Genomic DNA, 57,671 nt, shown 5'->3' with positions numbered 1-57,671 from the left:
GCCATTATCTTACTTTGAACGCCGTCCCGTGGGGGAATTGGCAACGCGAATTCACGAACTGGAAAACATCCGCTCTTTCTTAACTGGTACAGCTTTAACTGTGGTGATGGATGCTGTATTTTCAGTGGTCTACATTGTAGTGATGGCGATTTACAGCCCAGTGTTGACATTAGTTGCTTTGGCAACAGTACCGTTGTTTGGCTTGCTCAACTTGATGGTATCACCTGTGATGCGACGACAACTGCAAGAAAAAGCTGAGTGCAATGCCGAAACGCAATCTTATTTAGTGGAAGTGATGGGGGGAATGCAGACAGTCAAGGCGCAAAATTTAGAAATGCGATCGCGTTGGCAATGGCAACAACGCTATGCTCGTTACATCAGCGCAGGTTTCAAAACAGTCTCTACCCAAACTACTGCCGGTTCTGTTAGCAGTTTTCTCAACAAGTTTTCTAGTATGTTAGTGCTGTGGGTGGGAGCTTTTTTAGTTCTCAATCAGCATCTAACCTTGGGACAACTCATCGCTTTCCGCATCCTGGCTGGTTATGTCACCAGTCCCTTGTTACGCCTAATGCAACTTTGGCAGAACTTCCAAGAAACCGCTTTATCTCTGCAACGCCTTGCTGATATTTTAGATACTCCCCAAGAAGTAGAAATCGGTAACTGTCAAAATATCCTGATGCCCAGCGTTCAAGGTAGTGTCCGCTTTGAAAATCTCAGCTTCAGTTTCTCGGAACACGGGCCATTGCAACTATGCAATATTAACTTAGACTTTCCTGCTGGCTCCTTTGTGGGAATTGTTGGGCAAAGCGGTTCCGGTAAAAGCACACTGCTAAAATTATTACCCCGACTTTACGAACCCAAATCCGGCAAAATCTTGATTGATGACTATGATATCAGCAAAGTAGAACTTTATTCCTTACGTCGTCAAATTGGTATGGTGTTACAAGATACCCTATTGTTTGATGGCACCATCCGCGAAAACATTGCCTTGGGATATCCTGATGCTAGCGATGAAGAAATTATTACCGCCGCCAAGGTAGCTTATGCCCATGACTTTATTATGTCTTTGCCCAGTGGTTATAACACCCGTGTGGGCGAACGAGGTTCGGGACTTTCTGGAGGACAACGCCAACGAGTAGCGATCGCTCGTACTGTCTTGCAAAACCCGCAATTACTGATTCTGGATGAAGCTACCAGCGCCTTAGATTACAATGCCGAAGCCCAAATTTGCCGTAACTTAGCGTCAGCTTTTCAAGATAAAACAGTGTTTTTCATTACTCACCGCCTCAGCACAATCCGCAATGCCGATATTATTCTGATGATGGATAGAGGTGCTGTGGTAGAACAGGGAACTCATGAAGAATTAATGGCGCTCAAAGGTTATTACTACTGTCTTTATCAGCAACAGGAAGCGAAAGTTTAGTCATTTGTTATTTGTCATTTGTCATTTGTCAGCAGTAAATACTATCGCTTCAACTTTAAATAATGAAACTTCAAGCTTAAAACTCGATACTTCAGCCTTTGAACTCGGAAGTTGCACCTTTTTACTGGAACGTTGCGCCTTTGAACTCGGAAGTTGCACCTTTTTACTGGAACGTTGCGCCTTTGAACTCGGAAGTTGCACCTTTTTACTGGAACGTTGAGCCTTTGAACTCGGAAGTTGCACCTTTTTGCTGGAACGTTGCACCTTTTTACTGGAACGTTGCGCCTTTGAACTCGGAAGTTGCACCTTTTTGCTGGAACGTTGAGCCTTTGAACTCGGAAGTTGCACCTTTTTGCTGGAACGTTGAGCCTTTGAACTTGGAACTTTAACCTTAGCACTTCTAACTCTTGTACAGACGCGATTCATCGCGTCTCTCAACACTCCCCACTCCCCAATGCCCTATTCCCCATTCCCCATTTATTATGAATATTCAATATAAATTCGACCAGCCAGTACTTTTACAACAAACACCTACTTGGTCAAGAGCGATCGCCTGGACTATTGTTGGAGTTAGCACCTTCACCGTAATCTGGGCCTCAGTCTTCCAAATTGATGAATCAATTCATGCTACTGGCAAGCTAGAACCACAGGGTGCAGTCAAAGAAATTCAGGCTCCGATTCATGGTGTTGTCAATGAGATTTTAGTCAAAGATGGTCAGCGAGTCAAAAAAGGTGAAACACTCGTTACCCTAGAAAAAACTTCTTCGGAGGCAGAGTTAACTTCGTTAAAGCAAAGTCGAGCGGCTCAATTGCTGGCGAAACAGGCGCTAGAGCAAGAAAATGACTTCTATCGCCGCCAGATGCAAGGGAACATATCATTACAGGAAGTAGCACAGCAAACTGCTCTGTTGAAAATTAAACCAGAATTAGCCTTTTTGACCAAAAGCCGAGCCGCGATAATTGCCGAAAACCAGTTGTATCGGACACAATTAAATGGTGCGACTGCTGGAAATAGTTTTACAAGAGAGCAACAGTTACGCTTGCGAAATCGCCAAATAGAATTGGAATCGCGTTTAGCCACAGCTAATTTAGAAACGGGACAGACGCAACAGCAATTTTTCCAAACTCAAGCGGAATTAACTAGCGCTAAAGAGTTGCTGACAATTAATCAACAAATTCTCCGCAAGTTTGAACCTCTAGCGCAGCAGGGGGCGATTTCCCAGGTGCAGTACTTGAAACAACAGCAGGATGTCAGCAGCAAACAAGCAGAAGTGATCCGACTGAATCGGGAACAGCAGCGATTACAATTAGCGATCGCCCAATCAAATCAAAAACTTCGCAACACTGCGGCTGTGTCTCAAGAAGATTTACTAGCCAAAATTACAGATAATGACAAAAACATTGCCGAAATTGACAGCCAATTAACCAAGGTAATTGTAGATAATCAAAAACGCCTCTATGAAATTAATAGTCAGATTGGAGAGATTGATAGTAAGTGGATTCAGGCAGAACAAACTCTGAAATATCAGAAAATTACAGCACCCGTAGATGGAACTGTCTTTGAACTCAAAGCCAAAACAGCAGGGTTTGTAGTTAATTCCAGCGAACCGCTCCTAAAACTCGTTCCTAGTGATAACTTGGTTGCTAACGTATATATCACCAACCGCGATATCGGCTTTGTCAAAGAAGGACAACAAGTGGATGTGAGAATTGATTCCTTTCCCTTCCAAGAGTATGGTGATATCAAAGGCGAACTAATTGAGATTGGCTCTGATGCCTTACCTCCAGACCAAGTTTATAATTTCTGGCGTTTTTCCGCAAAAGTCCGCCTACATGGGCAGAAATTACTAATTAATCAGCGTCAAATTCCCTTGCAATCAGGGATGTCCATTAATGCGAATGTGAAATTACGTCAGCGCACAATTATGAGCATCTTCACTGATTTCTTAGTACAAAAGACTGAAAGCTTAAAGTCTCTGCGCTAAACAAAAAGATTGAAAAACCTCTCCCCTAGAAGCCTACGGCGTACACCCATCTCTAAACAAAACCAAAATAAAATCGTTGTAGATCCAATACGCTTGGATTAAGCTTTTATTTCTCCCCCTGCCCCCTGCTCCCTGCCCCCTGCCCCCCTTACTGGGTCTGTTTAACCAAATCGGTAATCGTCTCAACCAGGTTTGTTGGATCGATAGGCTTCGGAATATGCCCTTGAAAACCTGCTTCTATAGCCTTTTGATAGTTAATTTCTCCAGCAAATGCTGTTAAGGCGATCGCTGGAATCTTCCCACCCTGTTGGTAGGGCAAGGCTCTCAGCTGGCGTACCAGCATATAGCCATCCATTTCTGGCATCCCAATATCGCTGAGTAGCACGTCTGCTCTGTACTTGGTTAAAGTAGCGAGAGCTTCAAAGGCTGAGGTGACAGTTGTTACATTCGCTCCATACATCTCTAGCATGAAAGCAATAAACTCCCGTGTATCTGCATTATCATCTACTACCAAAACTTTGATGCCATGCAAATTTAAGGATGGTTCAGGCGGTTTACTGCCTGCGTTCTTCTGGGATGGAGTTGCCATGAGCGGAAGTCTTACAGTAAAGGTTGCCCCCTGACCTTCACCTGCACTTTCTACCCGAACAGTTCCGCCATGCAATTCGACTAAGTGACGGACGATCGCCAACCCTAATCCCAGTCCACCAAACTTTCTGGTTGTAGCACTATCTGCTTGGCGGAAGTATTCAAATACATAGGGGAGGAAGTCAGGGTGAATCCCTTGACCTGTATCGATAACAGTGATTTCGGCAAAAGAGCTAACTTGTTTGAGCTGGATATCCACTTGTCCTCCGATGTCAGTGAACTTAATCGCGTTTGAGACGAGATTCCAAATCACTTGCTGTAATCGGTTGGGATCGCCCAAAATTTGCCCTACATTTGGTTCAAGCCTCACCTGAATTTGAATTGACTTGCTTTCAGCAGCCAGCTGTACAGTTTCCATTGCAGCTTTAACGATCGATACTAGATCGACTGGGCAAACTTTCAGGCTAAGTTTGCCTTGCAGAATTCGGGAGACATCCAACAAGTCTTCAATAAGTTCGGACTGTAACTTGGCATTGCGTTCGATCGCACTCAGGGCATAAGCAGTCTTGGCTTCGTCCAGCTTACAGGTTTGGAGCAGCTTAGACCAACCCAGAATCGGATTAAGGGGCGATCGCAACTCATGGGATAATACTGCCAGAAACTCATCTTTAATCCGGTTGGCTTGTTGCAATTGTTGAGCTTGTTGCTGGATTGAAGCGAGGAGATTTGCCCGTTCAATAGCGATCGCCATCTGTTCGCAGGTGGATTGCAACAGATCGATTTCTTCGGGAGTAAAGCAGGTACGGGTGCGGCTGGCAAAGGAGAGCGTCCCCAGTAACCGTCCCTGCACAATCAATGGTTGTCCAGCATAAGCCGTGATGCCAATTGAGTTGACAAGCTGCGCGTTAGGATGCGTGGAGATTTGCGATCGATCGAAGACAATTTGCTGTCGCTCTTGTGCCACCATTCCGCAAAGATATTGCCCAAGTTCAAGCCATTCCAGCGATTGAGCCGTTGCTTCAGAGATCCCCCCATAGTTGCTCAGATGCAGCATTTGCTGGTTGTCTTTTACCTCAACCATATAGTTGTAGTAAGAATGTAACTCTAGCTGGGCTGATAGCTTGTTAAATAAGTTATTCATCAACTGCATGGGATGTTCCGTGGCCAGTAAATCGCTGGTTGTTTCATACAGCAGATGCAGCCGTTCCTCTGCTCGTTTGCGTTCGGTAATGTCGAGTGCGGTTCCCAAAAACCTCACCGCCTGCTTGGACACCCCCTCTCCCTCAAATTGCATCTGCCCATTAGCGAATATCCACCGCTCAGTTCCATCCTTCCACAAGATCCGATAGTCAATTTCATAAGTACCTGACGACATCGGGTCGAGTGTATTGCTGATGGTGTTGACTACACGCTCGCAATCGTCTGGGTGGATGCGCTCTATTACCATCGACAGAGGGATAATCGCGGTGTCATCTGGTTCGCCCCAAATCTCGCGCATTCGCTTGTCCAACTCGACGAAGTTCGTATTGGGATCGTAATGCCAAGTCCCAAGCCGACTGATATTAACGGCAAGCTGTGCGCGTTCCTCACTTTCGTGTAGAGCTTTTTCTGCTTGTTTACGCTCGCTAATATCTTCTATTAAGCCGTCAATAACGGTTCTACCATCTACTTGGGTCAAAGTTGTACTAATTCGCACCCAAATTAAAGTACCATTGGCTCGTCGCAATTGCATCTCGCGATCGCGGATTTCGCTATTTTGCTTTAATTGGTTGAGAACTTGGGCATAGTCCAATGGTTGGAAATAAGGCTCAAGGGTTTGACTTGCGGGAATTTCAGTAAGAGAATTTAAACCTAACAGCCGTAGAAACGCGGGGTTGCCTTCGAGTAAAGTGCCATCTGTCGTTAAGCGATAAATTCCCACATTTAAATTATTCAGCAAAGTTTGAAGGCGTGATTCTAGCCTGACTGCTTTATGTTGAGCTTCAGTCCGCTCTATTGCTCGCCGGACTGCTGCGGGTAATCGAACATAGTGCTTAGGAGACTTGATGATGTAATCTTCCAATCCCGATTTCATCGCCTCAACGGCAATTTCCTGAGTACCACTATTGGTAAACATTATTACTGGGCAATCAGGATAACGATTTTTAATTACCCGGATTGCAGTTAAGCCATCACTCCAGCGTAATTGATAGTCAGTGATTACTAAATCAAACTCTCCTGTTTCTAATGCTTGTTCCAAGTCTTTTGCTTGCACAATTTCGTGAAACTGGAGGTCAAAAAACTCTTGCTTTAGTACATGAATCGCCAGTAGGCGGTCATTCAAATTATCATCAATTAGAAGAATGCGTAACATCTAACTACATTACATTTATGTAAGGGTGACAGTGAAAAGAATGCCCAAAAAATGTTCAAACAATTTAAATTTGCGGTCTTTCGTTAAAAATAATCCAGTGGAGATTAAGGGTTATAACAATTTCTACTAATTCATTAAAAATAACTGGCTTAACTATGTAAGCATTTACACCTATGTCATAAATATGATTAATGTCGGCATACTCTCTCGATGAGGTAAGAACTACGACCGGTAAGCGCTTGAGTTCTGGTTGCTGCCGTAACCACATCAAAACCTCAGCGCCGGATCTGCGGGGTAGTTTCAGATCGAGCAAGATTAGTACAGGCAAGGGATAACGAGTGCGATCGCCATAAGGTTCCTCTCCAGAGAGATATAACACTGCTGCATCGCCATCATTTACCACCTGAACTGGATTAACAATATTAGCCTTGCGGAGCGCGCGTTGCAGCAGCAGCACATCTTTGTGATTATCCTCTACAAGTAAAATAGTTTCTTGCTCTTTACTCATGAAATTTTGTTTTTAAAGGCAGGGGGCAGGGGGCAGGGGGCAGGCTTGCCGTGAGCGTAGCCGAACGGGAGCAGGGGGCAGGGGGAAAGAAAGTTTTTCATCCCTTACTGTGTGCCATAGGGCATGGTATAAGGTAAGGGTTTTGCACCAAATATTTAAGAGCGAGAAATAACTTTATGTTTGCCCGTAATCAAGGCGATTGAAAGATTTTAGGAATTTACATCTATAACTATAGGTAAATCTATCCAAAATCGGCTTCCTTGTCTAGGTTGGGATTCTACACCAACTTGTCCACCCATACGTTCGACTCCTTTGCGGACAATTGCTAAACCGATACCACTACCAGGATAAACTTCATAGCTGTGTAGGCGCTCAAAAACATTGAAAATGCGTTTTTGGTGTCTTTCCTCAATACCAATGCCGTTGTCTTGCACCCATAAGCGAACCAATCTATTACGTTTCTCAGTCCATATCCGTAACTGAGGTTGGATTCCTGGTGCTACAAATTTAATCGCGTTAGTTAGCAAATTGGTAATCACTTGAATCAAAATAGTAGGGTTTCCCGTAATTTCAGCTAAAGGCTCTTCAACTTGTACTCTCGCCTGTCGCTGTGTTATTTCTACTTCTAACTGTCTCAGTATTTGTATCATCAATAAAGATAAGTTAATAGCTTGTAATGGCATTTCAGTTCGGCTGAGGCGACTGTATTCAAGCAAATCTTGAACAAGCTTGTCTGCTTGCTGTGCACTTGCAATAATGCGCTGCAAATAGTTTTGTTGGTTCTCTAAGTTAGATTCGCTATCCTCGTTTTCTAGGAGGATTGAACCAAATGCTTGGATAGCACGTAATGGTTCTCGCAGATCGTGGGAAATTGAATAAGTAAATGCTTCTAAATCTTGATTAGCCACTGCTAATTCCTGATTTGTCTGCGCTAAATCTCGATTTGCTACTTCTAATTCAGCTGTACGCTCCCTGACTCGCTCCTCTAAGGTTTGGTTGAGTTGCTGAATTTCAATTTCAGCCTGTTTACGAGATGTAATATCTTCAATTAAGCCATCTATTACCTGTTGTCCCTCAACTGTATTTAGAGCTATGCTTAATCCAACCCAAATAAATCTTCCATCTGCTCGTTGTAATTGAATTTCTTGCTCTTGCTGTTGAGGTGGCGGCAGTTCTTGTAGTATTGAGTAGTATTCATCGATGTTTAATAAATTCATCGCTGAGGCTTGTGATAATGAATCCAGCCCCAACAATTCCAGAAACGCTGGGTTACACTCAATAAGATTTCCATCTGGATAAGTACGAAATATACCTACTTTTAATTGGTTGAGCAAACCTTGAAGACGGATTTCAAGTAAGGTAGCTCGTTGTTTGGTTTCTGCTCGTTCTAGCGCAACTCTCACAGCAACTGGTATGCGAATGTAGCGGTTGGGTAATTTGAGGACATAATCATCTAGCCCAGACTTCATTGCCTCTACCACAATTTCTTCACTACCTGTATTAGTGAACATAATCACTGGACAGTTGGGATACTGTTGCTTAATTGTATATAAAACTTCTAGTCCAGTACTCCAGCCCAATTGATAGTCGGTAATAACCAGATCGAATTCGCCTGTTGCTACTGCACTAGCAAAGCTAGAAGCTTCGCGAATTTCTTGAGGTTGAAATTGCGGAAATTCTCGCCTCAGTTCTCGGATTACTAAGGCGCGATCGCCTGGATTATCATCAATTATCAGAATGCGGAGTACTTGCGTCATTGGTATCGTTGCTGTGAGGAAGGGCTTTTGGCAGGGCAATCCAAAAGCGACTACCAATACCTAATTGCGATTCTACTCCGGCTCGACCGCCCATTCGCTCTAATCCTTTGCGGACAATTGCTAAACCAATACCTGTACCTGGATAGATTTCCACGCCATGCAGTCGTTCAAACACCCGAAAAATGCGCTCTTGATGTTCTGGCGCAATGCCGATGCCGTTGTCCACAATCGATAATTGGATCGAATCTTGCTTTTCTTGAGCATAGATTTCTACTTTTGGTTGTATTCCAGGCTGCACAAATTTCATCGCATTGCTGAGTAAATTGGTTACTACCTGAACAAGGGTAGAGCGATGAGCCATCACTGGCGGCAAGGGTTTTGCCACCGTGACTTGTGCAAGCTGTTCCTGCACTTGTTTGCTGAGTTGTTTTAAAGCTTCCTCAACAACATCAGTTAAATCAACTTTTTGCATTTGAATTTGGGCACGGCTGAGGCGGCTGTATGCTAGCAGTTCGGCAATTAGGGTGTCCATTTGGACTGCACCCTCTGTAATATATTGAATGTATTCTTGCCCAACAGAGTCTAGTTTGTCTGTGTAATCTTCTTGCAATGCCTGAGCAAAGCCTTGCATAGTACGTAATGGTGCGCGTAAATCGTGCGATATCGTGTAAGTAAATGCTTTTAACTCTTGATTTGTTTCTTGCAACTGTGCAGTGCGTTCGGCAACACGCTGTTCTAGTTCCAAAGCGTAATTTTGAAGTTGTTCGCGTAGCAGAGATTGTTGGATAGCGATCGCTAACTGAGCCGCTACCTCAACCACAACATCTTGTGCTTGAGCATCAAAAACAGCTGTCTGAGTCGCCGCTAAGTTGAGTTCTCCTAGCAGCGTTTCTTCAACTAACATCGGAATCCGCAAACAACAACGCATTCCTGCCGAATGCAACCGTTTTAAAATAGGCGGGTAAAGATCAACATTTGTCAAGTCTTTAACATAACTAAGGTTTTGTCGTAAGCTTTGCTCAGGCGCAAAGTCTGATAGTGACATTTTTGTACCTTCAAGCGGTTGTAATTCTTTAGTGCTGCTGCCTGCGACAATCTCAGTTGTACCTGCCTCAAAATTAAACAGGGCCACAAATGCTTGCTCATAAGGAACTAACTGACGCATTTGTTTTAGTGCAGTTCGGACTAGAGACTTGAGCGACTCAGCCGCTAAAATTGCTTGGTCAATGTTATGTAAAGCAGCAAGTCTTTGGGCAGAAAGCTGAACATTTTCAGTTTGTATTTGGGCAGTTTTGAGAGCATTCTCATAATTTTCAGACACATGGGAAATTTGCCGTCGAATATAAAAGGCAAGGATGCCACCAGCAGCAAGCGACAGGATTATGCTAGTAAAGATGACTCGCTCAGTAGTCTGTTGGACTGCTTGGTTGCGCTGATACCGTAGCTGCTCTTCAGTAGCAATAAAATTAGTAATTTGATTTCGCATCACATCCATGCTCTGTTTGCGAACCTCAATTGCTGATAGGGGTTCAGCTTCACCTCTTTGTTTGCGGGCGATCGCTTGAGAAATAGATTTCTTCCAGCCTGTTTTCTCTGCCTTGATTTGCCTTAAGCGTTGACTTTGTTGGGGATTATCTGAAACTAAATCGCCCAACCGATCAAAAGTAGTATTAATGGTAGAGTTAGCTTGCTGATAAGGTTCAAGAAATTGTGGCTTACTTGTGAGCTGGTATCCACGTACTCCTGTCTCCAGATCCAGTAATAGCTTTTGTAAGCCATTTGCTCTGGCAATTACTTGGTCAGTGTGGTCAACCCATTGCATAGCCGAAAGCAGGCGGTTAATTTGCCAGATTGAAACTCCTGACAATGACAATAATAGGATAATTGGTAGAGCGATCGCGCCGATCAGCCTACGCCTGAATGCAACTTGAGTAATTTGCAGCATTTACTTATGCTATAGCAGCACTTGTACAGTAAACGACACTATCTTGAAAATAACTTTGTTTACGTAGCTGCTTTGATCGCGAGCTTCAGGACTGTCTAGGGGACAACGCCCAATACTTTTCGGATAAGCCTAACAATCTCTCTTTTGGTCTGGGAAAAGGTTAAAGGGCAAAGGGGAAAAGGTAAATTCAAACCCTTTCCCTTTCCCCTTTCCCCCTTAACCGAAAAGTATTGGGACAATGCCAACTTCTGTTGTGATTGTTTTTTCCTCACATTTCTAGCTTCCGGCCAACCATATACCACAAACCCACGGCATAGCGGATGTAATTGAGTTCTGTAAAACCTGCTTTCGCAAACTCGTACTCGAAGTTGAAATGGATAAAGTCATCCAACCACGGTTCTTGAAAAGAAGCACTCAGGGCATATTCACCCCGATAGGTGTCAGCATATAGTACCCAACCTCCGGGTTTGGCGATCCGGTACATCTCCTTGAGAATCTTAGGCGTCCACTCTTTAGGTGTCTCGTGAAAGAGTAGTGATGATGTGACAAGATCGAAGGAGTTGTCAGCGTAGCCAGTGTTACGAGCGTCTACCTGCTCGAAGGATGCCCGCTCACTTAATCCAGCCTTGTTAAATTTGTGCTGACTAATCACCAGCATATAAGGTGAAATATCAGTAATGCGAAAAGTGGCCTGTGGAAACCTCTGTGCCAGTGCCAGCGCTCCACCAGCCGTACCTGCACCAAGCTCCAGCACCGTCTCAATTTGAGCGTCTTGAGGAATTAGTTCAGCCATTGTCTCGCGCAACTGCTGACAACTAACATTGTGGCTGAGGGGAATAATAGCATCCATCACAGCATCCCAGGTTAAACACGACTGAGGGTTAGTGTAGGAATCAGTTGACCCATGAATGTGAGCGTGGATATAGTCAGGGTAATATTCATGCTCAGTATGGTAGTCTTTGAGTTCCTCTTCCCAATTAATCGAGGCATATTCCTGCATTACTGAGGGCATGGCTGCGGTGACGCGTTGAATTACCTCGGTTCGATACGCTTGTTTTTTTTCTGCGTTCCATCTCGGCATAATCATCTCCTACTTACACTCGTTACTGGTGTTCCTATATTCCAATCTGGGAACGAGAAATATACTGCAAATATAATAGAGCAATACTCCAGACAGTTTTTAATTGAGCCAATTTACAAAAAAGCTATCGATCCTTTAGGGTGCTGATTAGAATAAACAAGCATCGGAACGATAGCTATATGTAAATTGTACAGAGTACGTTATCCTGTCGCTAACCCTCTCTACATTTATTGGAGTATTGGAGAATTTATTTTTTGACATTCCTTAAGACCTGAGAATGACAAATGGAAATGAAGTTAACTGTTTAAATTTAAGTAAATAACCAAAAAAGTATGAATAATTCCGCTAAAGTCTTATTAAAAACCAACTTTATTCTTTTTAAAAATGAATATAGAAGAAGCACTAGTAATTTTAGATACATTCCTTGAACATGGCTTAAGTGATGTTCAAGAAATAATATTTCGTCAAGCTTGGGAAGGAAAAACTTATCCAGATATCGCCGAAAGCTGTGGTTACGATGCTAATTATATAAAAGATGTTGGTTCTAAGTTATGGAAGCTACTTTCACAAGCTTTTGGGGAAGAGGTGACAAAAAGTAATTTTCGCTCAGTATTGAGACGGCGAAGCCTCCAGCGGGCTTTGCCTACGCAAAATAGCGTTTTGTCAGAACAATTACAACCTGTGCCAGCAGTCTTAAGACAGTCTCAGCCAACAAACAGAGCCAAAGATGGAATATCAGCGTCTTCTTTGGTAATCGAAAAGCAAGACGAGAGAAAAACCCCAGTCTCTAATCCCGACTTTTTAGAAAATCCTGGTGGCTCAGTGCCCCTAAATTCCTCTTTTTACATAGAGCGTCCGCCAATTGAAGAACGCACATATACCGAAATCAATAAACCTGGAAGCCTAATCAGAATCAAAGCCCCCAGCAAAATGGGAAAAACTTCCCTAATGCACAGAATTCTGACTCACGCTAAACAGACTGGCGTACACACTGTACAGATTGGTTTACAGAGAGCAGATAGTCAAGTTTTCACTAGCTTGGAAAAATTCTTACGCTGGTTTTGCGCTAACATCAGTCGGCAGTTGAACCTAGAAATCAGACTAGATGATTATTGGGATGAGGATATTGGTAGCAAAGTTAGCTGCACATTGTATTTACAGGAGTATTTGCTAGAAAAAATTGACGCTCCGGTAGTCTTAGCTTTGGATGAAGTGAATCGAATTTTCGAGTATCCAGAAATCTCTAGAGATTTTCTGCCGCTACTGCGTTCTTGGTATGAAGATGCTTCTGAATTAGAAATCTGGCAAAAACTCCGATTAGTAGTAGTTCATGCCACTGAAGCTTATATCCCACTAGATATTAATCAATCACCTTTCAATGTGGGCCTACCGATTAAATTACCAGAATTTAGTTTACAGCAGATGCAGGATTTGGCAGTGCGTCATGGACTGGATTGGGCCAAAGGTGAGAAAGGATTGGAAAAGCTGGCTTTGCTACGAGCAATGATTGGCGGTCATCCTTATTTAGCTCGTCTGGCTCTTTATAACCTGGGAAATCAAACAGTAACCCTAGAGCAGCTATTACAAGAAGCTCCCACAATTGCCGGTATTTATAGCAACTATTTACGCCATCATCTAGCCAATCTCCAAGAACATCCAGAACTTGCGATCGCACTTAAACGGGTAGTTACCTCTCCCACAAGTGTACAACTAGAAGCGATCGCTGCCTATAAATTAGAAAGTATGGGTCTGGTAAAACTTGAAGGAAATCAGGCAATGCCTAGCTGTGATTTGTATCAGCTATATTTCCAAGAGCAATTAACCTAAACGCTATGAATAAATACGAATATCAAATTGGCGGTAGTCTCAAAGTTGATGCTCCTAGTTATGTAGAACGGCAGGCTGACTTTGAACTTTATAATGCGCTAATTCAAGGTGAATTTTGTTATGTATTTAGCTCGCGACAGATGGGTAAATCTAGCTTGCGGTTACAAACAAGGCATAAATTAGAACAAGCAGGCTACAGTTGTGCTTCTATCGATATGACTCGTATCGGCAACGGTAATATTACTCCTGCTCAATGGTATAAGGGCATAGTAGTTGACTTATTAAGGAGCTTTAATCTCTTTAGCAAAGTTAATATCAAAGCTTGGTGGTCGGAGCGTGAAGATTTACCTGCATTACAGCGATTGAGCCAGTTTGTTGAAGACATTTTGTTAGTTGAACTAAAAACTGAAAAAATATTTATTTTTATTGATGAAATTGATAGTGTTTTAGGTTTAAATTTCCCGGTAGTCGATTTTTTTACTCTGATTCGCTCATGCTATAATCAACGAGCCGAAAATCCCGAATATAACCGACTAACTTGGGCACTATTTGGAGTAGCAACACCTTCAGATTTGATTGCCGATCGCAACTGTACGCCATTTAATATTGGTAAATCTATTGAACTGCACGGCTTTAATTTATCGGAAGTTCAGCCATTAGCCGCAGGTTTAGAAAGTAAAGTAGCTAATCCGATGGCAGTTCTCAAAGAAATTTTAGCTTGGACAAATGGTCAGCCGTTTCTGACTCAAAAACTATGTCAGATAGTAGTACAAGAAAGAACTTGTGGAAGCAAAAATGTTGAAGATCACAGAAGCATAGAAGTTGATGAGCGTTATAAATTGGATAACCATTTACCGATTATTAATCAACATCTGATAAATTTTTATTACCAATTTCCCTTATTAATTTTAGAAAAACTAGTACAAACCCACATTATTGAGAAATGGGAGGCAAAGGACGATCCAGAGCATTTGAAAACAATCCGCGATCGCCTACTGATCGACGAACAGCGTGCTGGAGGTTTACTAGGACTGTACCAGCAAATTTTACAAGGTATTCAGATAGCTAGTGATGATGAAGAAGAACAAATAGAACTGCTGTTATCGGGGTTAGTAACCAAGCAACAAGGGCAATTAATCGTAAAGAACCGGATTTATGAAGAGGTTTTTAACCAAACTTGGGTAGAAAAACAATTAGCAAAATTACGACCCTACTCCCAAGCATTCAATGCTTGGATAGCCTCAGAGCATCGTGATAATTCCCGACTATTACGCGGGACAGCTTTACATGAAGCTCTAGCTTGGTCACAAGGTAAAAGCTTGAGCGATTTGGATTATCAATTTTTAGCAGCTAGCCAAGAATGCGATCGCCGAGAAGTTGAGACATGGTTAGAAGCAGAACGAACTAAAGAAGTTAAAGCTCGATTAGTTCAAGAGCAAAAAGCAGCTAGATTTCAAAGATTATTTTTTCTAGGCGCGTTCGGTTGGGCATTAATAGTTGTTTTAGGATTGGCGATGGTAACTTTCGAGTATAAAAAGCACTGTTCAGTCACCTCAAAGCAATTACTACATCAACCATAATACTAATTCGCAATTTGCAAGAAACGCTGCTTCCCTATCACTGTCTAGAATTTTCTGAAGAACCGCAAGGGCGAACTGGCTCTCCTACAATAATTTTATTTTTACTTGATAAAAAGCCTCTTAAGAGTTAATTTTATTTTGAATTAATTCAAAAAAGTCTAAAATCTCTTTAGTTGAGCGAATATGATAAACACTTTTGTTGCTTTGAGCTTGTTTGATATACTCACGATACTTTGGAGTTAAAAATTTGTGGCATAACCAAAGTGCACGGTAGCTTTTAAGCGAACTTTCCAATATAGGACTATTTTGTGGCCAGCCTTCAGGCGGTTGAAAGTAACCTGTGATGAATCGCTTAGTTACCCACCAAACATGGATATATAGTGGTAAATCGACAAAAACCAGAGTATCCGCCTCGTCAAGTCTTTGCCAGAGTGTTTCCATGCAACCAAAACCGTCAATAATCCATCTTTGAGTTTGTAAAATTTCCTGATGGATATGCTTGTAGTCTTCATGAGGAACTTCAGCACCTCCAGCGAAATACTTTATCTTGTCCAAAACGTGAAGTGGTAAACCAGTAATTTCTGATAATTTCTTACTCAGAGTTGATTTACCGCCTCCAGCATTGCCAAATACCGCTACTTTTTTCATAGCCATTTTCGTTTTAGGACAATATAGTTCAACAGGCAACAAGGCTTGTCAAGAAAGAATAGGAATTTCTTTTATAATACTTAAATGATACATAGAGTAGCGCAAAAATGTACTATTTTATTCCTGATACGATCTACGCTATATCTATTACTGCTAAAGAAAACTCAGATAATTGCATCCAATTAACTAGCAATCCGAAGAATAGTTATATTTGCGATCGCCTGTTCAATGATTTGTGCTGGGATAGCTGTACTCTATTGCTTTAAATATCTCGTACTTTGTATCTTGAGAGACAGCAGTGAGAATTCTTTGAGATGCGTCACACTTTCTTTCCATTTTTGGGAATTATAGCTCGATTACACAGATTTGAGCCTTAACTGAACTATATTGGTTTAGAATAAACCCTCTACCTCAGCAAATTTCCGCAAGCGTGGTAGACACTGCCGTTGATAGAAACTGCTTAATGTTGCAATTGACAGCCCAAAGTCTTGAGATAATTCTTTCCAGCTAACTTCCGGGGGTAAGCGTTTGAGAATTAATACCTGACAATTTACGTCTGGACGCCCTTTAATGTGAGTACTACGTAGTTCCATATCCGAGTCTGTCTCCACCCATGTCTCCAGGTTTTCCAAAATGGGAGGCGTTTGGGGGGTAGCTGGTATATTATCTATCGGGTCAATAGTTTCACCAATCTCACCCGACTTAGACTGACGAACCTTAAAGGAGACTGTTGTGGCTTTTTCCCGGTTTTGGTTGAGATAAAAGTCTTGTAGTCTGCGTTTTAGGTAAGCATCTAGCCAATTAATCACACTACCTTGAGTGGAGTCATAGGCTTGACCTGTCAGACCATCACAAACGTTGCGGCAGAAATACAACCAAGTTTGTTGCAGTGCGTCTTGATAGTAGGGAGTGTTTTCCTTCCAGAGTTTACCTTGTGTCAAACGAATGATTTGCGTGAGCAACTTCTGACGTTGAGGGCTTCCAGGTGAATGTCTACGAGCTTCGACAACTAAGGATGCTAGCTGTTCATTTAGATCCTTCTTAACTGAGGTGCTAAACAACAGAGTTTCTTCAGACGAGATAAAATCTTGATTTATAGTATTTTTTAGCATCTTATTTTCTTTCCTCAAGTTTCCTTATTCCGCATACTTTGTAGGCTATGGTTGCAATGGGCAATACCCTTTAGCTCACCGACTCAGTTCAATCCAGATAATGAAATGTAAAATGCAAACCAGAATAACCTATTGCTGTTGGGGGTTTTCCTTTTGCCTCTACTTATTAGACGTTCTTGAGGTTTTGGATTGAAGTTGGCTTTGACTATGCCTTTAATTTAAGTAAATTACTCACTTTTAACAGCATGAAAAAGTCATGAGTCGTCAGGAATTTTGCCGTAAAACTTTTATTAAGTTATGTAAAAAATGTCAGTAAACGTCAGAAAAAATCTCTTATCCACCTGTGTTAGCAGTTTTAGATTAGAAGTTTTGGCTAAAACGTCTTTTCCAAGAGTTTAAGACTACTCATTCATTTGAGAAAGTTCCTGATATAAATCACTTTATTTGCTTGTTAAAATAATCTTAGTAAGAGGCTATATCGCGGACACTAGCGCAATGGTACTCCTGTCCGTTTAACTCTAGATAATTAACAGTTATTTCCACGGCTATGTCCTGACCATCTTGGGTTCGTTGAGTAGACTTAAAAGTGAGAGAGCCTTTTTGTCTAACTTCCTCCCAGTGCGATCGCCAAGTAACCGTCGAAAAATTTGGATCTATATCGTAAACAGTCATGCTCAACAATTGGGCGCGGGAGTAGCCAAGATGACGACAAGCGGCTTCATTCACGTAAACTAGCTGGGCATCCGAATTTACAAAAAAGATAGAATCCTTAAATTTATCTAGATAAAACTGACTAAGGCGCAGGGCTGATTCGGCTTTTTGGCGATCGCTAATTTCCTGTTGCAAAAGTATATTTTGCTGGGTCAGTTGTTTTTGCAACCTGCGGATAGTCAAGTTATTTTCTACACGGGCAAAAACCTCTTCTTCACTAAAAGGTTTGGTAATATAATCCACTCCCCCGACTGCAAAAGCTTTTACTTTATCAAAAACTTCATCCAAGGCGCTAATAAAAATCACCGGAATGTCGCGGGTTTTCTCTGAGGCTTTCAAATGTTGACAGACTTCATAACCATTCATTTCTGGCATCATGATGTCAAGCAAAATTAAATCGGGTGGTGCAGCTTGTGCTGTTTTCAAAGCTGTTTGTCCGTTAATAACTCTCCGAATTTCATAGCCAACCTGAGTTAGCATAGCGGATAAAAGTCGCAGATTATCGGGTGTATCATCAACAACAAGAATATTTGCTTTTGGTAGCTGAACTTGATGGTTATCCATTTTTATTAGAAATAATTTATCAGAAAAGAATTCAGGAGTCAGAAATCAGAATTCCGAATTGAATTAGAGTCCGACTGGTGAATGAATGGGTTTAAGATCCCCACAAAATATTTTTTTGCATTCACGACACGAAGATTTAGTGATGTTTAATTAGTGGCGGATTTCATATCAAGTCTGGCTAATTAGTTATGCCCCAGTCATTGCACCTCACACGCCAGATGCGTTTAATAAGTAATCAAGCGGATATCATATCAATCCCCCACCTTCTTGTTCTGACTCCTTAATTCTGACTTCTGAATTCTGATTCAAAAATCATTTTTTACGATTGTGTTAAATCAATAACTTTATCAATACGAAAGTTATTAACCCAATCAGACAGAGTGTTTGTCAAAAGAGCAGATTCTTCAGGAATTTGCTCAAGCAAGCTAAAAATCAGCTTTTCATCAGTACACAGTGCCGCTTGGTGGAGCTGTGCTACCCACTCAGTGGGCATCTGAGCCAGCATCTCTTCTAATGATAAAATTTTCAGGTCGGAATTTTCGGTAAATTCGTCTTTTTGAAGGGGTTTCTCTGCATACACATAGCGCACCCCTAAATATTTAGACATCATATTTAAGATTACTTCCTCTCGGAACGGCTTACGTACAAAATCGTTGCAGCCAGCCGATAAAACCACAAAGCGCTCCTCATCAAAAGCACTAGCAGTTAGGGCAATAATGACAGTAGCTTGACCTTTTAAAGTAGCTCTGATTTGTTTAGTAGCTTCATACCCATCCATTACAGGCATCCGCATATCCATCCAAATTAGTTGTGGCTCCCAAGTTTCCCAAAGAGTCACCCCTTCTTGACCATTTTCAGCATGACGTACCTCGAAGCCAAGGGATACTAGCATCTTGACTAAGAGTTCGCGATTTTCCCATTTATCTTCAACTACTAAGATTCGGTATTTTGGTTGATTAGGCTCTAAACCAATTACTCGTCGTTTTAGCTGTCGAATTGGAGCTTCAGCTACTTCTGCTAGACTAATTTGAAGATCAAAAGAAAAAATCGTTCCTTGACCCAAAGTACTGCTAACAGTAATACTTCCCCCCATTAGATGCACGAATTGTTGACTAATAGTTAAACCCAAACCTGTTCCTTGCTGAGATTTTCGTCCTGCTTCTGTTTGAACAAAGGGTTTAAACAACTTTTCAATTTCGGCAGGTGCAATCCCTGTGCCGGTATCTTCGACTTCAAAATGAAGCCAGAAGAATGAAGGGCGAGAGTTTTTTATTACTTGTGTCCCTTCTTGTTGCTGTAACTTACTTTCTTCCTTCATTCTAACTCGTAAACTCACGCCACCTTCTTGAGTAAATTTGATAGCATTACCAAGGAGGTTAATCAAAATTTGACGCAATTTACTTTCATCTGTATGCACATATCTAGGAACTTCAGGTCTACGTTCAAACATCAACTGTAAACCTTTGGATTCTGCTTTAATTTGAAACATCTCTTCAAGTGAATCAAGTAGAGTGTACAAGTCAAAGCTATTGTTGTTCAGTGTCGTTAAACCCGCCTCAATTTTGGACATTGACAACACATCATTAATCAAGGTTAGCAAATGCTCTCCACTGCGACTGATAATTTCTAAATGTTCTAACTGAGAAACATTGATAGAAGAATCGCGCATCATTAGCTGAGTAAACCCAAGAATGCTGTTGAGAGGAGTACGAAGTTCGTGACTCATGTTTGCGAGAAATTCGCTTTTGGCACGGTTGGCAGTTTCGGCTTCTTTGGCTTTTAGTTCTAATCTATGGCTGTAATTCTCTAACTGTTCGCCAGAGATTTTTAACTGTCGCGTTAGCCAAGACACTCCAATCAATAGAAATCCCATTGATAAGAATCCCACTAACATCATCGTCCCTGCTAATCGCCGAGCCGGCGCAAAGGCTTCTTCCTGGTTCATCTCCACCATTAAGGCTAGGTCTTGGTCATTGAGCCAGTGATATACCCCAATTACTAACACTCCAGCATAGTTTGGATAAAGTCCTTGACCACTAATTCCACCCATTGCTGCATCAATACCTTGGCTACTAACTCCTTGAGAAAAGTCCGGTGTTTTATTTTTATCTTTAGAAATAAAAGCGTTTTTAGTTACTAAAGAACCAACTAAATAAGTTTCTCCGCTCTTACCTAAGCCTGTACGTTCTCGTACAATTTGATCTATTCTGCCTAAATTTAGATCGGCTAAAAGAATACCTTGACGTACCTTGGCTGCATCACGTAGAGGGGTTGCAAAAGTCACTGATGGCTTACCAGTAATCGGTGAGGCATAAAAGATGGGGGCAAAAGAGTCTCCTGGCTGAATCTGTTCAATATAGGTGATGTTAGCTGAAATTTCATATTGACCTTCACGCTGTTTATTAGTAGATAAAATAATCCGATTGCTCCGGTCAAGAATGGAAATTTCTCCCAGACTTGGCTTGATTTTAGCCATGTTTGCGAGATAATCTGAGAGAACTTTGTAAGCTTGACGATAATTTGCGTCAGCGGGTTTAGAATTTAAAAGGATTTGAAAATTATTTTGTACGTCTGGAAACTGAGTTACTAAGAGAAAGTCTCGTTCTTGGTCTTCAAACCAACGGGTAATTTCTTCCTCTTTCAGGGTAGCAGCAGCACTGAGTCGTTCAAAAGCAGCTTGCTTCAAAGCTTCCCTCGCATTGAGAAAAGCAAATCCTCCTACTACACCTACAGTTACCAAGGATAGGAATAAGAAGGAACTGGCAACTTTAATAGTTAGGTGCTGATTCCAGAAGTTCATATATTTACAACTTGTTTCTTATTCTAAAGATATTTATCTTTTTTATTATTCATGTAGATAGGTTATTCCTTTAGTTAATATAAATAATTATTGATTACCATTGGGCAAAAATCTGTTTGATCTGCTTAATTGCTTCATCAGTTGCTTGCTCTGGAGAAATTTTATCTACAATTATTCGATTAAGAGCTTTTCCCCAGATATTCTCCTCTAACACTACGCTGTATGCTGGGTTGTTGACATAATAAAACAACCGCGTTGAACCTTGCGTCACCGTCTTAACCGCAGTTGAAACGTGTGGGTCAGCTGGGTTTTTCCAAAATGGGTCTTGCCAAAGTGTCTTGATGATAGGTAAATTACAACCTCCAGCAGCTTTCAGATACTTACCTATCACCTGTGATTGGGTGAGATATGCAAGAAAATCCAAAGCTTTTTTCTGTTGTTGGGAATCGGCGAACAAAACTGCTTGCCGAAGTGTAAGTAGATAACGCATTGGCTTGCCGTTAGGTTTGTTGGGAAATTTTAAAATACCAAGCTTATGGCGATAGGTGTTGGGATCTTGGCGCACAGAGCAAGGAATTGAGAGGGTGTTGTTAGGAGTCATCACCACCATACGGTTGAGCAAGCTGCGATTATTATCTGGATTTAACCAATCGAGTGCATCTGGTGGCACATAACCTTGTTGGTAAAATTTGGTATACCAATCTAATGCCTGGACAATTTTTTGTCTCACCTTTGGCTCATCGATCAGGAGTTTACCTTCTGAGTCAAGAATTTGCACATCGTATGCTTCTAAAATATGCTCAAAAAAGATGTAGGTATCTGAAGCTCCAGTAGAAAAAGGAAAACCTAACCCATAAATATTCTGTTTTTGCTGTTTTGCCCGCAGTTTGTTCTGTGCTTGTTTCCAAAACTCCCAAAACCGATCCCAATCTTTGGGGATATCCCTTTTGCTGCGACCTATTTGCTCTAGCAAGTCTCGCCAGTAGAAAATATGAACTGTTGCCTGATTAATAGGAACTGCATAGTAACTTCGCTTTTTTGCAGCATTATTATAATAATTAACAGCTTGCAGGGCATATTCAGGATAAAGATTTTTGACTGGCTCAATTACATCCGTTACATCCGCCAGTTTCCCTTCCCAAGCCAAATGCGGATTCAACGCTCTCTCAGCGCCATAACTCATCATGATATCGGGTGGATTACCCGCGTGAATGGCCCTACGCGCTTTCTGCGGTAACTCATCGCCGATATAGAAGGAAAGCTTGACTTGATTACCAGTTTGTTTTTCCCAGTTGCTCACCAACTGCTTGATTGCTTCATCCTCATCGACAGTAAAACCTTTATCCCACCAAATCTTTAAAACTGTGTTGTCAGTAGGGGCATGGGTGACTGAAGATTGTTTTAATTTGGGGGTGTTAGTACAAGCAATAATTATCAAGCTGAGTATCAATACGATGAACACATATCTGCGATAATGGTAATATTGTGGCTGATTATGAAAGCCTTTAGCAATTTGACTAGCTTTTGTTTTAAATGTCATATTTATAAAAGCTTACTGCCATTGGTCAAAAATTTGCTTAATTCGGGCGATCGCTTCATCAGCTGCTTGCTCTGGAGAAATTTTATCTACAACAATTCGATTTATCGCTTTACCCCAGACATTATCTTTCAAAACCAAGCTATAGGCTGGGTTTTGGACAAAATAAAATGGGCGAGTTTCTCTGTTGAGAAATATATTAGCGGCAGTCGAGAGATAGGGATCTTTGGAATTTTTCCAAAAAGGATCTTCCCACGCCGATGTTAAAACTGGTAAATGACGACCTCCAGAAGCCTTGAGATAATTTCCCATCACTTCTGGTTGTATTAAGTATGCAAGAAACTCCTTAGCTAGTTTCTGTTTTTGAGAATCGGCAAATAAAAACGCTTCCTTAACCGTAATTAAGTAGCGCATTGGCAAGCCATTGGGTTTATTTGGAAACTCTAAAATACCAAGTTTTTGATAATATGTATCAGGGTTTTGCCGCACAGCAGCAGGAATTGAAAGCGAGTTGTTAGGAGTCATAACCACGCTTTGATTAAGTAAGCTACGATTATTATCTGGATTCAACCAATTTACAGCATCTAGTGGGACGTAGCCTTGCTGATAAAAATTTGTGTACCATTTTAAACTGTTAATAATACCTTGACGCACTTTCGGTTCGTCAAGGATAAGTTTATCTGTAGAATCTAAAATTTGCACATCGTATGCTTCTAAAATCTGCTCAAATAAGTAGTATGTATCAGCAGAACTAATGCCGAAGGTAAATCCTAACCCATAAATATTCTGTTTTTTATCTGGTATTTGTTTTGTCCGCAAGTCATCCTGGATTTGTTTCCAAAGCTCCCAAAAATCATCCCAATTTTTTGGTATATCACTTTCCTTACGACCTATTTGCTTTAGCAAATCTCGCCAGTAAAAAATGTGAATAGTTGCTTGGCTCATTGGCAGACCATAGTAGCTTCGCTTTTGAGTAACATTGTTATAAGACTGAACAGTTTTGAGGATTTTTTCCGGGTAAAAACTTTTTAGTGGCTCAATTACATCTGATATATCTGCTAGTTTGCCTTCCCAACTTAAACGGGGAATAATTTCTCGGTCGGCAGTATAACTGGTAACAATATCAGGTAGGTTGCCAGCCTGAATTTCTCTTTGAATCTTCCGTGTTAGCTCATCTGTAGAATATAAAGAAAGCTTGATTTTGTTGCCAGTTTGTTTTTCCCACTGGCTAACTAGTTGCTTGAGAGCTTCATCCTCTTCCTGAGTAAAACCTTTATCCCACCAAATCCTTAAATCGGTAGTTTCACTGGATAACTTATTAAGTGGGGAAGGGGAGGATTGATATGTGTTAGTGCAAGCAACAATTATCAAGCAGAGGATTAATGCAATGAGTGCGTAGGAACGATCGCTAAAAGTTTCCTTAGCTCTCTGCTGATTCTTCAAAACCTGAGTAATCTGACTGGCTTTTTTTCTGAACACCACACTTCTAAAGCTTATATTTAAACTGAATAGATATACTCAATTTAAAGCTTTTTGTCGATCTCTCAATAATTTACAAGCGATCGCTCTTAAAACAGATGGACAACTGCTTGCTCTTGGAGCGGAACGAAGCATATTACATCGCTTCGCCATTCTGCACCGATTGGAACAATTATTCTACCGCGTGGTTTAATAATTCCATTGATGAATCGAATGCGAGGTGCTGAATATAACACCTCGCATTCTGAAGATTTCTATTTGATTGTGGCGTTGAGGATTAAACAACTAGCAAGTTATTTTGACTTAGTGACACTCCACCAGATAGTTGGGCAAATTGTACCTGAGCAAATCCACCCGCACTGCCATCTTGGTCAAAATATAGCGCACCTGTAGTGTTGTTATAGATAAATCGCTGATTGCTCGTTGTCGCAGATGCTCCAAGGGTAAAAGAGCTAGCTGAGAGTAAACCTGATGATAACCCGCCACCAAAACCAGCAGCCGATACCTGAATCAGTTCATTAGTCGCGTTGAAGTTATAAATGGTATCAACGCCTTCATTGAAACTATTGAAAACAAAGGTATCTATACCAGCTCCTCCATAAAGGTTATCATTACCTTTGCCACCTTTGAAGGTGTTCTTGCCAGAAGCGCCAGAGGCTGTGAGAGTATCATTACCATCGCCTCCATCCAGTAGATTATTGCCTGATGAATAGTCAACAATCAAGCGATCGTTACCAGCACCACCATTGAGCGTATTATTCCCAGAGACAGTATAAGCTCCGTATGAGGAATATAAGGAGGCTGAACCTGCGGCTGTGAGAGTATCATTGCCATCGCCTCCATTCAGTAGGTTATTGCCTGATGAATAGTTAGTAACTAAGTTATCATCACCAGCGCCACCATTGAGGGTGTTCTTACCAGAGATAGCATCGAGATCAAAATTGCCTCGGTAGTCGTCGTAGGAGCCAGAAACGTTGAGAGAATCATTATCATCACCACCAGAGAGCGAATTATTCCCATTTGAATAGTCAGCACTCAATAAATCCTTACCTGCACCGCCGAGAATCGTGTTATTTCCACGTCCCCCAGCGAGGGTATCGTTGCCATTGCTCCCCACAATCAAATCATCGTAGTTTGTACCTGAAATATTTAATTGTTCGATATTCTTGTAGCTCACCTGATTCGGGCCTGCTGTAATCGAACCAGCATTAGTAGCAGCATTGAATGTCGAAGTGATTCCCTGGCTGATGGAATAGTTATAGAAAGACAACAAATCGTCACCTTTTCCTCCATCTATAGTATCTTTGCCGCGATCGCCTCCGGTGAGTGTATCGTTGCCATTGCCCCCTACAATCAAATCATCGTAGGCTGTACCTGAGATATTTAATCGTTCGATATTCTTGTAATTAACCTGATTCGTGCCTGATGTAATGGAGCCAGTGTTAGTAAAAGCATTGAATGTCGAAGTGATTCCCTCACCCCCGCTAGAATTACTGTAATAATTGCCTTCTAATAAATCATCACCTTTTCCGCCATCGATAGTATCATTGCTACTATTGGCATAGAGCGAGATAGTATCGTTGCCATTACTCCCCACAATCAAGTCATTGTACGCTGTAGCTGAGATATGTAATCCTTCGATATTCTTGTAGTTAATCAGATCCGTACCCGCCTTAATCGAGCCAGTGTTAGTAGCAGCATTGAATGTCGTTGTAATTCCCCCACTAGGATAGATATACGAAACGCTCAACAAATCGTTACCTGTTCCCCCATCTACTGTTTGAGTCGCTAAGGAAGATGGAGAAGTATATAGGACGAAAGAGAAGGAATCATTACCATTTTCTCCATTGAAAATGTTATTACCAAATTTGCCCTCGGCCTTTGTGTCGTCGTAGTAGCCAGACGCAAAGAAAGAATCATTGCCATCCCCCCCATTGAGGATGTTATTGCCCGTTGAATAGTTAACACTCAATTGGTCGTCACCAGCACCACCATTGAGAGTGTTATCACCGGAGGTAAAAGAGGCGGAATAGTCGTATTCGCGAGAGGCGCTAAGAGAATCATTGCCATCGCCTCCATTCAGTAGGTTATCCCCTGTTGAATAGTTAGCATCTAATTGATCGTCACCAGCACCACCGTTGAGGGTGTTATTGCCATCTGTCTTAGACGCAGAGAGATTATCATTGCCATCGCCACCAGAAATTAGATTATTGCCTGTTGAAGAGCTAGCACTGAATTGATCGTTACCAACACCACCGTCAAGGATGTTATTGCTTGTTGAATAATCAACATTCAAGTAATCGTTACCTTCACCGCCAAAAATTGTATCATTGCCATAATTTGAATCGTTGCCACTACTGCCTCCGAAGAGTAAATCGTTGCCATTGCTTCCGACAATAAAATCAGCGTAGGTTGTACCTCTAATTTCTAATTGTTCGATATTGGTGTAGTTAATCCGATTTGTACCAGCACTAATTGAGCCAGTGTTAGTAGCAGCATCGAAACTCGAAGTGATTCCTGTAGTGGCACGGGTGTAATATATAGACAAATAATCCTGACCTGTTTCTCCATTTACACTTTGAGTCGTTAAGGAAGAGGGGGAAGTTTTTGAGACGGACAAATGGAAGTCATCATTACCAGCGCCTCCATTTAGAGTGTTTCTACCCCGGACTTCATCGGCGTAAAAGGAATCATCGCCGTCTTTGCCTGAAACCGTATTGTTGCCAGCAGAATAGCTAATATCAAGGTAGTCATCCCCTGCATCTCCACTGAGGATGTTATTTCCAGAAGAATAGGAAGCATCAAGAGTATCATTTCCCTCATCACCCCGCACCAGATTATTACCAGTACCACCACGGAGAGAGTCGTTACCCGTACCACCACGGAGGGAGTCGTTATCCGTACCACCAAGGAGAGTATCATTGCCTGCACCACCAATGAGGGTATCATTTCCGGCATCACCGTTTAAAAGGTCGTTGCCATTTTTGCCATCGATGATATCATCACCCACTTTAGCGTTAATTGTATCTGCGTCCTGAGTACCCAATAGAGTATCTTTACCGTTGGTTCCAATGATATTCACCATAACTCTTACCTTCCTGAATCGATATTTTGAGTAACTTCAGCTATTAACTTGTTGTTAATGTTGTTTGAGGACACACGGAAATCGCCGAGAGTTGATGCTTTCGACACACTTTTATGTCACCCTTGAGGGTTAGCATTTTCTCGAAGATTTACCCTATTGATGAGCTTGTAAGTAGGACTTATCTAACTGACTTGAAAAAGGCAGGAGGCAGGAGATTCAAAGTTAAATTCTTTGCCTATTCCCTATTTCCTTTTTCATTCGTTATTTGCGTACCCGTTAATAATGCTAGTTAAGACTATCTAAGTCTTAGCATTGTACATATTTATGAGCGTGTATTTAGGAAAACAGATGGTTTCACACTTTTTTATCATTCTCGATCCGCAGATCAACCCAGCCATCACTGACAAAGTGTCGAAAAATCAAGCTTGAATGCCTAAAACCCACACTTCATATTTCTTCTCAAAGCGTAGCCCTACTGTGGTAAATATAGAGAATAATTCACTTTCGATAGGGAAATAATTTTTATGCAGTTGTTGTGGGCTATTACCCGTAAGTGTGTAGCTTAAAAATAGGGAACATCTAAATAACACTTTGATAACCATATCTGAAGATTTACTGAGATGTCCACACTTATAGACATATCTTTGCATACTCTTTACATTATTTGCCGATCGGTATAATCTCAGTACTTCTCTTTATATATTCTTCATGTCTGAAAACCACTAATAATCCCGAATACAGCAGCTAAACAGCAGCTAAACAGCAGCTAAATAGTTGTTTTATTTGCTCGTGTAGCGTGTCGTCGCCCTTAATAGACAAGCAAGCTGTGAGAGTTTTTGAAATCTGGGGTTATGCTGTGAGGTTGTGACGATAAGTTACAGGAGTTGAAAGCGATCGCTCCAGAAGATTACCACATTATCAAGAGCTACTTAGGGATAACCTCCACCAAACATACTCTCGTAGCGTAGGCGTAGTCCGTCCTAACCATCGCCAAGAAATTACTGAGGACGGTGAGTTTGAAACTGGATTATATTGGAAAGTTTTGGACAAAAATAGATTTTTATTCAAAAAAACAGTCGTCAGGAAATGAAGGCATATTAAATAGTAGATTTCTTTAACCACGTTTTTCACGGCTGGGTGGATTGCAAATCCCCATTGCCGAAGGTAGTGCTGGTATCTCTGCACGCGAACTGTTCGAGATCGTTATTCGGGTAATGCAGGAACTCTGATGATTTCAAGGATCGTGCGATCGCAAACGACGAGATCGACGGTACATGACTATCAACGCAAAGATTCTTCTAGATTAACCACCTTGTATGGTAATTTCTGAGCTTGACTCACATCTTGCATCAACCGTAGTCACCCGTACAGTTCAAATAACCTAGTGCAAAACTATACAACAAGTAAATATCATCAATCAGGGAGATTAAGTGCTAAATATAACTTAAATAGTGCAATTAATACAGAGAGAAATAGATGCTGGAATGCAGAGACTTTTTGACCTGAGATAGAGAGATGATTGCATCTGAATCTCGAAATATGAGAGAAAAGGCGTGAAATATCGAAATGTTTTAAAGCAAGAAAAATGCTTGCCCACGCCCAAGAATTAGTTTACAACCTCAAAAAGTTGATGCCGACGCAGTACCAAAAAGATAACCTAGAAGCTATGCTGGGGTTATTCTTAGAGGCACAAGGACACCCATTACCTGAACATAGTCAGGCAAAATCCCCCAGCGCAATCAGCCGATTTTTAAATATCAATCCTTGGTCAACAAGGGAAATGATTCGCATAGTTCGCCACCAAGTATTACAAACAGTGGTCAAGTCATTATCGTCATCTGGCAGAGGGCGCAGACCATTTTTACAAGTAATCATTGACCTGACGACTTTAGAAAAACGTGGCAAATTTAAAGATTTTAGTGAGTTAATCAAAGTCTATAACGGTAAGCGTGGTCTCCATTTGGTAGTAGTTTATTTGGTAATCGGAAAATGGCGTATTCCCTGGAATTTCCGTGTTTGGAGAGGTAAGGGTACTCCATCACCAGCTAAACTTGGACTATCTCTAGTGAAACGTTTACCTCAATCTTTAACTCAACACTTTGAAACAATTATTTTAGCGGATACAGCTTTTGGTAGTGTCGAATTCTTGCAGGGTATACGTCAGCTTAAATATCATGCTGTTACAGGTGTAGCGATTAGCCGTAAATTGACCGATGGTAGAGTTTTACGACATTTGCACAAACAGGGTCAACAGGTTCGTTTAGTAGGTTTAAAGTTTCCTGTTACAGTATCTTGGTATTACTTAAAGCGGGATAATGGCAAGTTAGAAAAGCGTTTTGTTCTGTCTACCCGCCCAATTAAAGCTTCTACTCTACGGTGGTGGGGTAAGCGTCGTTGGCAGATTGAAGGTTGGTTTAAAACTGCCAAACATCGCTTTGGTTTACATCGTTTTGGTCAAGGTACTCTTAAGGGTATGTATCGCTGGCTGATTCTTTCTCTGACTGCTTATCTCATCGCTCATTGGAGTTATCTGCATACTCAGCCAGCTTCTTCACCTGATTGGGGACAAGCTGCACAAACTGCTTTAGAATCTATTTTTCCTCAAATAGTTGTGTATTTTCTTTTACTTAATATTAAACGGCTAACTCCTCTTACACGTAGTTGTGGTTTTGACATTCATATTTCTCGGTGCAAGATGTGAGTTGATAAATAAATGTAAAGAAGAAGTTGGCATTGCATAAACTTTGCTTTCTAGCTTGATGAATTAACTAAGAAACTAAAAAGTTGAAGGTACAAGATTGAAAATATCTTGTTATCTCCTTAATTAGTTGCTTCAACAACATAGTTCTTCTAAAGGAGAAAAAATGAGTACATTAGAGCAAAGTCTTAGTCAATTCCGAGCTTTACCAAAACCAGAGTCATCTCGATTAATTGACTTTGAAGAAGCAGAAATTCGTCCGGGTATAGTAAATGACACTTATATTTTAGTTGTCAAAGGAACGAAACCATACTTGAATTTGGAAGTGAATCTTGTGCCACTTGTATACGTCCAGCAACCTGAATATTGGGGAGTTGAGGTCGTTGGTACTTTGCCCGGAATCGGATTACCAGCGATCGCACCTTATATAGTTTCTCTACCAGTAGACGGCATTCGTGGCAAACAAGGTATTGAAGTTATTGGCGCTAATGGTTCAAAGCAACTGCCTTTTCTAGATGTTAAGTATTCCTAATTCCCGATATGAATATGTGTAGAACCACCATCTTCAAAGCTGTGACAAAAGCTTAAAAACTGCCCGAAAATTTATTTTCCGGCTATTAGCTCAAGTTGGTTGAAACGGACTAATAAAGTATTTTTAGTCCGTTTCAACCAATTCTTGCTATTAGAGGTTGTTTGAACAGTCTAATTTATTACTTGCCTCGGCGATTGGATGCTTGATGTCGGGGAACCCGCTCACCGCAGTGGCTTCGCACTTTGTGCCGTTACGCTAACGCGCAGCGCGTCTTGGTATAATTCTTTTTCTGATCTGTAGCTCAGACCCGAAAACTTTAGTTTTAATTGATACTCCTAACCTCCTGCCCGGTTGTTGAGCGACTTGCCCTGACTTGTACTGAGTTTGGACACTTCGACTGCGCCCTTCTCTACGAGAGGCTGCGCCAACGGCTACGCTCAGGACAGGCTCAGTGCATCGCTGCGCGGTAATCGAGCGACTTGTACTGAGTTTCGACACTTCGACTGCGCCCTTCTCTACGAGAGGCTGCGCCAACGGCTACGCTCAGGACAGGCTCAGTGCATCGCTGCGCGGTAATCGAGCGACTTGTACTGAGTTTCGACTGCGCGGTAATCGAGCGAAGTCGAGATTCAACTACCGCGTAGTCGAAGTGAAGAAACCAAAGGAAAAGGTGAGAAAAAACCCACCTTTTAAGAATCGATATGATAGACAAGTAGACAAAATTTAAAAAATATTTATCGAATGGTAGATCAATCATCTGGCTTGTCTAAGGTCAAAGACTTATTAACACAAAAACTCTTCTTAGGTAATGAACCGAATGCGGAGTTAATTGCAATTCTCACCGTTTACTTTGTCCAAGGAATTTTAGGGCTATCGCGTCTAGCCGTTAGCTTTTTTCTCAAAGATGAACTACTCCTGAGTCCAGTCCAGGTATCGGCGCTATTGGGAATTGTCTTCCTACCTTGGATGATCAAGCCGATGTTTGGTTTTATCTCTGATGGCTTGCCTATATTTGGCTATCGTCGCCGTCCTTACTTGATTTTATCCGGGATACTGGGAACTGCTTCTTGGATGAGTCTGGCCACAATAGTTCATACTAGCTGGGCAGCTACCTTAGCGATCGCTCTTGGTTCTCTTAGTGTCGCCATGAGTGATGTCATCGTTGACTCGCTAGTTGTAGAACGAGCCAGAGGCGAATCGCAAGCAAAAGCCGGCTCACTACAATCTCTGTGCTGGGGTGCTTCTGCGATCGGAGGTTTAATAACAGCTTACTGTAGCGGTCTACTACTTCAATACTTTACTACCCGTACCGTCTTTGGGATCACCGCTTTATTTCCTTTGATCGTTTCAGGGGTGGCTTGGTTAATTGCTGAGTCCCCCGTTAGCAAAGATCCTGAAGATATTAATCAGACCAACTCTGTACCAATCAAACATCAACTGGGACAGCTACGCCAAGCCATTAGCCAAAAAACAATTTGGCTACCAACGGCGTTTATCTTCATCTGGCAAGCTACCCCAAATGCTGACTCTGCCTTTTTCTACTTCGCTACCAACGAACTCCACTTTGAACCAGAATTTTTGGGGCGAGTAAACTTGGTGGGAAGTTTCGCTTCTTTAGCAGGTGTTTGGATTTTTCAACGTTTCCTCAAAAGCATCCCTTTTCGCGTGATTTTTGCTTGGAGTACTGTCCTTTCGTCACTTTTGGGGATGACGATGCTGTTGTTGGTAACTCACACAAACAGGCTATTGGGTATAGATGACCACTGGTTTAGTTTGGGTGATAGCCTGATTTTGACTGTGATGGGGAAAATTGCGTTTATGCAAGTGATGGTGCTAGCAGCAAGGCTTTGTCCTTCTGGTGTGGAAGCGACATTATTTGCCTTGTTAATGTCAGTCTATAATTCCGCCGGAACAGTTTCCCATGCATTCGGGGCATTAATCACCTATTGGCTGGGAATCACCGCAACAAACTTTGAATCACTTTGGCTATTGGTGCTAATTACTAACCTCAGCACCCTATTACCCCTACCATTTATCAACTGGCTACCTGCTGCTGAAGAACAAACTGAAACACTCAAAAATGACCAAAAATCATTTTCGCCTGATTTGATCCCGGAGTTGGTACTGAGAGAACCAAAGTCAGAAATACTAGAATAGTGTAATACAGCAGTTTCTAAGTAAATCAGATCGAGAGTGCTGTTAGCGTCAGCGGGGCGTTTAGCCAGTGCTGAGTTAGGAGTTAACAGTAGAGACGCGATGAATCGCGTCTGTACAAGAGTTAGGAGTTTTATTTAGGGAACTCCAAGAAATAAATTATCCAATATTGTGGGGTGGGCATCTTACCAGTGGTGTCAACTTCAGCAAGCCCTAGCGTACTCGTTGGGTGTTGTGCGTCCGCCCACCGTTAAAACGGCGGTCTAATAACCCAAGTCCATTAAAATGGACTGTAATCTTGAGTCCTCTGAGTGAGGACTTTTGCTATCAGACAGGGATTTTAATCCCTGGCGGACGTTCGGTTTGACGTGAAGTTGACACCAATGGCAACATGAGCGCCCAGTTCACAGTCCGGGCGAGACGCCCATCATACAAGAAATATTGGGATATTTTATTATTTGTCAGTCCCTTATCTCCTTGTCTCCCTTGTCCCCTTGTCTCCCCTGCCCCCCTGGTTACTGAGCGCAGTCGAAGTATGCTCCCTGCCCCCTGCCCTATTTGGGTGAAACCATTTTTTCGCTGGCAATGATATGCAAATCTATATTTTTGAGCAAGCGCACCAATTTTTGCGTTAAAGATCCTTTGAGGAGCATTTGCCAGCGCGATCGCTGACTTTCTCCGATTACAATTTGGGTGATACGATGTCTCTCGGCGACTTGGGCGATCGCATTAGCTATATTACTGTTGGTAACACGAAGAAAAGTACCTTCAAATTCTTTACAAAGTTTCTCGCAAGTGTGGATGTGTAAGCTTTCCTCCTTAGTGAGAAAGCGTTCTGGATCGGCTACGAACAACGTATAAAGCGGCGCATTCATATAGTTAGCCAATCTCGCACCCCGACGTAACAGCTGCACTGAATTGGGATAGGTAGATACACACACCAAAACCCGCTCGTGAATATTACAAAATTGTCCGTTGGGAGTAGAGGCGATCGCATTTTCTTCTACGTTGTCTGCTACTTCCCGCAAAGCCAACTCCCGCAAAGCAATCAGGTTACGGCGTTGGAAAAAATTATCGAGGGATTGTTGGATTTTTGGCTGTGCGTAAATCTTCCCTTCTAATAATCGTTCTTGCAGTGTTTCTGGCGTGACATCCACTACCACTATTTCATCTGCTTCATCCATAATCCTGTCAGGAACCCGCTCGCGGACTACCACACCTGTAATTCTGGCTACTAAATCGTTGAGACTTTCTAAATGTTGCACATTCATTGTGGAGTAGACATCAATCCCGGCTGCCAAAACTACTTCGACATCTTCGTAGCGTTTTTCGCGTGGAGAACCAGGGACATTGGTATGGGCGAGTTCATCGATTAAGACTAATTGGGGCGATCGCTTTAAAATAGCATCTGTATCCATATCCGTCAGCGTCAACTCACCGCGAGGATATTGCTTACGGGGTATAATTTCCAGTCCCTCTGCCTTTTCAGCCGTCTCCTTGCGTCCGTGGGTTTCCAAAAGCCCAACGACAACATCAATTCCTTCTTGTTTGAGTGCGTGTCCCTCTTCTAACATCCGGTAGGTTTTGCCTACTCCAGGAGCCATACCAATAAAGATTTTATGCTTACCCCGCCGTCGTGCTGGATAAAGCGAGTAACTTGCAGAATTTAAAGGTGCATTCCCAGTCGAACCAGTATTACTACGATCTGACATTTCATTTTTAGTATCTGTATAATCCTAAGTAGGTTAGCGTAAAAATTTGTCATTGGGATAAAGCAGTTCTTGCTGAACGCAGGAAAAGCAGGGGAGAATAACTACTGACAAATGACCAATACTTCGACTACGCTCAGTACAAGTGACAAATGACAAATTACTGATTTTGCTGACGATTAAAATCTTGTAAGTCAAGAGCATAATTCAATCGCAGAACATTGACTCCTGGTTCGCCAAAAATCCATAAAAATCTGTCATCAGTATACTTATTAATTAAACGTAAAATCTCATCTTCTTTTACTCCCCGCGCACCAGCAACCCGCGTCAATTGCTGCCGTGCTGCTTTAAAGGAAATATGCGGATCTAAACCCGAACCAGAGGTATAAATTAAATCAGCTATCGGTTGAAGATTTTCCTCTCGCAATTTATCTGCCTCTTCTAAAATCCGCTTAAGTAGTTCTGGATTGCTGGCAGCGAGATTGCTAGCTCCAGATATGCCGGTTGGCTTGGCTTTTTTTCCTTGACTATATCTAACAGTACTAGGACGAGAATGGAAATATCGGTCAGATGTGAATACCTGACCGATTAAAGCCGAACCAATTGGTTCATCATTTAGATTCCGCACGATACTGCCATTAGCTTGATAGGGCAAAAAAACTTGACCCACTACAAGAATTACCAGCGGATAGATGATTGCAGTCAACAACCAAAGCATTAGAGTTATAAAAATTGCTCTGATAGTTTCTCGAATAATAGCCATAAAAAGTTTTCCAATTGCGCTTATAATTTAATTTTTAATTTTTAATTTTTAATTCTTTTGCCCACCTAGCACGATGTTACAAGATGCTGTTAGCAACAGCATAAACAACTGGGGCAGTTACCACATTCAAGCACAGCAAGATAAAAATAGCGAGTGGTAAATGTTAGACTTCTTGGCATTCGTCCGGGAAAAGGGTAAAGAAACTCCAAATCCTTTCCCTTTAACCTTTACCCTTTCCCCTAAGAGTGCAAAAATTATTTTTGCAAGAGGTCTGTTGTTTATGCCATTGCGACTAAACAAAGGATATCGCCAAAGCAGTGCTGAATGAAAACGATATTTATTCATATTCTTCTTGTCCCTCCTATCAACAGGTAAAAGTAAAAATGTTTATTATTTTACTTTGGTCAAGATGCGATCGTTTTTCAGCGTCTCTACTTTTGCTATCCTTAAGCCAAACCTACAAGTGTAATCAGTACATCGATCAACTTAATTGCAATAAACGGCGCAATCACCCCACCTAAGCCGTAAATTAAGATATTGCGTTGGAGTAACTGATTAGCTGTCAGAGGTCTAAACCTCACACCCTTTAATGCCAAGGGAATCAAAGCAGGAATAATCAAAGCATTATAAATCAATGCTGAGAGTACAGCAGATTTAGGGCTAGTCAAATTCATAATATTCAGGCTTTGCAAATTAGCAGCGACAAATATCACTGGAATAATTGCAAAGTATTTAGCAATATCATTAGCGATGGAAAATGTCGTCAATGCCCCGCGAGTAATCAACAATTGCTTACCAATACCAATAATATCGAGTAGCTTTGTGGGATCGGAGTCCAAATCGACCATGTTGGCGGCTTCTTTTGCAGCTTGTGTTCCTGTATTCATCGCCACGCCAACGTTAGCTTGGGCTAATGCTGGAGCATCGTTAGTTCCATCTCCCGTCATGGCAACCAGTTTACCTGCTGCTTGTTCCTGTTTAATGATACTGATTTTGTCTTCTGGTGTGGCTTCGGCAATGAAGTCATCAACCCCAGCTTCTTTAGCAATGACAGAAGCGGTAATTCGGTTGTCTCCAGTTAGCATGATGGTACGTACTCCCATGCGTCGCAGTGCAAGAAAGCGATCGCGGATACCAGGTTTAACTATATCTTTGAGATAAACAATCCCATAGATTTCGTTATCTAGGCTAACTGCTAGGGGTGTACCTCCCAAGCGGGAAACTCGTTCGTAGGCAGCATCCAATTCTGGCGTATCGCGTCCGTTGCGGGAACGGACAAATCCTTTAATAGCTTCTACTGCTCCCTTTCTAGCCTCATACCCACCAGGTAAATTCGTGCCACTCATCCGGGTTTTGGCGGAAAAACTGACTCCTTCTGCCTGAGTGGAGTCAAAATCAAATCTTGCGCCCAACTTTTCTGCCAGTCGGACAATGGATTTTCCTTCTGGTGTATTGTCAAAGACACTAGCCGCCCAGGCAACATTAGCAATTTCCGACATTGAATGACCGTTGAGGGGAATAAACTCTTCCGCCAGACGGTTGCCGAGGGTAATTGTACCTGTTTTGTCAAGAAGTAAAGTATTGATATCACCACAGGCTTCGACTGCTCGTCCTGATGTGGCAATGACGTTAAATTGGGCAACTCGATCCATACCAGCAATACCGATGGTACTTAGTAAGCCGCCAATGGTGGTAGGAATTAACGCTACTAATAGGGCAATTAAAATTGGGACGTTAACTGGACTGTTGACATAGTAAGCAAGTGCAGGCAAGGTGACTACGACTAACAAAAACACTAAGCTGAGAACTGCTAACAATACCGTGAGGGCAATTTCATTGGGTGTTTTGCTGCGTTCTGCCCCTTCTACCAAGGCAATCATCCGGTCAATAAAGCCTTTGCCTGCATCAGTAGTTATACGGATAATTAGTTCATCTGAGATAATTCGCGTTCCACCAGTGACGGAACTGGCAACATCGGAGCCTGATTCTTTTAATACTGGTGCAGATTCTCCAGTAATTGCCGATTCATCCACTGAGGCAACACCCATGATGACTTCACCATCGGCGGGGATGATATCGCCAGCAACGACGTAGATGGTATCGCCCTGTTTAAGGCTGGTGGATGAAACTTCACTAATTGTGCCATCGGCAGCAAGTTTTTTAGCGATCGCCTCTAACTTTGTTAACCGCAAGGCATCGGCTTGGGCTTTACCCCGTCCTTCTGCCACTGCTTCGGCAAAATTGGCAAACCAAACTGTGAAGAATAAAATCCCTGACAACAAGGCGTTGAAAACTTGCGGGTTCTTTTGCAGGGCTGGGCCAAATAGGTTGGGATCGATCGTTAGCAATAGGATGATGATTGTCCCTACCCAAACCACAAAGATTACTGGATTTTTGATTGCATACTTAGGGTTGAGCTTGACAAAAGCATCTCTAATTGCTCTTAAGTACAGCCACTTATTATTTGCCCTGGTCTTTTTACGTTTTTGGCGGCGATCGCCAGAACGAAAACTTGGGCGTCTAGCTTTGAAGTTAGTTGCCACTTGATTCATAAATAAAGTTAGCAGTGAGAAGTTAGGAGTTATAGGAACTTCTAATAAAAAAATATCCAACCTGTAGGATGCGTTAGTAACGCATCCTACGAAACCGAATAATTTATCAGATAACGGCAGGAGCCAGGAGGAAATAAGTATGAATGAAAACTTTAGTTCTGAGTAATTACCCAGTTAAAAATAAGATACTGGTACGAGACGCGTAGTGCAAGATATAGCTGAGTGCTGTACATGGATAGCGGGGCGTTGATCCCGTGCTGAGTAAACCTAGTAGTTCGCTCTCGTGAACTTGGCGGGGTAAAGGGAGAAAGGTTTTAAATCCCTTACCCTTTCCCCTTTACCCCTTACCCAGCCCTCACAAGCACATTTTTGGCTTGGCAGACTACTAGTTGCTTCCAAGGTTTTGAGCAATCAACACTGTCCTAATATGTCTGACTACAGCTATATAACCTTTCTTGCTCAAATCTCACACTTTTAAGTCTGGGTTACTCCTTCCTCCTGCCTCCTGAATTACTTTTTGATATCTTCTTAATTTCAAACTTATAACTCATAACTTTTCTAACTGCCAGATGCTAGTTTCAAACCCTCAGCTATGGGGCCTAAAGCCAGAACGGGAAAGAAAGTTAATACTCCCAAAACCAGCGTTACTCCAGCTGTGATACTAGTAAATACCAAAGAATCTGTTCTTAAGGTAGCAGGAGTTTCTTCTACTGGTTGTTTGCGAGACATCCCGTCAGCTAGCAGCAGGATAGCAATCATCGGAATGTAGCGTCCTCCGATTAGGCTCACTATTGTACTCAAGTTCCACCACAGGGTGTTATCCCCCAAACCCTCTAAGCCCGAACCATTATTTGCTGCTGCTGAAGCATATTCATAAACTACTTGAGAAATACCGTGATAGCCAGCGTTGCTAATTCCAGATAGGGAGATGGGATAAGCCAAAGCGATCGCACTGGGAATCAAAACTAGAATTGGGTGAATCAACAGCACTACGCTAGCGAGGACGATTTCTCGCTTTTCAATTTTGCGTCCTAAAAACTCTGGAGTACGTCCTGCCATGAGTCCAGTCAGGAAGACTGTGAGAATTAAGTAAATAAATAAGTAAGCTGTTCCAGTTCCTTGACCACCCCAGATAACCTGGATAAATAAGTTGAAGAGAGTCGAAAATATTCCTTGCGGCATCAAAGAATCGTGCATCCCGTTCACAGCACCAGACATAGTAGCAGTAGTCATCACTGCCCAAAATGCTGTTTGTGCCCAACCAAATCGAACTTCTTTTCCCTCTAAATTGGGCTGTTCTAATCCAAAGGCGGTATTAACCAGGGGATTACCTTGCAGTTCTCCCACGGCTGTAACTCCCACCAAAATGACAAAAATCACAAACACCATCCAAAAAAGTAGCCAAGCTTGTTTGATGTTATTGGCAAATATACCGTAGGTGTAAATCAAGGCTGCTGGGATAGAAATCATGGCGAGCATTTCTATCAAGTTAGAAGCGCCATTGGGATTTTCAAAGGGATGTGCTGAGTTGACGCCAAAAAAGCCACCGCCGTTCTCGCCCAAAAGTTTGATCGTTTCAAAGGATGCCACCGGGCCTCTGGCCAGATATTGCGTCCCGCCTTCTAAGGTTTGCACATCCATAGTTCCAGCTAATGTTTGTGGTACACCTGCTATAAGTAAGGCGATCGCACCAATAATCGAAATCGGCAGCAATATTCGCGTAATTCCACGGACGAGATCGACGTAAAAGTTTCCCAGTCTTCTACCCGTTAACCCGCGAATAAAGGCAATTCCCACGGCTAAACCGGTGGCTGCGGAGGTGAACATCAAAAAGCCTAAAGCCGCTACCTGGCTAAAATAGCTTAAGGTTGTCTCACCTACATAGTGTTGTTGATCGGTATTCGTTACAAATGAAATCGTTGTATGCAGCAATACATCCCAGGTGGGCGCACCGAAACCGTTTGGATTCCAGGGTAAGAGCCTCTGAAAATATATCAAAAAATACACTGAAATAGCCATAATTAAGTTGCAACAGAGTACGGCCCGGATATACTCCCCACCCGTCATGTCATCTTTTCTCCGAACACCCGCAAATACGAACATACTCCGTTCTATGGGGTTCATTAAAAAATCAAGCAGTGTTCTTTCTCCCAAAAAGACAGACGCTATGTATCTTCCAAATAATGGAGTGATTGCTATGACAATACATAGCGTTAAGCCAATTTGCAAAAAACCTTGTCCCATATATTTCGCGCTAAATTAAATTTAAGTGGTATTATGCCAATTCTGAGAAATAATAGATTAACTGTGGAAATATTTGATTTCAAGGGATTTCCCTAAACAGTACTGAGTACAAAAAGCAATAATCGCACTCAGGATCAAATCAGTTCCGAGTATGTAAGTGCCTCGGCTGAGAGTAAAAATATTTACAATTCCTACTTTTTGCTCAGTACTGACTCAATGTCCTGCTACGGCTAACATAACTCCTGAATATTTTCAGTTATGACTATTTTCTAGATACTTATTAAAGTTTTCGTTAAGAATATTTAATTTTGACTCTTAATTTATCTATCTCACTACTTAGGACTATTTGTTTATACAATACATTTTCCCAGTTTGCTACTTTCAAAGAATATAAATATCATAAAGTATTTTCTTAATGGGCTTAGAGATTGGGAAGATCGTGGTAGAGACCTCACTTATTGTGAGTAACTACCCAGTTTCCACTCTCTAGTCCTCCTTTGCTACATTTCGAGAATCGTAATTTTCGGGTTAATTCTTAAGTTGGCATTTGCAGATATAGATTGCAGATAGCTCGTAATTGGTAAATTAAATAGTTATACAGATTGAATAATCATGATTTATTAGTAAATCATAAATGACGATGTTAAGTCGATTATGGACTATGAAAGAAGCTATAAATGAGCGGGGAAAGACCTATGGACTAATAGCGATCGCTTTTGCGATCGTGATAATACTAGAATATTTGACACCCCCAGAGTACGTATTTGGCTACCTCTACACGGGAACGATTTTGTTAGCAGATTCTCGATTGAATCGGAGAGCAGTTTTGGGGATCACTCTAGCAGCAACAGGATTAACATTATTGAATTTGTTTGTTCCCGGAGGAGAAATGATTAATTCTCCAACGTTGGCAAATAGGCTGATTGCAGTGTTGGCGTTGATGGTAACAGGTTGGTTAAGCGATCGCAACCACCGCAATGAAGAAGCGATCGCTTATACCCAAGCACAATTACGCTCCCAAGAACAACTAGCTATCATGCGTGAAGATTTTGTTTCTACCCTAACGCATGATTTGAAAACACCTTTATTAGGAGCAATTGAAACGCTGAAATATTTTCAAAATGAGCAATTCGGTGAAATCACGCCCATGCAAGCAAAAGTATTACAAACAATGGCTCGTAGTCATCAGAGTACATTGCAATTAGTCCAAACACTTTTAGATGTGTACCGCAATGATGCCGAAGGGCTGAAACTACAGATATCACCAGTTAACTTGGTGACAGTAGCGGAAGAAATCGTTGCTACCCTAACAGAACTAGCGAAAACACGCCAGGTTTATATTTCTCTGCACTATGGCGAATCAGATTTTCGCAGCTTTCTCTGGGTAAATGGCGATTCTTTGCAACTTGGGCGAGTCTTCAGCAATCTCCTGAGTAATGGCATTAACCATACCCCTCGTGGCGGTAAAGTGGAAGTAGTATTTGAAGGTTATTCTAGCGATCAAGTGGTAAAAATACTCGATACTGGTTCCGGGATTACCGAAAAAGAGTTACCTCACTTATTTGAGAGATTTTATCAAGGAAATAGCGATCGCCACGTCTCTGGATCTGGGCTAGGACTTTATTTGACCAGGCAAATTATTACTGCTCATGGGGGTACAATTTGGGCAGAGAATCGCTCACCACGCGGCGCATTGTTTGCTTTCCGACTCCCAGCTTGTCCGCCACCGGGGAGATGAGAAATCAATTCAAAATTCAAAATTCAAAATTCAAAATTCATGCATTAAAAAACTTCTGCCCCCTGCCTCCTCTTTCCCAATGCCCAATGCCCAATGCCCAATGCCCAATGCCCAATGCCAAATGCCAAATACCAAATGCCCAATTACCAATGACAAAAATCTTACTAGTTGAAGATGATGAATTGTTTCGGCTTGGTTTACGGATGCGGTTGCAACAAGAAACCAGTTTGGAGATTGTTGCAGAAGCGGAAGATGGGGAACAAGCTGTAGAATTAGCCAATCACTATCCTCTGGATTTGGTGTTGCTGGATATAGGTTTACCAGGGATTGGCGGGATTGAGGCTTGTCGCCAAATCAAGCAGAAGCACCCAAATTTACCAGTTCTCGTTTTAACGTCTCGTTCTGAAAAACCACTGATTTCGCGGTTAATTGCTGCCGGGGCGCAAGGTTACTGTCTTAAAGGTATTCCGGCTGAGTCTTTGATATTAGCAGTGCGATCGGTTGCTGCGGGCGCTTCTTGGTGGGATCAAACGGCAACAACTGAAATTAGAGCCGCTTTTGAGGGCAATTCGATAGCGGTGCAGTCTGCAAAAACTGAGGAATCTCTAGAAAATCCTTTAACGAAGCGGGAGCAAGAAATTTTGGCACTGGTAGCAGCTGGCAAAAGCAATCAAGAAATTGCTGAAATTCTCTACATTGCCCCTGGTACTGTGCGGGTTCATGTCCATGCTATTTTACAAAAACTAGAAGTACGCGATCGCACTCAAGCCGCAGTCTTAGCTATTCAAAAAGGATTGGTAGCACCAGAATTGTTGATTAATTAGATTTATTGGTCATTTGTCATTGGTCATTTGTCATTGGTCATTGGTCACTTGTACTGAGCGTAGTCGTTGGCGCAGCCTCTCGTAGAGAAGTATTGGTCATTTGTCATTTGTCATTTGTCAGGAATTATTATTCTCTTCTGCTCCCCTGCTCCCCTGCTTCCCCTGCTCCTCTGCTTCTCTGCTCTCCATCTCCCTAATCCCCAGTCCCAATCCCTTTTCGGATTTTGAAAATTGCGATGAGATATCAGGCTGCTCTATGGGAATTTCGATCGCAAACTCTGCTCCTTTGCCCACAGATGAGTTACAGCTTATATTTCCTCGGTGTTTTTGGACGATAATCTGATAGCTAATAGATAATCCTAGTCCACTACCTTTGCCCACAGGTTTTGTGGTAAAAAATGGATCGAATAAACGCGATCGCAACGACTCTTCAATACCAAGACCATTATCAGCGATCGCAATTTTGACTACGTTCAAGTCTGTCACCTCTGTATGAATCCAAATTTGGGGAGGAGAAGATTGATTCCCTATTCCCCATGCTTCATTCCCCATTGCTTCATCTGGAAATTGATTTTCTGCTCTCCACTTTCCGTTCTCTACTCCCTCTTCTATTGCATCAATCGCATTATTCAACAAATGCATAAATACTTGATTGAGTTCACTCGCATAACAAGTGACTAGGGGCAAGTTACCATAATCTTTCACTACAACAATTGCCGGACGATTGGCTGTTTCTCTGAGCCGATGTTGTAACATCACTAAAGTGTTTTCGATGTCTTCATGGATATTGACCCGTTTCATCTCTGCTTCATCATGCCGAGAAAAATGTTGTAGCGCCAGTACAATTTCCTGAATGCGATCGGAGCCTCTATACATTGCACCTATCAGATTTTGCAGATCCTTAATGATAAAATTCAAGTCTATATCTCTGGCTATCTGCTGAATTTTTGGTGTGGGTTTGGGATATTCTTGCTGATAAACCTCAATTATCTTCACTAGGTCTTCTACATATTGGCCAGCATATTGGAGATTTCCATAAATAAAACTGATCGGGTTATTAATCTCATGAGCCAGTCCAGCTACTAACTGTCCCAGCGCCACCATCTTTTCGTTCTGAATTTGTTGAACTTGAGAGGCTTTCAAGTCGTCAAGAGCCTGTTGGAGTAAAAAGTTTTGTTCTTGCAGTTTAACTTGGAGCAAGCGTAAATTAATCTGATTTTCAATTCGCAACACCACTTCTGCACCATGAAAAGGTTTGGCAATATAATCTACACCACCAACATCAAATGCCTTTACCTTATCGACAACATCATCCAGAGCGCTAATAAAAATTACTGGGACTTCACTAGTTTTATGGTCAGCTTTTAGTTGTTGACAAACTTGGTAGCCATCCATACCTGGCATATTGATATCCAGCAAAATCACATCGGGCAAAACCATTTGACATGCAGTCAGTGCCATTTTACCGTTTAAGGCTTTGCGAACTTCAAAACCTTGTGCAGTCAACATCGCTGATAAAAGCCGCAGATTATCTGGGGTATCATCGACCACCAAAATATTTCTTTTCTGATGGTTAGTTTGATTAAAATGCATTATCGATCAAAGTTACGCGTATAATTATTAAGGATAGTAAATCCTTCTTTGAAATCACCCTAAAATTTGTTGACCGATTTCACCGAAATACTTATATTTATAGTTTAACTCTCACGTGGCTGGAGAGTTTTGCAGATTATCGAAGCTATTAGCCACTTATCACCTTTGGCAACATGATGAATTGTTGTCATGATTGTAATAAATAGCACTCACAGATTATCTAGCCAAGGATCGAAAATGAAATTTTTTCCAGGTGCTACTTGATAGCTACCATTGAGGTGCTGAAGCGAGCAACTCAACAGCCAGTCGTTGTTCTATGGGTTTAGAAAATAAATATCCTTGGGCAAAATTACAGTTTAAACTTCTCAATTGGGCTAACTGTTCTTGTGTTTCGACACCTTCAGCGATCGCACTCATCCCCATTGAGTTCGCAATACCAATCATTGCTGGTACTAACCCCATATTCTCTTTGTTATCCTGCATCCGCTTGACGAAAGATTTATCAATTTTAAGTGCATTTAAAGGAAAGCTGTGCAGATAACTTAAAGAGGAATATCCTGTACCAAAGTCATCCATAATTAACTTAATTTTTCGCTGCTTTAGTTGTTCCAGAATTATTTTTATCGCATCAGTATTCTCCATAATTACACTTTCAGTAATTTCTAATTCTAAGTATGCGGGATTTATTTGATTTTCATAAATTATTCGGTCAATTTGTTCTAGAAAATTCGGCTGCAAAAATAATCTTGCACTCAAATTGACGCTCATAGTTAGAGGTTCTGGTGTGACTGGATTATGTTGCCAGATGCTTAATTGATGACAAGCTGACTGTAATACCCAAGTATTGATCGCATTAATTAAACCCGTTTCTTCGGCTACAGGAATAAATTCTATGGGAGAAACCAAACCACGAATCGGATGTTGCCAGCGCACCAAGGCTTCAAATCCAGAAATTCTGCCTGTAACCAGGGAAATAATTGGCTGATAATAAACGAGGAATTCTCGCCTTTCCACAGCCCTCCGCAAGTCATTTTCTAACTCTAAAAGCTGAATCGCTTCCTGATGCATTGCTGGATTAAAAACGTGATAGTTGGCCCTTCCTTGAGCCTTAGCCCGATACATTGCTGTATCAGCATCTCGCAGCAAATACTCTGGGCGATCGTAATCTTTATTGCCCCAACTAATGCCAATACTGGCATTCATAAATACTTCATATCTTGACAGTTGAAAAGCAAGTGATAACTGTTGCAAAATCCTTTCGGCAACTTGGATTGCTATATTGATATCTGGGATATTTTCTAGGAGAATTCCAAACTCGTCCCCGCCCAATCGTGCTAAAGTATCAACAGGTATAATACATGTTTGTAAGCGGTGAGCAATGGCTATCAGCAATTCATCTCCTACCAGATGACCAAGAGAATCATTAACAACTTTGAAGCGATCGCAGTCCAAAAAAAGTACTGCAAACTGATAACTAGATTCTTGCTTGGCGCGATTTAGAGCATTTTCTAGTCGCCTAATAAACAAAACTCGGTTTGATAATCCAGTCAGGGAATCATGCAGTGCTATATCTAGCAGTTGACTTTGCAATTTCTGGCGGGAATCGATTTCTTGTTGAAGTTTTTGGAGAGTTTTTTCTAGCTCTCCAGTCCGTTGTTTTACCCGATCTTCTAGTTCAACATTTAATTTCAATATTTCTAATCGCGCCGATCTCAATGCTAGTTGATTTTGCACGCGCACTAAAACTTCTTGAAACTCAAAAGGTTTGGTGATATAGTCAACACCTCCCACTTTAAAGGCTTTAACTTTGTCAAAAACATCATCTAAAGCGCTAATAAAAATTACTGGAATATCGGCTGTTAGATCCCAAGCTTTAAAGGTCTGGCAAATTTCATACCCATCTACTTCTGGCATCATGATATCGAGTAGAATCAAATCAGGTAATAATGTTTGAGTTGCTGTCAGTGCCATTTGCCAGTTCAAAGCTTTACGAACGTTATACCCTTCCCTTGTCAATATGGAGGATAAAACCCGGAGGTTATCCGCCATATCATCAACGATCAAAATATCTTTTTTATTAGGGTCTAAATGCTCGTAATTCATTCTAAGTTTATTGTAGTCAATTCCATGATTTTCTCAAACTGGTAGTTATTTGCTAAATCCCTGAGAACTTGGAAAACTTGAGCATTATCTGATGGAATTTGTTTGAGTAACTCTAAAATCAGTTCATCGCTACAGCTGGCTGCGGCATAGTGAACCTGTTGGAGCCACTCAGGTGGCATTTGTGATAATTGACCCAGGAGTTCGGCAACACTTACAAAAATCTGTGTAGCTCGATCGACAACTACTGTGTTTGTGGTTTCTACTTGATTGGTATATTTTAAACCCAGATGTTTGCTTAGTTTTTCCAATAATACTTCCTGTTTGAATGGCTTGCGAATAAAATCATCACAGCCAATGGACAAAATTTTCTGGCGTTCTTCCTCAAAGGCGCTAGCAGTTAGGGCAATAATGATTGTATTTGTATTGCAGCGATCTGGCATTGTTCTAGAGGAGTCGTAAGGGGGAGCCAAGGCTGTTGGCATCCGCGATCGCCAAGTGGACGCATCAGAAGCATTATTTTCTATAACACCATTTGTTTCGGGTGTAGAAGATTTGCATACAACTTTCAGAACCTCACCCTCGCCGGAATCGGTTAACTCCTCAGCAAGGTACTGGCTCCCCAATGGTATCGGTTGTTTAAATTTTGGGAACCTCCGCGACGTATTGGCTGTCCCATGCCCGATTTCTCTAGCTTTAATAATTCTTGTGGCTTCGTAACCGTCCATAACTGGCATTCGCATATCCATAAAAATCAGGTGTGGTTGCCAAGATTCCCAATTAGCGATCGCTTCACTACCATCTGTAGCTTCATTAACTTCAAAGCCAAGAGCTGTGAGAATTTTAATTAGCAATATACGACTTTCTTTGGAATCGTCAACTACTAGGATACGGTATACTTTTTCACTAGGTGCTAAAGCTCTAATTTGTGATTTTATTTGGTTGATTGGAATTTCTCTGGGGCAAGTTAGAGCAATCTGAACATCAAAGGCAAATGTACTACCGACACCAGGCATCGTGCTGACAGTAATATCTCCTCCCATCAGTTGCACGTATTTACGGCTAATCGCTAAACCCAGTCCTGTTCCTTGTTGAAATTTTCTGCCGATTTCAGTTTGCTCAAAAGCCTCAAACAGCAAGTCAAGTTCTTGTGGGGCAATACCACAGCCAGTATCTTGTACCTCAAAGCACAGAAGAGAAGGATAAGAAAGATTTTGCTCCCCCGGCTCCCCTGCTCCCCTGCTCCCCCGGTTACTGAGCGTAGTCGTTGGCGTAGCCTCTCTAAGAGTTGTATGCTCCCCTGCTCCCCTGCTCCCCCGGTTACTGAGCGTAGTCGTTGGCGTAGCCTCTCTAAGAGTTGTATGCTCCCCTGCTCCTAGTCTCACCCGTAGCGTCACACTCCCTTTCTCGGTAAATTTAATCGCATTTCCCAAGAGGTTGAGCAATACTTGACACAGTTTATTTTCGTCAGTTTCTATGTATTTAGGAATATCTGGCGCATATTCAAACAGTAATTCTAAATTTTTAGATGCAGCACGCAAGTGCAACATCTCTTCTAAGTTTTTCAATAAATGAATTAAGTCAAAGCTGCTGGAATTTAAAGTTATTTTGCCAGCTTCGATTTTAGACATTTCGAGAATGTCGTTAATTAATTTGAGTAGATGTTCGCCAGCACGATTAATTATTGCCAAGTTTTCTTGATGTTCGCTAGATAGCGAATAATCTCGACTCATGACTTGGGTGAAACCAAGAATGGCATTGAGTGGGGTACGCAGTTCGTGGCTCATGTTAGCCAGGAATTCGCTTTTGGCGAGGTTGGCGGCAGCACTTCGCGCCGCTTCCCGAACAGCTGCTTGTTGTTCCTGTGCAGCGATTTTTTGCGATTGAATCAGTTCTGCTTGGGTGATTTGCAGTTGCTGAATAACTTGCTGGAACTCTTCAGTACGTTTTTTGACTTGAGCCTCTAAGGTGCGATTATATTCCGCTAATAACTTTTCTGTTTGTTTGCGTTGGGTGATATCAAAAAATGTGGCGATCGCAAAAGCCACATTCCCTGATTCATCATAAATTGGCTTTCCTAAAACCTCAATGTGAGTAATCTTTCCACAATAGCGAATTTCCATATCATCAACCCTGATGCTTTCCCCAAGCAATGCTCTCAAAATCGGCAAGCGATCGCTGGGGTAAAGTCGATCTGTCCCGGCTAGGTAAGCTTGATATATCTCTGATAATTCTTCGACTTTAACTTCTGCGATTGCTCCTTGACCGAGAATTTGCTGCCCAATCTGATTTGTATAATAAGGTTTACCTTCAGCATTGATGATAAATACACCGACTGGTATGGCTTCTAAAAATTGAGTTAGCTGATTCTGATTATGAGATAGCGCCTCATTTAAAACTTGCATCTGGGCATTCTTTGCTTCTAAAGCGCTAAAGGATGCTTGGAGTTGCTTTGCCATAGTTTCAAATGATTTAGCTAGTTCTCCCAGTTCATCGGAACGCTGAATATCTGGTGTTTCCTCCCATTCACCTTCAGCAATTTTCTTTGCCGATCTGTTTAATTGTGAAATCGGTTTAATTATCCAACGAGCAGTCAAAATCCCAATTCTTGTAGCCACTAAAAAAGCAACTATGCACAGCAAAATAGTGATGCGGGTGTTGGCATTAATTTGCTCCATAAATTCGCCTTCGGGAATCACCGCCACGATTAGCCAATCTAAACCCAGTTCGTCCCTCCAGCTTTTTACCTGTACAAAATAACGCATTCCATTGGCAGTAAAACTTAGCTGTTGCTTCCCCACAACTAACTTCAGACTACCAAAGCGTTCGATCAAAGACTGTGTAGTGAGTTTAATTAAAGGATTTTGACTATCTAATGCTGATAGACGTTTTCCTTTACCATTAACGATCGTATATGGTGACTCGCTAGTAGAAGAAGCCACTATGAAACCAGAACGCTCTAAAATAAAAGTTTTACCCGACTCTTTGATTTTTAACTTAGTTAAAAACTTGCTAATTTGTGATAAGAGCAAATCAACACTAATCACTCCAACAAATTTACGATTTTTATCGTAAACAGGATAGCTGGAAGATATCGATAAAACTTCTGGTTTATCTTCCCATTGATAAATTTGACTCCAAACTCGTTTGCCTATCTTGACTGGATCTGTATACCAAGCTTCTAAGCGAGGATCGTAATTTTTGACTTGCTGTAAATGGCGGCGATTTCCTTGCTTGTCTGTAGGATAAACATAGAGTTTGCCTGTACCACGCTTGGCGCTAACTTCATTAATTAAGAGCTGGCCATTATCTAGACGCTCAACACCAATAAATTCACCTTTGGGATTGGCAAAGCTGTTGTAGCCAACATTGAAAACCTGCATTTGTTTCCAAAAGTAATTGCCGGTGGTTTGAAAGTCCGAAAGGTTGAGCAAACCTAGCTCAATTGCATCTAAGTTGATTTGATTAATTTGCTTTGGGGTTGTTAAATAGTTATCGAGATGCTGTTCAATGCGATCGCAGATTTCATTTTCTAATTGAGTAGCAAGCTCCCTTACCGCTTTTTGCCCGTTTTGATACGAAAGATAGCCCACAAGTCCCACCGCACCACAAATTTGCAAGATAAAAGGCACAATCAGAACATATCTCAGGGGCATCTTGGCATAAACTTTGCCAACTAAGCGATTAAATGATTTGACGGGCTGAAGTTTGGATAACATTTTAGTTTTATTCTTCCCCAGCATCTACTAGGTGCATTTTGCCGTGCTAGCTACATTCTATATAAGTATAATTACGGCAGACATGGCTCTTTATGAAAATTTTATATTTTTAGTATAAAATAGTACGAAATATTTATAATTGTTTGACTGGCTAACTTCCTCCAACGTCTAATTTTCAAACTTTGCACAGGAGTTGTCCACTATAGAAATTGCCTACGTGGGTAGGCGATTGCACTTAAATTTGCTCAGTTTTATCTGGCAATATTTCCACAAATTTTCTCAGATGAACTGAAATTTAACCAATAAGCTCCAGTATGCCATTCTAAAATTCAGGTCGCCATTAACACCCAATCCTAAATTTAATTTTTAATTGTTGATGTATTGATTTTCTGGTCTGGAAACCCCTGGACTTGTACAAGAACTTATATTTAATTACAGCAATTTTAGAATTGTTATGCAAATACACAGCATAAACAAAAAAAATCCAAGAAAATTTACTTTGTATTTTTTATTTTGACAACATGTTAACTTTGTTATACATTTATGTCAACTTCATCACCAATTTGTAAAATTTTTTCGGCTGATGATGGGGAGAGTTGAGTATTAATACTCAATCGATAAAAGTGATTAAAAGGCGATGAAGCAACCCAATTTGGCAAAGTTGCTTGTCGCTGGGTTGTAAAGATTTTTTGAAAATTTGGGTAAACTTTCCCTAAGTAAGAATCGCGTGTTGGGACTATACAACGCTGACATGGGTTAACCCCAAAAAAGTCTACATCTCCCACTCGAAAAGAGACTAAATCACCTTGTTCGCTAAATAGCCGATCTTCCCAAAATGCTGGTACACCACCAATTTCGATGTTGGCACGCATCCGACGGCGCATTTCATCTACACTTAAACCAGGAAACCAAGAAGCTACTTCTGCCAATGTGGCCGTACTAATTACTGTTGGGCCAAGTGAGTGTGTATCGTCAGGAAAACCCATTAAAGAGTTTTGTCTCAATGTGACAGCAAACTCAAAATAATCACTTAAAGTTGCTTCTAAGGCTTGCCGTTCCTCATCCAGGTGAAAAATTTGTTGTAAGTTGCGATCGGGAATTTGCAACGAGATAGTTCTATTTAAGAGTGCAAAATGTGCCCTTATTAAATGGATTTTAGCATGACGCTTACCATTGACAAATCTACCTTGTTCGTCAAAAAGGGCAAACTCGCGGTCATACTCTAGTGCGCCACTGGCAAGAACTCTAGCGTTCTCAACTTCAACACCATCCAGTGATTTAACTGGATACAGTAAAATCTTAGCTAGGTAAGGCGTCACGTCGCTTCGCTCCGAATTCAAAATTTCAAAACTTGTACTGAACTTGTCGAAGTATTCAAAATCAAAACATTTTAGACACCCATAAATAAATTTAGTTGCTTTGTATCATCAGTCGTTTTCGGTCATAGCAATATTTCGATTTGAGATTTGGCGAAAAGTCGCAGTATCTTGCAAAGAGCGAACTGAATTTTTCAAGACGGATTTTGGATTTTAGATTGGTGATTTAGTAGTCCCCAATCTAAAATCTAAAATTCTTTTGTTAATCAGCTATTTGAGCAATATTGTTTGTTAATTTATGGATATATTGGCGATTTATCGATTCCGCCAACATGATTTAAAGGCCAGAAGCGAACTACAGCACGTCCAATGATATTCTGGCGAGGGACAACACCCCAGCAACGGCTGTCATAACTACTGTTACGATTATCACCCAGTACTAAATATGAATCGGCTGGTATAGTCTGGGGTTTGGCCAAAAAAGGTGGCTGTGGTCCTGATTGGCAAACATCAATAACTGTAGTCTGCCCAGAACTGAGGTAATTAGATTCTGGGAGAGGTTTGTCGTTGATATAGACTTTGCCATCCTTAAGTTGTATTTTCTCTCCAGGTAAGCCAATTATACGTTTAATAAAAGCATCTTGATATTGTTCTTTTTGTAGCTCTTTCGTCGGTGAAAATACTACTATATCTCCCCGCTGTGGGTCAGCAAATTTATACTTCAACTTATCGACAATAATTTTGTCTGCCTCCCACTGGTTTGGCGTACCATGCAGAGTTGGTTCCATTGAGCCAGAAGGAATCCAGCGTGCTTCAGCAACAAAGGTACGAATTCCCAGAGCTAGAACGATGCTCAATACAATTGTTCTACCTAGCTCTGCGATCCAGGAATTATCGGGTTGTTGACTAGAGTTGTTATCAGACACTTGATTATGCATGAAATTACTTAACTTAACGAAAGACGTAGGTAATTAACTCGCCTAGTGAGACTTTATTTGTTAATCTTAACGGGAAAATTTTAATTTCCTAATTATGTTTGCATCTTGACTACCAATTTTAGATTGTGGATTGGGAAGGAGGAAGGAGGCAGGGGGCAGTGTTTCGACTACGCTCAACAACCGGGCAGGGGGCAGGGGGCAGGAGGTTTGAATTTAGATGAGGCTTTTATATGAGACGCTTTTGCGTTCAACTTTATCTAATTGCAGTCCACCAAATCGGAGATTTTGTGGGGGACTTAAACTCCTGCTGCCTCTGTTGTTAAAAATAAACTTTTTTTTAAGGTGCGGCAAAAATTGGTTACTCCGATCGCGAATAAGTTTAACCTAAAAGCATGGTTCTCTGTAATACATAGCTCGCTGTCTAAACTTGGTTATCCCTATGTCATCTCCAAAAATGTTACTGATTCGCCGCGCTCGCATAATCTTACCCGATGGTGAACTGATGGTTGGGGATGTGTTGACGCGCGATCGCCAAATAGTCGAAGTTGCGCCAGAAATCTCCCAAACAGCACTAGTCACTGAAATTGACGCAGAAGGCTTAACTTTGTTGCCAGGAGTTATCGATCCGCAGGTGCATTTCCGAGAACCTGGACTAGAACACAAGGAAGATTTATTCACCGCCAGTTGTGCCTGTGCTAAAGGGGGAGTCACTTCTTTTTTAGAAATGCCCAATACGCGCCCCCTAACTACGACACAACAGGCTTTAGACGACAAGCTAGAACGGGCCTCACACAAATCCTTAGTTAATTATGGCTTTTTTATTGGGGCAACAGCAGAGAATTTACCAGATTTGCTTTTAGCAAAGCCAACACCGGGAATTAAGATTTTCATGGGGTCGATGCATGGTCAGTTGTTGGTTGATGGCGAAACAGCATTGGAGGCGATCTTTGCCAAAGGCGATCGCTTAATTGCCGTTCATGCCGAAGATCAAGCTAGAATCAACCAACGCCGTCAAGAATTTGCCAACATTCACGATCCAGCCGTTCACTCGCAAATTCAAGATAATCAAGCGGCGTTGCTGGCAACCCAACTAGCATTAAAACTTTCTCAAAAATATCAACGTCGTCTGCATATTCTCCACATGTCAACTGCCGAAGAAGCAGATTTGCTGCGTCAGGAGAAACCGAGTTGGGTGACAGCAGAGGTGACACCACAGCATTTGTTATTAAATACTAGTGCCTATGAAACAATTGGCACATTAGCACAGATGAATCCACCTTTGCGATCGCCCCACGATAACGAAGTTCTCTGGCAAGCTTTGCGCGATGGTGTGATTGATTTCATCGCGACAGATCACGCACCGCACACCTTAGAAGAAAAAGCTCAAGAATACCCCAATAGCCCTTCAGGAATGCCTGGGGTGGAAACTTCCCTCGCTTTGATGTTAACTGCGGCGATGGAGGGCAAGTGTACTGTGGCTCAAGTTGTGAACTGGATGTCTAAAGCTGTAGCTGTAGCTTATGGTATTCCGAATAAGGGAGCGATCGCCCCTGGTTATGATGCCGATTTAGTGCTTGTAGATTTAAACACATACCGCCCAGTACAGCGCGAGGAACTTTTAACCAAATGCCATTGGAGTCCTTTTGAAGGCTGGAACCTAACCGGCTGGGCTAAAACCACCATTGTCGGCGGTGAAATAGTTTATGACAAAGGCCAGGTAAATACGCAAGTGCGGGGTCAAGCTTTAACTTTCTTGTAGCAAATATTCATTTAACTTTACAGCAACTACATAAGATATATTCCTCCCCACCCTTCACGCCAGATTGCGTGGGTGGGATATTTTTTGACCTCACAACGTAGAACTTTGCTATCTTTAAGTGTTTCAAGTTAAATATCACAAAGACACGATAAATCGCCGTCAAGACGAAAGATTGACTATTGTAGAGACGGCGATTCATCGCGTCTCTTTCACGTTAAGGCGATTCATCGCATCTCTTTCACGTTAAGTTAACACCAATGCTATGCGTACCCCCTCTACGCAAAAGCTAGCTATAGGTAGTGTCTCGTAGAGAAGGCACTTCGTTTAAAAAAAACTTAGGTATTCTTCCAGTCGGATAAATCGAATAAGTCGGATAAGAGTAAACAAGCTAATGGAATCGGATTGTGATTCATCTCATGATGCTTGTCCACAGAAATAATCAAAGAGAATTGCTATGTCCTTCAAAATTTTGGCTTTAGACGGTGGCGGTATTCGTGGAATAGTTGCAGCACGAATACTTCAACAAGTAGAACAAGAAATCAGAAATCAGGGAAAAGGAGAGTTTTTACACGAATACTTTGACATGGTTGCTGGTACTTCTACTGGTTCGATATTAGCAGGAGGAATTGCTATTGGAAAGCAGAGCGATGAACTCATTAAAATGTATAAAAATAGAGGTAAAGATATATTCCCTCTGGAGATAAAAGAGCGCTACAAAAATTTTCCGTCTATCATCAAATCAATTATTGAGGTATTTTCTCCATCTAAATATTCTCATGATGGAATTACTAGTGTCCTCAAAGATGCCTATAAATCCACAAGAATCAAGGATATCGAAAAACCTATTCTTTTGATTCTTGCTTACGATACGCTATATCGCAACACAACCTTTTTTACAAATTGTCATCCCGATTTAGGAGACAGATGGTACGATGACTGTTATTTATGGGAAATATGTACCGCTTCTGCCTCAGCACCTACTTTTTTTCCACCATATAAATTAGAACCTGTAGATAAACAAAAATTTGGTGACTGGGAATTCCCACACATTGATGGAGGAGTTTCTGCTAATAACCCTGCTCTTGCAGCTTTGAGTTTAGCGATGAGGATTAGCCAGTCTTCAGTATCTCCAGAAATCAAGCAACAATATAAACTAAATAATCTGCGATTAGAAGATATTTCTATCCTTTCTATTGGCACAGGTCAAACTGGTCAACCATATCAATATAAGCAAATAAGTAAATGGAGAGGTTTAGACTGGATCAAAAATCTTACTAACATCTTCATGGAACCTACATCTGAGATTGATAGTACGATTTGCCGACAAATTATGGGTGGATATGAGTCTAAACGTTACTTACGTCTTCAGTTTGACTTAAATGAGACATTTAAACCCAAACCAAAAGAGACTTATAAAGATCCTCGCATTGTCTTACCTCCAGAAGAGCGGAAAAATAAATTTACAGGGGAAAAAGTAACTGAAGAAATAGATAATACTAATTCCAAGATTATTCAGCAGTTAATAGATACTACCTCTGCATTCATCGATCAAGGTCTTACGTATTACACCAGAGACGATTCCGGTTCTCCAATAAAAAAGGCGATCGCGTCTTTTATTAAAGATAACTAGCCATCTGTGTCATTATTTACAAGTGTCTACAATTGGTTGGGGTTTGGATACCCATCCAATTGATTTTTATATGTCGTTCAAGACTTTTTCTGGCTCGTTCCATCAGCTTAGATAATCAAGGAGCGATGCCCTTCTCTACGAGACGCTCCGCGTAGCTTGCTTCTCCGAAGGAGTACGACAGGCTCAGGGTAAGACCTACGGTGGTAAACTACGCACGTAAGCTCTAGCAATAACTGCCTTATTTGATAAATTATAGAAATTGTATTTAATTTACTAATTAAACTTTGTATTTCTGATAAAGTTTAGTCAAGTCAAGCTTTACCTCTTCTTTGTACTACTCCGATCGCATCGTAATAACACCTAAGTTTTCTAATTAATAATTAACGAGGAGAAGATATAAAAAAAATTTAGCAACAAAATAGAATGTGTCATCCAATACATTTTTCTCAGCCCTGTTTTGTGTTGTTGCCGCAGTATTTACCGAATGTTTTCCATGAGAACTGAGGCAGAGAAAATAATATGTTTTTAGACATTTTAGCTAGCCTGCAACGGTTATTTGTTGGTTATATTCCAGCAGTTGTATTGGGTGGTTTCATTGGATATTTAATCGGCATAAATAGCATGGTTTATCAGCTATTTCGGCTGATATTTCAGATACCACATAGTATCCCTCCTATAGCTTTGCTACCTATTGCTCTGATCGCGTTTCAAGAGAGCGACTCGGCTGCTATTGTAGTAGTTTTTGTGGGCACTCTCTGGACAATGATTATTAATACAGCAATAGGAATGCGGCATTTCAAGAGACAGAATAATAACTTTCGAGTAGCTATTTTTCATATATTTCATGCCTTGAAAGTTAGCATTTGGGTAGCCTGGTTTATCGTTATTGCCACAGAAATGTTAACAGGCCCAAGAGGACTTGGCTTTACCCTCTGGGATGCTTATAAAGCTAGCAATACTGATTACATAATCCAGGAAATCTTATACATCGGTATCATTGGCTTTTTGCTGGATCAGTTATTGGATTTTGCAGCCTATATTCTCTCGCAAATGGTTTCAGATGGGAAAAAATCTTCTTAAAGTTTATCTAGGCTTGCGGATTGCACCCTGCCAGCTAATAGTTTGCTTGGCAGAACGTATTCCTAAAGAACGAGTTGCTACGACTTCAATATCAACGTTGACACCAGGGCGTAAAGCGTCGTCAGGAATTTTAAGCTTGCCCAAAGCTAGAGTAAAACGGTTGTAGTCACGAGTCACAAGTTCTGTGGGAATATCCCCTTCAAATTCAGTTTTGTAGCCAGAAAAACCGTGCGAACTATCTTGGGCCCGGAATTTGACGCGAAATTGAGTATTAATAGCATCAGACTTGGCTGCCAAATCGACTATTTTTAAGTTGAGGTTTTGTCCGGCATCGGCAAACTCTGCCACAGCTAACCGAGTGACATCTTTTTTGGGAATGGCATGGTTAACGGTAAATGTTGTTAAGTTAGCCTCACTTTTGCTGTTACCTTCAACCCATAATTCCTCAGAAAAAGTAATTTCTACTTGTTTGTTATCAGTTAAATTTAATGTTACGGCTTGATTGCCAAAGCTGGTAATAGGTTGTCTTTCTTGCCAAACTATTTGAAAAGCTTCTTCTAGACGCTGTTCAAACTCTCGGTAATCATCGGCGATCGCAGAACCAGGTGCAAGTAGAGAAGCTGCGCCTGTGCGTTGATTCCACTTATTCTTGGAGAGGTGGAACTGTTTATTTACCAGTTCCGACATTGCTAGCTGCACAGTTGGAGTATCAGCTGCCAAAGGTTCCTTGCTATTAACAATACTTAAAATTCCTAAGCGCCCTTGGCTACCATCGCTACCATCGCTGCCATCTCGCCCATCGCTACCATCGCTACATCGATAAACCTTTTCAGTACACTTGTAATCAGGGCTACCAGGAGTTCCCTGGCAGGTTTTTACTTCCCATCTTCGTCTGTGACAGTTACAGCCTTCCGTACCCCTACCACCTCTACCGCCGCGCCCACCTTCTCCACCAGTTGCCCGCACAGAAAGATTCCGTAAGTCTGCCAAATTGCTGTAATACACTGTCAGGGAACCACCATTTCCCCCATCTCCTCCTTTGCCACCATTACCACCGTTACCACCATCTGGTGCGTTTATATCATGGCTGACGCGATCGCCGCGTTGGGAACCACAGTTAGGTTGATAACCATCTTCCCCGTCTTCCCCGTCTTCACCATCTTTGCCCGACAAGTCAAGATTTACAGGTGAACCATTGACAAAAATATTTTGGTTTTCACCGCTGCTACCATTTCTACCCGATCGCCCATCGGTTCCGGCACGTCCATCTCTGCCATAATTTCTAGCTGCTTTATAGTATTCTTCAGAGGCAAGGGCTGGACATAAAACTGAGCCAGAG

At 41.6% G+C, this 57,671-nt stretch carries 34 protein-coding genes and 1 pseudogene (2 of these 35 running past the window's edge); 13 read left to right on the top strand and 22 right to left on the bottom strand.

Translation table 11 applies throughout. From position 1 onward, the window contains the following. The 3 genes from NSTC731_RS31005 to NSTC731_RS30995 form a co-directional block, all read left to right on the top strand. Positions 1–1,423 carry the 3' end of a peptidase domain-containing ABC transporter gene (locus NSTC731_RS31005; RefSeq protein WP_445628299.1) on the top strand. The gene continues 1,523 nt to the left of window position 1, outside the view, so the window shows 1,423 of its 2,946 coding nt (coding positions 1,524–2,946); its start codon lies off the left edge, out of view; the stop codon is at positions 1,421–1,423. Positions 1,424–1,521: 98 nt separating this feature from the next. Then, positions 1,522–1,812 carry a hypothetical protein gene (locus tag NSTC731_RS31000; RefSeq protein WP_445628298.1) on the top strand — a complete coding sequence of 97 codons (291 nt, stop codon included), beginning with the start codon at positions 1,522–1,524 and terminating at the stop codon, positions 1,810–1,812. Positions 1,813–1,905: 93 nt separating this feature from the next. Then, positions 1,906–3,408, top strand: coding sequence for an HlyD family efflux transporter periplasmic adaptor subunit (locus tag NSTC731_RS30995; protein WP_445628297.1), 1,503 nt, complete (start codon positions 1,906–1,908; stop codon positions 3,406–3,408). A 148-nt stretch (positions 3,409–3,556) separates the two neighbouring features. On the opposite strand, the gene NSTC731_RS30990 is transcribed toward NSTC731_RS30995, so the two are convergent. The 5 genes from NSTC731_RS30990 to NSTC731_RS30970 all read right to left on the bottom strand — a co-directional run bounded on the left by NSTC731_RS30990 (position 3,557) and on the right by NSTC731_RS30970 (position 11,640). Then, complete coding sequence (locus tag NSTC731_RS30990) at positions 3,557–6,349, bottom strand: response regulator (RefSeq protein ID WP_445628296.1); 2,793 nt, start codon at positions 6,347–6,349, stop codon at positions 3,557–3,559. A 64-nt stretch (positions 6,350–6,413) separates the two neighbouring features. Continuing rightward, positions 6,414–6,857, bottom strand: a complete 444-nt coding sequence (locus tag NSTC731_RS30985) for a response regulator (RefSeq protein ID WP_445628295.1) — start codon at positions 6,855–6,857, stop codon at positions 6,414–6,416. A 209-nt stretch (positions 6,858–7,066) separates the two neighbouring features. Then, entirely contained in the window at positions 7,067–8,614 is a 1,548-nt protein-coding gene (locus NSTC731_RS30980; protein WP_445628294.1) for a sensor histidine kinase, read from the bottom strand. Beyond that, complete coding sequence (locus tag NSTC731_RS30975) at positions 8,583–10,559, bottom strand: CHASE3 domain-containing protein (RefSeq protein ID WP_445628293.1); 1,977 nt, start codon at positions 10,557–10,559, stop codon at positions 8,583–8,585. Before NSTC731_RS30975 ends, NSTC731_RS30980 begins: the two co-directional genes overlap by 32 nt. A gap of 268 nt (positions 10,560–10,827) precedes the next feature. Further along, positions 10,828–11,640, bottom strand: coding sequence for a class I SAM-dependent methyltransferase (locus NSTC731_RS30970; protein ID WP_445628292.1), 813 nt, complete (start codon positions 11,638–11,640; stop codon positions 10,828–10,830). A 384-nt stretch (positions 11,641–12,024) separates the two neighbouring features. Here NSTC731_RS30970 and NSTC731_RS30965 point away from each other — a divergent pair, with 384 nt between their 5' ends. Together NSTC731_RS30965 and NSTC731_RS30960 are read left to right on the top strand one after the other, a co-directional pair. Continuing rightward, positions 12,025–13,467, top strand: coding sequence for an AAA-like domain-containing protein (locus NSTC731_RS30965; RefSeq protein ID WP_445628291.1), 1,443 nt, complete (start codon positions 12,025–12,027; stop codon positions 13,465–13,467). A 5-nt stretch (positions 13,468–13,472) separates the two neighbouring features. Then, positions 13,473–15,047: an AAA-like domain-containing protein gene (locus NSTC731_RS30960; RefSeq protein WP_445628290.1), complete on the top strand. Its 1,575-nt coding sequence runs from the start codon at positions 13,473–13,475 to the stop codon at positions 15,045–15,047. A gap of 120 nt (positions 15,048–15,167) precedes the next feature. Here NSTC731_RS30960 and NSTC731_RS30955 read toward each other — a convergent pair whose 3' ends face one another. From NSTC731_RS30955 to NSTC731_RS30925, 7 genes are all read right to left on the bottom strand, one after another. Continuing rightward, positions 15,168–15,695, bottom strand: coding sequence for an adenylate kinase (locus NSTC731_RS30955; protein ID WP_445628289.1), 528 nt, complete (start codon positions 15,693–15,695; stop codon positions 15,168–15,170). Positions 15,696–16,087: 392 nt separating this feature from the next. Beyond that, on the bottom strand, positions 16,088–16,807 hold the full coding sequence (locus NSTC731_RS30950) for a sigma-70 family RNA polymerase sigma factor (protein WP_445628288.1): 720 nt from the start codon (positions 16,805–16,807) through the stop codon (positions 16,088–16,090). 462 nt (positions 16,808–17,269) lie between these two features. Next, positions 17,270–18,082, bottom strand: coding sequence for a response regulator (locus tag NSTC731_RS30945; RefSeq protein WP_445628287.1), 813 nt, complete (start codon positions 18,080–18,082; stop codon positions 17,270–17,272). A gap of 319 nt (positions 18,083–18,401) precedes the next feature. Continuing rightward, positions 18,402–20,882 (bottom strand): ATP-binding protein, encoded by a 2,481-nt coding sequence (locus NSTC731_RS30940; protein ID WP_445628286.1) that lies wholly within the window; start codon positions 20,880–20,882, stop codon positions 18,402–18,404. 94 nt (positions 20,883–20,976) lie between these two features. Then, complete coding sequence (locus NSTC731_RS30935; RefSeq protein ID WP_445628285.1) at positions 20,977–22,422, bottom strand: sugar ABC transporter substrate-binding protein; 1,446 nt, start codon at positions 22,420–22,422, stop codon at positions 20,977–20,979. 12 nt (positions 22,423–22,434) lie between these two features. Next, positions 22,435–23,901 carry a sugar ABC transporter substrate-binding protein gene (locus NSTC731_RS30930; protein ID WP_445628284.1) on the bottom strand — a complete coding sequence of 489 codons (1,467 nt, stop codon included), beginning with the start codon at positions 23,899–23,901 and terminating at the stop codon, positions 22,435–22,437. 274 nt (positions 23,902–24,175) lie between these two features. Further along, entirely contained in the window at positions 24,176–26,983 is a 2,808-nt protein-coding gene (locus NSTC731_RS30925) for a beta strand repeat-containing protein (RefSeq protein ID WP_445628283.1), read from the bottom strand. A gap of 1,585 nt (positions 26,984–28,568) precedes the next feature. Between NSTC731_RS30925 and NSTC731_RS30920 the strand changes: the two are divergent. The 3 genes and pseudogenes from NSTC731_RS30920 to NSTC731_RS30910 all read left to right on the top strand — a co-directional run. Next, a pseudogene (locus NSTC731_RS30920) lies at positions 28,569–29,639 on the top strand (transposase); the annotation flags it as partial. Between the two features lie 208 nt (positions 29,640–29,847). After that, positions 29,848–30,213: a hypothetical protein gene (locus tag NSTC731_RS30915; protein WP_445628282.1), complete on the top strand. Its 366-nt coding sequence runs from the start codon at positions 29,848–29,850 to the stop codon at positions 30,211–30,213. A gap of 741 nt (positions 30,214–30,954) precedes the next feature. Continuing rightward, entirely contained in the window at positions 30,955–32,370 is a 1,416-nt protein-coding gene (locus NSTC731_RS30910; protein WP_445628281.1) for a folate/biopterin family MFS transporter, read from the top strand. Positions 32,371–32,921: 551 nt separating this feature from the next. On the opposite strand, the gene NSTC731_RS30905 is transcribed toward NSTC731_RS30910, so the two are convergent. The 4 genes from NSTC731_RS30905 to kdpA all read right to left on the bottom strand — a co-directional run bounded on the left by NSTC731_RS30905 (position 32,922) and on the right by kdpA (position 39,635). Continuing rightward, positions 32,922–34,079 carry a universal stress protein gene (locus tag NSTC731_RS30905; RefSeq protein ID WP_445628280.1) on the bottom strand — a complete coding sequence of 386 codons (1,158 nt, stop codon included), beginning with the start codon at positions 34,077–34,079 and terminating at the stop codon, positions 32,922–32,924. A 157-nt stretch (positions 34,080–34,236) separates the two neighbouring features. Continuing rightward, positions 34,237–34,839, bottom strand: a complete 603-nt coding sequence (gene kdpC, locus NSTC731_RS30900) for a K(+)-transporting ATPase subunit C (RefSeq protein ID WP_445628279.1) — start codon at positions 34,837–34,839, stop codon at positions 34,237–34,239. Between the two features lie 446 nt (positions 34,840–35,285). Continuing rightward, complete coding sequence (kdpB, locus tag NSTC731_RS30895; protein WP_445628278.1) at positions 35,286–37,391, bottom strand: potassium-transporting ATPase subunit KdpB; 2,106 nt, start codon at positions 37,389–37,391, stop codon at positions 35,286–35,288. Between the two features lie 558 nt (positions 37,392–37,949). Next, positions 37,950–39,635: a potassium-transporting ATPase subunit KdpA gene (kdpA, locus tag NSTC731_RS30890; RefSeq protein ID WP_445628277.1), complete on the bottom strand. Its 1,686-nt coding sequence runs from the start codon at positions 39,633–39,635 to the stop codon at positions 37,950–37,952. Positions 39,636–40,296: 661 nt separating this feature from the next. Between kdpA and NSTC731_RS30885 the strand changes: the two genes are divergently transcribed. Together NSTC731_RS30885 and NSTC731_RS30880 are read left to right on the top strand one after the other, a co-directional pair. Next, complete coding sequence (locus NSTC731_RS30885; RefSeq protein ID WP_445628276.1) at positions 40,297–41,373, top strand: sensor histidine kinase; 1,077 nt, start codon at positions 40,297–40,299, stop codon at positions 41,371–41,373. 149 nt (positions 41,374–41,522) lie between these two features. After that, positions 41,523–42,197: a response regulator gene (locus NSTC731_RS30880; RefSeq protein ID WP_445628275.1), complete on the top strand. Its 675-nt coding sequence runs from the start codon at positions 41,523–41,525 to the stop codon at positions 42,195–42,197. Between the two features lie 117 nt (positions 42,198–42,314). Here NSTC731_RS30880 and NSTC731_RS30875 read toward each other — a convergent pair whose 3' ends face one another. From NSTC731_RS30875 to lepB, 5 genes are all read right to left on the bottom strand, one after another. Then, positions 42,315–43,790: a hybrid sensor histidine kinase/response regulator gene (locus NSTC731_RS30875; RefSeq protein WP_445628274.1), complete on the bottom strand. Its 1,476-nt coding sequence runs from the start codon at positions 43,788–43,790 to the stop codon at positions 42,315–42,317. Positions 43,791–44,057: 267 nt separating this feature from the next. After that, positions 44,058–45,893: a GGDEF/EAL domain-containing response regulator gene (locus tag NSTC731_RS30870; protein WP_445628273.1), complete on the bottom strand. Its 1,836-nt coding sequence runs from the start codon at positions 45,891–45,893 to the stop codon at positions 44,058–44,060. Further along, on the bottom strand, positions 45,890–49,609 hold the full coding sequence (locus tag NSTC731_RS30865) for an ATP-binding protein (RefSeq protein ID WP_445628272.1): 3,720 nt from the start codon (positions 49,607–49,609) through the stop codon (positions 45,890–45,892). The genes NSTC731_RS30870 and NSTC731_RS30865 overlap by 4 nt, the downstream gene beginning before the upstream one ends. 533 nt (positions 49,610–50,142) lie before the next feature. Beyond that, positions 50,143–50,928 carry an MOSC domain-containing protein gene (locus NSTC731_RS30860; RefSeq protein WP_445628271.1) on the bottom strand — a complete coding sequence of 262 codons (786 nt, stop codon included), beginning with the start codon at positions 50,926–50,928 and terminating at the stop codon, positions 50,143–50,145. A 293-nt stretch (positions 50,929–51,221) separates the two neighbouring features. Further along, complete coding sequence (lepB, locus tag NSTC731_RS30855) at positions 51,222–51,863, bottom strand: signal peptidase I (RefSeq protein ID WP_445628270.1); 642 nt, start codon at positions 51,861–51,863, stop codon at positions 51,222–51,224. A 439-nt stretch (positions 51,864–52,302) separates the two neighbouring features. On the opposite strand from lepB, the gene NSTC731_RS30850 reads away from it, so the two are divergent. The 3 genes from NSTC731_RS30850 (at position 52,303) to NSTC731_RS30840 (ending at position 56,332) form a co-directional block, all read left to right on the top strand. Next, positions 52,303–53,622, top strand: coding sequence for a dihydroorotase (locus NSTC731_RS30850; RefSeq protein WP_334700157.1), 1,320 nt, complete (start codon positions 52,303–52,305; stop codon positions 53,620–53,622). 454 nt (positions 53,623–54,076) lie between these two features. Further along, entirely contained in the window at positions 54,077–55,252 is a 1,176-nt protein-coding gene (locus NSTC731_RS30845; RefSeq protein WP_445628269.1) for a patatin-like phospholipase family protein, read from the top strand. 519 nt (positions 55,253–55,771) lie between these two features. After that, positions 55,772–56,332: a nitrate transporter gene (locus tag NSTC731_RS30840; protein ID WP_445628268.1), complete on the top strand. Its 561-nt coding sequence runs from the start codon at positions 55,772–55,774 to the stop codon at positions 56,330–56,332. Between the two features lie 3 nt (positions 56,333–56,335). Here NSTC731_RS30840 and NSTC731_RS30835 read toward each other — a convergent pair whose 3' ends face one another. Next, positions 56,336–57,671, bottom strand: partial view of a collagen-like protein gene (locus NSTC731_RS30835; protein ID WP_445628267.1) — the 3' portion only. Its footprint extends 71 nt past the window's final position; 1,336 of the gene's 1,407 nt are visible here — the last part of the coding sequence; its start codon lies beyond the right edge, outside the window — the gene reads right to left on this strand; the stop codon is at positions 56,336–56,338.

The organism is Nostoc sp. DSM 114167, from assembly GCF_052692655.1.
Note: the sequence above shows the minus strand (reverse complement) of the source record. Positions and strands in the feature narration are given on the sequence as shown.

Coding starts and splice junctions, on each gene's coding strand:
- NSTC731_RS30995 (WP_445628297.1), top strand. CDS start 1,906: ATGAATATTCAATATAAATTCGACCAGCCAGTACTTTTACAACAAACA.
- NSTC731_RS30990 (WP_445628296.1), bottom strand. CDS start 6,349: ATGTTACGCATTCTTCTAATTGATGATAATTTGAATGACCGCCTACTG.
- NSTC731_RS30985 (WP_445628295.1), bottom strand. CDS start 6,857: ATGAGTAAAGAGCAAGAAACTATTTTACTTGTAGAGGATAATCACAAA.
- NSTC731_RS30980 (WP_445628294.1), bottom strand. CDS start 8,614: ATGACGCAAGTACTCCGCATTCTGATAATTGATGATAATCCAGGCGAT.
- NSTC731_RS30975 (WP_445628293.1), bottom strand. CDS start 10,559: ATGCTGCAAATTACTCAAGTTGCATTCAGGCGTAGGCTGATCGGCGCG.
- NSTC731_RS30970 (WP_445628292.1), bottom strand. CDS start 11,640: ATGCCGAGATGGAACGCAGAAAAAAAACAAGCGTATCGAACCGAGGTA.
- NSTC731_RS30965 (WP_445628291.1), top strand. CDS start 12,025: ATGAATATAGAAGAAGCACTAGTAATTTTAGATACATTCCTTGAACAT.
- NSTC731_RS30960 (WP_445628290.1), top strand. CDS start 13,473: ATGAATAAATACGAATATCAAATTGGCGGTAGTCTCAAAGTTGATGCT.
- NSTC731_RS30955 (WP_445628289.1), bottom strand. CDS start 15,695: ATGAAAAAAGTAGCGGTATTTGGCAATGCTGGAGGCGGTAAATCAACT.
- NSTC731_RS30950 (WP_445628288.1), bottom strand. CDS start 16,807: ATGCTAAAAAATACTATAAATCAAGATTTTATCTCGTCTGAAGAAACT.
- NSTC731_RS30945 (WP_445628287.1), bottom strand. CDS start 18,082: ATGGATAACCATCAAGTTCAGCTACCAAAAGCAAATATTCTTGTTGTT.
- NSTC731_RS30940 (WP_445628286.1), bottom strand. CDS start 20,882: ATGAACTTCTGGAATCAGCACCTAACTATTAAAGTTGCCAGTTCCTTC.
- NSTC731_RS30935 (WP_445628285.1), bottom strand. CDS start 22,422: ATGACATTTAAAACAAAAGCTAGTCAAATTGCTAAAGGCTTTCATAAT.
- NSTC731_RS30925 (WP_445628283.1), bottom strand. CDS start 26,983: ATGGTGAATATCATTGGAACCAACGGTAAAGATACTCTATTGGGTACT.
- NSTC731_RS30915 (WP_445628282.1), top strand. CDS start 29,848: ATGAGTACATTAGAGCAAAGTCTTAGTCAATTCCGAGCTTTACCAAAA.
- NSTC731_RS30910 (WP_445628281.1), top strand. CDS start 30,955: ATGGTAGATCAATCATCTGGCTTGTCTAAGGTCAAAGACTTATTAACA.
- NSTC731_RS30905 (WP_445628280.1), bottom strand. CDS start 34,079: ATGTCAGATCGTAGTAATACTGGTTCGACTGGGAATGCACCTTTAAAT.
- kdpC (WP_445628279.1), bottom strand. CDS start 34,839: ATGGCTATTATTCGAGAAACTATCAGAGCAATTTTTATAACTCTAATG.
- kdpB (WP_445628278.1), bottom strand. CDS start 37,391: ATGAATCAAGTGGCAACTAACTTCAAAGCTAGACGCCCAAGTTTTCGT.
- kdpA (WP_445628277.1), bottom strand. CDS start 39,635: ATGGGACAAGGTTTTTTGCAAATTGGCTTAACGCTATGTATTGTCATA.
- NSTC731_RS30885 (WP_445628276.1), top strand. CDS start 40,297: ATGAAAGAAGCTATAAATGAGCGGGGAAAGACCTATGGACTAATAGCG.
- NSTC731_RS30880 (WP_445628275.1), top strand. CDS start 41,523: ATGACAAAAATCTTACTAGTTGAAGATGATGAATTGTTTCGGCTTGGT.
- NSTC731_RS30875 (WP_445628274.1), bottom strand. CDS start 43,790: ATGCATTTTAATCAAACTAACCATCAGAAAAGAAATATTTTGGTGGTC.
- NSTC731_RS30870 (WP_445628273.1), bottom strand. CDS start 45,893: ATGAATTACGAGCATTTAGACCCTAATAAAAAAGATATTTTGATCGTT.
- NSTC731_RS30865 (WP_445628272.1), bottom strand. CDS start 49,609: ATGTTATCCAAACTTCAGCCCGTCAAATCATTTAATCGCTTAGTTGGC.
- lepB (WP_445628270.1), bottom strand. CDS start 51,863: ATGCATAATCAAGTGTCTGATAACAACTCTAGTCAACAACCCGATAAT.
- NSTC731_RS30850 (WP_334700157.1), top strand. CDS start 52,303: ATGTCATCTCCAAAAATGTTACTGATTCGCCGCGCTCGCATAATCTTA.
- NSTC731_RS30845 (WP_445628269.1), top strand. CDS start 54,077: ATGTCCTTCAAAATTTTGGCTTTAGACGGTGGCGGTATTCGTGGAATA.
- NSTC731_RS30840 (WP_445628268.1), top strand. CDS start 55,772: ATGTTTTTAGACATTTTAGCTAGCCTGCAACGGTTATTTGTTGGTTAT.